The sequence below is a fragment of the Flavobacterium sp. 5 genome (assembly GCF_002813295.1).
GTDB lineage: Bacteria > Bacteroidota > Bacteroidia > Flavobacteriales > Flavobacteriaceae > Flavobacterium.
Genome location: NZ_PHUE01000001.1, coordinates 2,249,189 through 2,306,859 on the forward strand (window position 1 = coordinate 2,249,189; position 57,671 = coordinate 2,306,859).

The following is a 57,671-nucleotide window of genomic DNA, read 5'->3' on the forward strand; positions in this document are numbered from 1 at the left end:
AATGAATTGGCAGATATTGAGCAAGTTTCTAAAAATGATACCAGAATAACGGGAGTTGGTAAATTTATTCGTAAAACGAGTATCGACGAATTACCGCAATTTTTTAATGTTTTAATGGGTGATATGTCGGTAGTGGGACCAAGGCCACATATGGTGAGTCATACCAATATGTATGCAGAACGAATAGATAAGTTTATGGTGCGTCATTTTATAAAACCAGGTATAACAGGTTTAGCACAAACCAAAGGTTTTCGCGGGGAGGTTGAATCAGACAAAGACATTATAAATAGAGTGAGATATGATATTTTTTATATTGAAAAATGGTCATTATTGTTAGATCTTAAAATCATTTTTAAGACCATTTTTAATACTTTAAAAGGAGATAAAAAAGCCTATTAGAATGGAAACACCTTTAGTATCTATAATAACACCTTCTTTTAATTCCGAGAAGTTCATTGCCGAAACTATTCAATCGGTACAAAATCAAACGTATCAGAATTGGGAAATGATTATTGTTGATGATTGCTCAACAGACCAAACAACAATCATTATTGAACAATTTGTTATAAATGATGATAGAATTCGTTTTTTTCAATTAGAAAAGAATTCAGGTGCTGGAATTGCCAGGGAAATGGCTTTATCAAAAGCGACAGGTGATTATATTTCATTTTTAGATGCCGATGATCTCTGGAAACCGTTAAAACTCGAAAAACAACTTCAGTTTTTGAAAGACAATAAAATTCACTTTACTTTCTCTTTCTATGATTGTATAGATGAAGAAGGAAATGCTTTAAACAAAAGGGTAGAAGCTCCTAAAAACCTCACTTATCGTCAATTGTTTTTTTGTAACTATGTTGGAAACCTTACAGGAATTTATGACAGACATTATTTTGGGAAAATAGCTATATCCGCTACTCGAAAGCGCCAAGATTGGATAGTATGGCTAACTATTTTAAAACAAATAAAAACAGCAAAACCCGTTCCCGAAAGTTTGGCTTATTATCGTATTCGAAATAACTCATTATCGGCTTCAAAGATTGATTTATTGAAACATAATTTTGCAGTATACCGTAATTTTCATGGTTTTAATTATGTTACTTCTTTGTTTATTATGATTGGATTTTTATTCACCCAATTGTTGATAAAGCCCCGTTATATTAAGAAAATTTAAAAATCATTTTTATAACCGATTTTTGTTCTTGGTTTTTCTTCATCTTTTTTATCGGCTAACTCATCTAAATAGGAAAAAACCAGCTCTATATTTTTACCTTGATTCTCTAATTTTTTTTGAATTTGAGCAATATCTAATTTTATTTCTGTAGTGTCCAGAAGCATTTGTCTTACTTTTACAAAAATTCGCATAATTTGAATATTAGTCTGGATGGCTTTATCGCTATTCAAAACACTTGATAACATTAGAATTCCGTGTTCTGTAAATGCCATTGGAGCATAACGTAAACCTATCTTTTCAGAATTGGAGGTCGCAAATTGCGACCTCCAATTTTCAAACTCTTCCTTGCTTAGTTCAAACATAAAGTCTTCAGGAAAACGATTCCTGTTTCTTTTAACTTGTTCTTTTAATCTTTTAGTTTCAATTCCATAAAGTTTTGCCAAATCTCTATCCAGCATCACTTTTTGATTTCGAATATAGTAGATGTTATTTGAAATTGTTTCTTCTGAAAGTATGATTTGTGAGTCCATCGTTTATAATTTATAAAACTAATATACGATTTTATTTACATTATAAAAGAGAAGTGAATTGTTTTAGCTTACCACGATTAGTTCTTTCTAAAGTTTCTTTCCGATTAAAAGAAAAGAATAAATGAGGTTCAAGATACAATGAAATTGCTTTCTCAATTTGTTCAATTTGTTCACCATTTAATTCAAATTCACTTACATAATCAATTTCAAAAGAATCAATTTTAATTTGTTTAATAATAAACTCTTTTACATTTCCATCGTCTTCAATGATGCTTTTAGTAACATAATAAAAGGTTAATCCAGGAGATTTTTTACCACTTGGTAAAACTGCCACGTCATTGGTTCTTCCAATTAATTTTTTGAGAATAGGTTTTTTCAAAGTGCTTTTTTCATCGAGAATTCCAATATCGCCAAGGTCATATCTAATAAAAGGATGTGCTTTATTGTAAAGAGAAGTGATGACAATACGGCCTGAAGTTCCGTTGGAAACAGCCAGATTGTTATCGTCTAAAATTTCTACAAATAGTGTTTCCGAATTGATTTGCCATTCTCCTTCGGGATTTTGAAAAGCGATTAAATCTAATTCTGAGGCTCCGTATTCATTGACAATAGGAATGCCAAATTGTTTTTCCAAAAGTTGTTTATCTTCTTCAAAAAGCATTTCGGAGGTAACCATACACACTTTCAATGTTGGACAAATTTCATTTAAAATAATATTTTTTTTCTGTAGAAATTTGGCAAATAAAACAATCGATGAGGTATAGCCATTGATATAGTCGAATTTTTTGGTTTTAAAGTCATTTAAAAAACCTTCCAAAATTTCGTCAGATAAATTGAATATGGAAAACCTGAAGCGATGACTCAAAAAGTCCTTAAACCGTTCTTTTTTGTTTCCGATAAAATCAAGAGGAATACCATAAAACCGTGCTTGGTAAGAAGAGTTAAAATCAATTCCGTACCAACCAAAACGATAAATATTAGATGACCAAGTTAGAGCATGGCAAAATTTGTCTTTTGCAAATATAAAGGGATGTCCGCTTGATCCAGAAGTTTTATTTACATAAACTGATTTTTCATGGTAACCCAAAGAAAGCCTTTCCGATAAAGGTTTTTGTAAGTTTGTTTTATTTAAAATAGGTAAATCAGCCCAGTTTACAAAAGATTTTGTTTGGGCTAAGTTTTTATAAAAAGAGTTATTATTTAAATGAAAATTGACAATTTCTATTTTTTTCTGTTCGATAAAATCACCAAAATTTTCCTCTGGAATAGCAATATTTTTTTGCAATTCAGCTTTGGCTTCCTTCATGGGAAAACCATTTATTTTGAGCGTCAAGTCGAATATTTTGAACATCAGTGGCATTAAATTTCACCAAAAATAATATTTAGCTACCACTATTGAGGATTAAACGTTAAGTTTTTAGAATATAATTATTTTTTACGTTCAAAACGGATTATTTTTGCACCACAACTTTTATAAAACAACACCATGAATATTTTACTATTAGGATCAGGAGGAAGAGAACATGCTTTTGCATGGAAAATGATTCAAAGTCCGCTTTGTGACACCCTTTTTGTAGCACCAGGAAATGCAGGTACTGCTCAAATTGCAAAAAATATTGACATCAGCGCTACTGATTTTGATGCGATAAAAGCATTGGTTATCAAAGAAAATATAGAAATGGTTGTGGTTGGACCAGAAGATCCTTTGGTAAAAGGGATTTATGATTTTTTTCTAAACGACGAAGATTTAAAACAGATTCCTGTAATTGGTCCATCAAAAGTAGGAGCAACTTTAGAAGGAAGTAAAGAGTTTGCCAAAGAATTTTTGATAAAACACAAAATTCCAACAGCAGCTTATGATAGTTTTACAGCCGAAACTGTTGAGAAAGGGTGTAAGTTTTTAGAAACGTTGCAACCTCCGTATGTATTGAAAGCAGATGGTTTGGCAGCTGGAAAAGGAGTTTTAATCATTCAGGATTTAGCGGAAGCTCAAGAAGAATTAAGAAACATGTTGGTTGGTCAAAAATTTGGTGCTGCAAGTTCTAAAGTAGTTATTGAAGAATTTCTTGACGGAATTGAATTAAGTTGTTTTGTTTTGACTGATGGAAAAAACTATAAAATTTTACCAACTGCCAAAGATTACAAACGTATTGGTGAAGGTGATACAGGATTGAATACAGGCGGAATGGGAGCAGTTTCTCCAGTTCCTTATGTTGATGCTATTTTGATGGAAAAAATAGAAACACGTATTGTTAAACCAACTATTGAAGGTTTTCAAAAAGACGGGATTGCCTATAAAGGTTTCGTGTTTATTGGATTAATTAATGTTAACAACGAACCTATTGTTATCGAATACAATGTGAGAATGGGAGATCCAGAAACTGAGGTGGTTGTTCCAAGATTAAAATCAGATTTGGTTGAATTGTTTTTGGCTGTAGCCAATGAAAAATTAGACGAATTCAATCTGGAAGTTGATGAAAGAAGTGCAACTACAGTTATGATTGTGTCTGGGGGATACCCTGAAGATTTTGAAAAAGGAAAAGTAATTACTGGTTTAGACTCAGTTACTGATTCTATCGTTTTTCATGCTGGAACCAAATTAGATAATGGAAATGTGGTAAGTAATGGAGGAAGAGTAATGGCTATTACTTCTTACGGAGATAACTTTCAGGAAGCTTTAGATAAATCATACCAAAATGTAAACAAACTACATTTTGACAAAATGAATTTCAGAAAAGATATTGGATTTGATTTAATCTAAAAATAAAAAACACGAATGAGATTTAAAATTTTCATTCGTGTTTTTGGTTTTTATTTGGATTTGATTTTTACTTCAAGAAAGAATGTGCTGTAGTATCTTGAAATTCTTCACCATTTTCTTTATGTAATTTTAATTGTTTAATCCAATAAACAATAGCAACTGAACAAATAATCATAAAGATCCAGTTGATAGTATTGGCACCAAACCAAGTTTTAAGTTCTAATGAACGTAAAAAGTCTAAGGGAGCGAATAAAATATTTACGAATAAGTATTGTATTCCTTCAAAAAATGATGTCATCATAACGTATCTTTTTATTTTTATTATTTTATTTTTTGGAATTTAGAATATTAAAAAATAAATATTCGTTAGAATCTTTTTTAATCTTGCCTCATTCCTTTTTAAACAAGTATTATATTTACAGTCACAAAAGTATAAAATATCCTTATGATAACAAGTGTTTTTAAAAAATCTACACCATTTAATTTTTCTTTGGTTGTTATTTTAATGCTGGTTTTCTTTTTTCTATATCAAATTCAAGAAGTTACTTGGACTAATTCTGTTATTCTGATTCTTCAAAAAATCGGTTTATTTCTGGTTTTATTCGCCACGGTTTTTCTTAATAGTTTTATCTCTAAGAAGAACGGACTGAGTAGAGACAGTACTTATACTGCTTTTTTTACTTTTTTATTCTTGATTTTTTTCCCAGGGTTGTTAAATAATCCCAATTTAATTCTGGCTAATTTTTTTGTCCTATTAGCCATTAGAAGGCTGGTTTCCTTGCAAACCCTTAAAGAATCAAAAGAGAAACTTTTTGATGCCTCATTGTGGATTTTTATGGCTTCATTATTTCACTTTTGGAGTGTTTTATATCTTCTTTTGGTTTTTATATCTATTATTTTTCACGTTTCAAGAGATTATAGAAATTGGGTTATACCATTTATCGCTCTTTTAGCAGTAACAATATTGTTTATTGCTTGTTCATTAATTTTTAATATTAATAGTATTGCTTTTTTACTGGAAAACAGTAAAATTGATTTTAGTATCGATTATTTTACCAATAATTATCAAAATGCTGCTTTTTCGATATACATAACAGTAGCATTATTTTTTATATTTTCAATGTTAACTACTTTATCTAACAGGCCTTTAGTATTACTTTCTTCCTATAAAAAAGTTATAGCATCGTTTTTTATTGGAATTTTAGTTTACGTTTTATCTGCGAATAAAAGTAATGAAGTATTAGTATTTACGTTTGCTCCTTTGGCCATAATGGCGACATCTCATATCGAAATATCTCAGCCCAAATTGAAAGAAGAAATTGTGATTTTTGTGCTTTTGGCGTGTAGTTTATTTGCCTTTTTCTCTCAGCTATAATTTAGTGCCATAAGAGAGATCACCAGCATCTCCTAAACCAGGTACAATGTAACTTTTATCATTAAGTTTTTCGTCTAGTGAGGCAATCCATAGATGACAGTTATCAGGTAAATTTTGTTCTAAATAAGCAATGCCTTCTGGAGCGGCAATAATTACAGCAATATGAATTTCTTTTGGTGAACCTCTTTCTATCAGTTTATTAAAAACAGCTACAATTGACTGTCCAGTGGCTAACATTGGGTCGACTAACAGGATATTTTTGTTATTAATGTCTGCAATAGCCTCATATTCAACAAGAATATCAAAGTAATCATCATTATTGGGATGATGTCTATAAGCCGAAATAAAACCATTTTCAGCATTATCAAAATAATTTAAAAAGCCTTGATGCAAGTTCAGTCCAGCTCTTAAAATGGAACATAAAACTAATTGATCTGCAATTTCAGTTGTTACTTTAACACCAAGTGGAGTTTGAACTTCTACCGTTTTGTAGTGCAAAGTTTGACTCAATTCATAGGCCATAATTTCACCAATACGCTCAATATTTCTACGAAAACGCATACTGTCTTTTTGAATGGTTACATTTCTGATTTGGCTTAAAAAGTGATTTAAAACACTATTTTTTTCTGATAAACAATGAATTTTCATAGATATGTTATTAAGAACTTAATTTGTGGAGTTTTTTTTACACTATAAAAGTATAAAAAGTATCTTTGTATTTCTAAAATCATAAAAGATATGTTTTCAAAATTAGCTTATTCAGTATTTGAACAAAGTATAAAAGATTATCATCAATTTGATAATGTCGATCAACCTATAAATAATCCTTTTCCAAAAGATAAATTTGAACATTTGTTATATTTAAAAAACTGGATTGATACCGTACAATGGCATTTTGAAGATATCATTCGTGACCCAAACATTGATCCAGTTGCGGCATTGACTTTAAAAAGAAGAATTGATGCTTCAAATCAGGAGCGTACAGATATGGTAGAATATATTGATAGTTATTTTCTTCAAAAATATAGTCATGTTGTCGTTAAAGACAACGCTAAAATCAACTCTGAAAGCCCTGCTTGGGCATTTGATAGATTATCTATTTTGGCTCTTAAAATTTATCATATGAACGAAGAAGCTACTCGTACCGAAGCTTCTCAAACGCATAGAGATAATTGTCAGGCAAAATTAAACATCCTTTTAGAACAAAGATCGGATTTGTCTACAGCAATTGATGATTTGCTAACAGACATCGAAAACGGAGATAAATTCATGAAAGTGTACAAACAAATGAAAATGTACAATGACGATGATTTGAATCCAGTTTTGTATCAAAATAAGAAATAGTTTTTTGGCAACAAATTTGTCTTCAAAAATTAAACATATAGCCGTCATGAGACTTTCCGCAATGGGAGATGTCGCCATGACGGTTCCTGTTTTAAGAGCTTTGGTTTATCAAAATCCAGAAGTCAAAATTACGGTAGTTTCGAGACCTTTTTTCAAACCTTTTTTTGAAGGAATTCCGAATCTTTCTTTTTTTACTTTTGATGAAAAAGAAAGACACAAAGGTTTTAAAGGATTATTGCGTTTGTATCAAGATTTGAAAGTATTAAAAATTGATGCTTTTGCTGATTTACATAATGTGTTACGATCTAAAGTAGTTCGTACACTTTTTGCCTTGAGTGGAAAAAAAACAGCCTCTGTAGATAAAGGAAGAGCTGATAAAAAAGCGCTGACAAATCCCGAAAACAAAATCTTCAAACCATTAACAACCATGTTCGAAAGACACGTAAAAGTCTTTGCACAACTTGGTTTTTCGGTTGATATATCTAATCCAATATTTCCAGAAAAAGCAACATTAGAAAAAGCAACCACTGATTTAATAGGAGGAAATAATCATAAACTAATTGGAATTGCACCTTTTGCACAATACGATTCTAAGGTTTATCCTTTGGATTTAATGCAGGAAGTAATCAATCAATTGGCAGAAAATAAAACTCAAAAAATCTTGCTTTTTGGTGGCGGGAAAAAAGAAATTGAACTTTTAGATTCACTTGCAAAAGACAAAGAAAATGTGATTGTTGTTGCTGGAAAGATTAAATTTCAACAGGAATTACAACTCATTAGTAATCTTGATGTAATGCTTTCTATGGATTCAGGAAATGCTCACATTGCGACCATGTTAGGCGTAAAAGTCATTACACTTTGGGGAGCAACACATCCTTACGCAGGATTTTCACCATTTAATCAACCGTTAGAAAATGCATTGGTTTCGGATAGGAAGCAATATCCAAAATTACCAACATCTGTTTATGGTAATAAAAAAGTAGAAGGGTATGAAGATGCCATGCGAACTATTTTACCTATAGAGGTTATTGATAAAATTACTAGTTCTCTTAAATAAAAAAACTTCTCTTTTCAGAGAAGTTTTTCATATATCATTTGCTTATTTTCTAAACATCATCATAATCTACACGAATCGTTGCAGATGTCGGATGCGCTTGGCAACTAAGTATTAAGCCTTCGGCAATTTCACTATCGGTTAGGATTGAGTTTTTCTTCATTTCAGCACTTCCTTCAGTTACTCTACAAAGACAACTACTACAAATTCCGCCTTGGCAAGAATAGGGAGCATCAATGCCTTGTTTAAGAGCAGCGTCCAAAATGGTTTGCTTTTGAGACATTTCAAAAGTAGTTTCCTCATCATCCACCATTATAGTGATTTTAGAATGACCGCTTAAAGATTCTTTGATGACATTTTCTTGAGAAGAAGAAGTAAAAAGCTCAAATTTTATAGCTGATTCTTTTACGTTTTTTTCTTTCAAAACACCAGAAACGGTATTGATCATGTCTTCTGGACCACACAAATAGAATTTATCAAAATCCATTGTGGCATGCTTTGTATTCAATGTGTAATTTACTGCAGCTTTATCAATTCGTCCAAATAATGCATTTTCAACATTAACTCTACTAAAAACATAATCTACAAATAGACGTCCTACATACTGAAGTTGTAAATCGTGTAATTCTTGATGAAAAATAGTTTCTTCAGGTGATTTATTTCCATAAACAAGGGTAAACGAACTTTTAGGTTCGCTTTTCAAAACCGATTTGATAATAGATAAAATTGGAGTAATTCCACTTCCAGCGGCAAAAGCGATATAGCTTTTTTGACGGTCACTTTCGGGTTCAAAAATAAATTTCCCTTCTGGCTTTCCTACTTCAAGAACATCACCAGCTTTTAATTTACTATTAGCAAATTGAGAAAAAGCGCCATCTTTTACGGCTTTTACAGCAATTCGTAATTCTCCATTTCCAGGAGCCGAACATATAGAATAAGCGCGACGGATCTCAGTATTGTCTAACGTCAATCGTAAATTAATGTACTGACCCGCTATAAAAGTATAATTAGGTTTTAATTCTTCGGGAACATTAAAAAGTATGGAAACCGCATCTTTGGTTTCGCGTTTTACTTCTTTTACTATTAATTTAAGAAAATTTGGCATGAGACTATGTTTTCTGCAAAAGTAATAAAACTATTTAGCATTGAAAAAAAATGACATAATTCAAATTATTTTATCTTCTTTTTTGTAACATTTTCCTACTCTAAAAGACTCATTTACAAAACCAAATAAAAAACCATGTTTGCAAAATTTATTTATCTTGAATGGAAATCCTTTACAAGATCAGCCTCTTTCGCTTCGAGTTTGGCTCTGAAAATTTTAATGGGATTTCTTGTCCTTTATTTTACGTTAGTTTTTTTAGCAATAGGAGTTGGCGCATTTTATATTCTTAAGAAAATGCAATTAGATCCTTTGGTAACTATAAACAAATACCTGCTGTACTATTTTTTTATGGATTTGATTATTCGGCTTTTGCTTCAAGCAATTCCAGTAATGAACATTCGACCGTTGTTGTCGTTACCTTTTAAGAGACCAACGATTGTACATTTCTCATTGGGAAAAACAGCCTTGTCTTTTTTTAATATAATGCATGCATTTTTCTTTCTTCCTTTTTGTGCTGTTTTATTATATGAAGGTTATGAACCTTTAAGTGTTATACTTTGGGGAATAGCGCTGTTTTCATTAGTGTACTGTAATAATTTTTTAAACATTTTATTGAATAACAAAGATAACCTGTTAGGCATTTTTATTGCTATTGTTGTGGTATTGGCGGGTTGTCAATATTATAAACTGTTTGATATTACGAATTATTCACTTCCTTTTTTTGATGCATTATTCCATACCAAATGGCTTTTTAGTGTTCCGGTTTTAGTTTTGATGGGATTGTACTATTGGACATATAATTATTTAAAAGGAGATTTGTTTTTAGATGCAGGATTGACTGTTAAAAAGGATATTGCTAAAACCGAAAATCTAACTTGGTTAAATCAGTTTGGAACATTAGGAACGTTTTTGAAAAATGATATCAAATTAATAAAAAGAAATAAACGCTCGAAAACGACAGTTGGGATGAGTGTGATGTTTTTGTTTTATGGTTTACTGTTTTTTTCAGGAGGTGTAGAAGCTTATGATAAACCCATAATGCACATTTTTGCAGGAATTTTTGTGTCGGGTGGATTTTTATTCACCTTCGGACAGTTTGTTCCCAGTTGGGATAGTTCTTATTATCAATTGATGATGACTCAAAATATTCCTTATCGTGGTTATTTGAATTCAAAATGGTGGCTAATTGTTATTGCTACAGTGGTTTCGACTATTTTGGCATCTTTCTATTTATATTTTGGATGGCAAGTCTATCTTACCATAGTGGCAGGAGCCATTTATAATATAGGTGTAAATTCACACTTAGTATTATTAGGTGGGGCTTTTACTAAAACGCCAATTGATTTATCAATGTCAAAAGGAGCGTTTGGCGATAAGAAATCATTTAATGTTAATACTATGCTACTTTCATTACCTAAATTGCTTTTACCAGTTCTTTTATATTGGCTAGGTTCTTATTTAATGAATCCAAAACTTGGATTGGCTTTAGTAGCTTTGGTTGGTGTATTAGGATTTATGTTTAGAAATGTTGTTTTTTCAATGATAGAAAAAATTTATAAAAAAGAAAAATACAAAACCATTGAAGCTTATAAACAAAAAGCTTAAAATATAATTAGTCGATTAAAACAATTAGTTTAAAATATAAAATTTACAATTATCATGATACAAGTAAATAATCTTTCTAAAAAATACAACGATACTACGGTACTACATATTGAATCATTAGAAATTCCAAAAGGGCAAAGTTTTGGATTAGTAGGGAATAACGGAGCGGGAAAAACTACTTTTTTTAGTTTGCTGCTAGATTTAATTCAGCCAACAACAGGAAGTATTTTAAACCATGATATCCAGGTAAATACTAGTGAAAATTGGAAACCGTTTACAGCTTCTTTTTTGGATGAGAGTTTTTTGATTGGCTATTTAACTCCAGAAGAATATTTTTATTTCATTGGAGATTTAAGAGGACAAAACAAAGCAGATGTTGATGCGTTATTGATTCAACACACTGAGTTTTTCAATGGTGAGATTCTTAAAAATAAAAAATACTTACGTGATTTATCCAAAGGGAATCAAAAGAAGGTTGGGATCATTGCTACTTTAATAGGGAATCCAGAGGTCATTATTTTAGACGAGCCTTTTGCCAATTTGGATCCAACAACCGTAAACAGACTAAAAAAAATCATTAAAGATTTAGCCGATAATCCAAATATTACGGTATTAGTTTCGAGCCATGATTTGCAGCATACTGTTGATGTTTGTGATAGAATTGTTGCCTTGAATAAAGGAGAATTAGTCAAAGACATGTTAACATCTAAAGAAACTCTTCAAGAATTGGAATTGTTTTTTGCGGTTTAAATTTATATATTTCAAAAAGAAACGTATTTTTACAAGTCATTATACTAAAAGACTTTTTAACAAGTTTAATGAATTAAACGTTTTCCCTTGAATAGCAATACATCGAAATGCATTTTAGTTTTAATTATTATCTCTCTCTTGATAGCTTGTTCTACCAAGAAGGATACTTTTTTGGCTAGAAATTCTCATGCTTTAAGTACCAAACTTAATATATTATATAATGGGCAAATTGCTCTAGACAAAGGTGTTAAAGGAATAAATGACAACACTGTCGAAAATTTTTGGAAACGTTTACCAGTCGAAAAGATGCAAGTTAGTGATGACGTGCCTGCAGATGGAAAGCAAAAAAATGCAGATTTTGAGTTAGCTGAAACCAAAGCTACCAAGGCAATTCAAAAACACTCTATGAATATTGGAGGAAACGAAAAAAATTATCAAATAGATGAAGCGTATTTATTACTTGGAAAATCAAGATATTATGATCAAAGATTTATACCAGCTTTAGATGCATTCAATTACATTCTTTATAAATATCCCAATAGCAGTAATATTTACGATGCCAAAATGTGGCGCGAAAAAACTAATGTTCGTTTAGGGAATGAGGCAGTTGCGATAAAAAACATTTCAAAACTCATCAAAGACAATGAGTATGAAAAAAATGAGATTAAAAAGCAAAAGTTAGAAAATCAAGAATTTGCCAATGCTAATGCGATTTTAGCTAGTGCTTTTCTGAATTTAGAAGAAAAAGACAGCGCAGTAGTAAAACTAAAATTGGCTAATCAATTTACTAAAATCCACGAAGAAAAAGAACGTTATTCTTTTTTGCTAGGACAATTGTATGAAGAAGCTGGTCAAAAAGATAGTGCCATTTATTTCTATCAAACGGTCATTGATATGAATAGAAAAGCCGAAAGGAAATTTGTAATTCAGGCCTATGCCAAAAAAGCACAATTGTCTGATTATAAAAATGAAGATTACGATTTATTTGTCAAAAAATCTAAAAAGATTATGGAAGACAGAGAAAATCGACCATATTTGGATGTGATCTATCATAGTATCGGAATTTTTTATGATCATCATAATGAAAAAGAAAAGGCATTAGATTTTTATCATGCTTCTTTGGAGACCAAGTCTGCTGATCCCTATTTGAATGCTTCCAATTATAGAAATATTGGAAATTTATATTTTAAGCATACCGAATATCTCAGTGCAGCCAAAAACTACGATAAATCTTTAGAATTATTAGATCCAAAAACCAGAGAATACCTTCAGATTTCAAAAATCAGAAAAAATCTAGATGAGGTTATTATTAATGAGGAAATTGCTAAACGAAATGATAGTATTATTTATGTAGCTAATTTAAAAGAGCCTGATCAAATTGTTTATTATGAGAATTATATTCAAAAATTGAAAAACAGTGATGAGCTTAAAAAATTGCTTGAAGAGAAACAAAAAAAGATAGAAAATAACATTTTGTTAAACGGAGGAGGAGGAAGTACTGATGTAGCAATTCCTAATCAAAATGGACAATCTTTAAACCCTCCAACAGATACACCAAATACAAACGCAACACCAATTGCGAGCACATTTTATTTTTACAACCCCAATACGGTTGCTTACGGAAGATTAGAGTTCAAAAAAATATGGGGTAATAGGGTTCAAAACAGCTATTGGAGATTTACATCAGGTGCAAATTCAGGTGCAAATGTTACAGGAGCTGTCGCTACTACTGTTGCTATCCCAGAAGATAAAGTAGCTGCTCCTATAGCTGTGAACGAAAAATATACGACAGATTATTATTTGAAACAATTGCCAAAATCACAAAAAGTGATTGACAGTATCAGCAAAGAAAGAAATGCTGTTTATTATGAATTAGGAGTTATTTATAAAGAAAAGTTCAAAGAATATAATTTAGCTTCAGCAAGATTGGAACAATTGTTAACGTATCAGCCAGAAGAAAAATTAATTCTTCCTACAAAATATAATTTGTTTAAAATCTACGAGATAACGAATCCATCAAAAGCAGAGTCACTTAAACAGGACATTATAAGTCAATATCCAAATTCACGATATGCACAAATTATTATCAATCCAAATTCAAAAGATGGGTTAGTAACAGGCACTCCAGAAGGGGAGTATGATAATTTGTATCGATTGTTCAAACAAGAATCTTTTGCTTCAGTTTTACAACAGGTAGATGGTTTAATTAGTCATTTTACAGGAGAAGCTATTGTGCCAAAATTTGAATTGCTAAAAGCAAATACTATTGGTAAAATGTATGGACTAGTAGCTTATAAAAAAGCAATAGAATATGTTGCCGATAATTATTCAAACAGTAATGAAGGAAAAGATGCTGTAGAAATTCTTAAAACTCAGATTCCACTTTTGGAACAAATGAAATTTAGTACTGTAGATAATAAAAATTGGAAAGTTGTCTTTAAAATAGACAAAAATGACAGAAAAGCAGAAGCCGCTATTGAAAGCAAGGTGGTTTTGTTTTTTGCCAATGAAAATGTCGAGAGGTTAAAATATACTTGTGATTCGTATACCGAAAAAGAAAGTTTTGTTTCAATTCAAGGTATACATTCAGAATCGTATGCTCAGTTTGTTGCCGCTCTTTTTGCAGAGAACGAAAAATATAAAATTAGTCAACCAGGAATTATCATTTCGAATGAGAATTATAAAATAGTTCAAATAAAGAAAAATTTAGAAGAATATCTTTCAATAAAAAAACTGTAATTATGTTTGATAAAAAGCCAAAATCGTACACAGATCTTTTAGGAAAGACTAATAGAATTGTAGAAGGTACAACTATACACGGGGATATCATTTCGCCAGCAGATTTTAGGTTAGATGGTGAACTAATTGGAAATTTTACATCTAATGGAAAATTAGTAATTGGTCCGGCAGGAAGTGTCAAGGGAGATATTATTTGCAATACAGCTGATATAGAAGGAAAATTTGAAGGTAAGATAAAAGTAGAGGATATGCTGAACATTAAAGAATCAGCTAGTATTATTGGAGAAGTCGAAATAGGAAAGCTTTCAGTTGAGCCAGGTGCTGTCTTTAATGCATCCTGTGTTATGTTTGCTAAACAATAATAAATTACTACAGTGACAACTAATAATGATCCCAAAAAGAACAACTATAATAAATGGTTGGCTTTAATTAACATCCCAATACAGATGGGAGTTATCATATTTTTGTTTTCCTATTTGGGAAATTGGCTGGATGAAAATCACCCCAGCACAAAAGTATATTACGTAAAAATAATGATTATGGTAGGCGTGGTTTTGGCACTTTATAATGTCATTAGACAAGTTAATGAAATCAATAAAAAACAATAAAATTGACAGAATGAATTTCAAAAAGTTGTATCCTTTTTTAACTTTGGCGGGCGTTTCAGGCGGTTTATATCTTATTCACAAAATGGTTTTCAGTATTTTTACTATCAAATACGACCAATTTTATTACTCTTTAGAAACATTATATTTGATTTTTTTCTTTTTGTCAGCTATTATTTTCCGTGTTTTATTAACAATTAAAGAAAAAAGTTTCGACAATGTTGGAATGTCTTTTCTTTTAGCAACAAGTGTAAAAATGATTTTTTGTTATTTGATTTTAAGGCCATTATTACAAATGCCAAAATCAATTAATCCAGCCGAAAGAATAAATTTCTTAGTGTTGTTTATTGTCTTTTTAACAATTGAGACCCTTTTTACCATACGCTTAGTTAACGAAAAGAAATAATCAGTACCCAAAGTTAATCAAATTCTCAAAAAAATACTTTTATATGCTTTTGGGTATTAATAAAAAATGTACCTTTGCACCAAATTTTAGAATCGTTAAAAAAAAGATAATTAAGAGATATGGTGATTTCGAACAAAGCACTTAGATTTATTATAGCGAGTTACGTTATATGTCTTCCTTTTATTAGTTTTGCAAACACTGAAACAGTTGCTACAAATGTTGAAAATGTAGAAGCTCACGAAGGTGTAAAAACAGCTCATGAAGAACACGCTGAACCTACTGATGTAAAATCTAAAGTTAAAGGATTTATCAAACACCACGTTTTAGATTCTCACGAATTTTCTTTTTCCCAAGACGATGAAACAGGAGTTCATTATGGATTTCCATTACCAATTATAATTTGGGATGGTGGATTGCAAGTTTTCTCTTCTTCAAAATTTGAACACGGAGAAGCTGTTGCTGAGTCAAACGGAAATTTCTACAAAATTAATCACCACGACGGAAAAATTTACAAAACAGATGCTGAAGGTACTATTACCGAAGATGAGGCAACTGGATTTCCGACAAATGTGCGTCCTTTAGATTTATCAATTACAAAAACAGTTTTCTCTATACTACTTGCTGCGATTTTGATGTTTGTGATTTTTACAAGCTTGGCAAAATCATATGTTAAGAATAATGGAATCGCTTCTGGGATCGGTCGTATTTTTGAACCAATCGTATTATATGTACGTGACGAAATTGCTATACCGAACATTGGAGAAAAACATCATAAAAGATACATGAGTTATTTATTGACTATCTTTTTCTTTGTATTGTTTTTAAATATTTTTGGTTTGATGCCTTTTGGTATTAATGCTACAGGAAATCTTACAATTACTTTTTCATTAGCGATACTTACTTTCTTAATCACAAACCTTACGGCTAATAAAAATTATTGGGGTCACATTTTCTGGATGCCAGGTGTGCCAAAAGTAATGCGTATTGTATTGGCTCCAATTGAGTTATTAGGAGTTTTTATTAAACCATTTTCATTAATGATACGTTTGTACGCAAATATTTTTGCGGGACACATTGTATTGATGAGTATTATTGGGTTAATGTTTATTTTCAAAAGTTGGTTAGGAAGTAGTTTGTCATTTGGATTGTCATTTGCACTTTCTTTACTTGAAATATTAGTTGCTTTTTTACAAGCGTATATATTCACGATGTTATCTGCTTTGTACTTTGGTAGTGCAGTAGAAGAACATCACCATGAGGAAGCTCATCACTAAAATTTAGATTTCAGATTTAGGATTTCAGATTTAATAAATTTGTAATCTAAATCTACACTCTAAAATTAAAATTGAATGTTTAATTTTTAATATATATATTATGGAAGGTTTAAATTTCGTAGGAGCAGGATTAATTGTAATTGGAGCAGGTTTAGGTATTGGTAGAATTGGTGGTTCAGCAATGGACGCTATTGCTCGTCAACCAGAAGCTTCTGGAAAAATCCAAACAGCTATGCTTATTGCTGCTGCACTTATTGAAGGTATTGGTTTCGCAGCGTTATTCGCAGCTTAATTAGCACTGAAAAAACAAACAATAGTTGCAACGGTTGGTTGTAACTATTGTTTTAATTAAATGTTGAAAATTATATTAAACAGATTAAATTTTATAAAATACTATTTACAATTTATAAAAAATGGAAAAGTTAATAAATCAGTTTGAGTTAGGTTTGTTTTTCTGGCAAATATTAATATTTGTTGGATTAATTGTATTATTGAAAAAATTCGCTTGGAAACCAATTCTTGATGCCGTAAATGATAGAGAAGAAGGAATTAAAAATGCATTACTTTCAGCTGAAAATGCTAGAAAAGAAATGCAAAATTTGCAAGCTGACAACCAACGTATTTTACAAGAAGCTAGATTAGAGCGTGACAACATGCTTAAAGATGCTCGTGAAATGAAAGACAAAATGGTTGAAGATGCTAAAAATGAAGCTCAAGCTCAAGGTCAAAAAATGATTGAACAAGCTAAAGCGGCTATTGAAAGTGAAAAAAATGCAGCTATGGCTGAATTGAAATTACAGGTTTCTACTTTGTCTCTTAGCATTGCTGAAAAATTATTAAAAGAGGAACTATCTAACAAAGAAGCTCAAACTAAATTAGTTGAGAAAATGTTAGGTGATGTAAAATTGAATTAATCATGGCAAGTACTAGAGCAGCAATTCGTTATGCAACAGCAATTTTAGATCTATCTATTTCTAAAGGAGTTGCTGAAGTTGTAAATAATGACATGAAATCTATTGCTTCAACTATTAAAGGTAATGAGGAATTGAATACATTTATTCATAATCCAACCATTAAAGTTGATGTAAAAGAGAACGCACTTTTAGAAGTTTTTGCTACTGTTAACAGCGTAACAAAAGGATTATTTCATTTATTATTTGAAAATAAAAGATTTGAAATTCTTGAAGTTATAGCTACAGAGTATAATAAATTATTTGATATTAATAACAATGTTGAAGTTGCTAAAGTAACGACAGCAATTGCTATGGATGCTGCACTTGAAGCTAAAGTTTTGGCAAAGATTGCAACATTATCTGATAAAAAAATCACGATTGAAAATATTGTAGATCCTGCGATCATAGGAGGATTTATATTAAGAATAGGCGATCAGCAGTATAACGCTTCTGTTGCTAACAGATTACAAGTATTAAAAAGAGAGTTAAGTAATTAGTTTTATTACACATTAGTGTCTAAATTATAAATTAAGATGGCGGAAATTAAACCTGCTGAAATATCAGCAATATTAAGAAAGCAAGTAGAGGGTTTTGAATCTGGTGCAACACTAGAGGAAGTAGGAACTGTACTTCAAGTTGGAGATGGTATTGCTCTTATTTATGGGCTTTCAAATGTTCAATACGGTGAGTTAGTTGAATTCGATAACGGATTAGAAGCTATCGTTTTGAATCTTGAACAAGATAATGTTGGGGTGGTACTTTTAGGACCTTCAACAGGAATCAAAGAAGGATCAACTGCAAAAAGAACACAACGTATTGCTTCTCTTAAAACAGGAGAAGGAATGGTAGGACGTGTAGTGAACACGCTTGGTTTTCCAATTGATGGAAAAGGACCAATCGGTGGTGAATTATTCGAAATGCCATTAGAAAGAAAAGCTCCTGGAGTTATCTTCCGTCAACCAGTTACTGAGCCTCTTCAAACAGGTGTAAAAGCGGTTGATGCTATGATCCCAGTTGGTCGTGGACAGCGTGAGCTTGTTATTGGTGACCGTCAAACAGGTAAATCAACTGTTTGTATTGATACCATCTTAAATCAAAAAGAATTTTATGATGCAGGAAAACCTGTATTTTGTATATATGTTGCAATTGGACAAAAAGCTTCAACTGTAGCAGGAATTGCAAAAATGTTAGAAGAAAAAGGTGCAATGGCTTATACAGTTATTGTTGCTGCAAATGCTTCTGATCCAGCTCCAATGCAAGTTTATGCTCCTTTCGCAGGTGCTGCAATTGGAGAATATTTCAGAGATTCTGGTCGTCCAGCTTTGATTGTTTATGATGATTTATCTAAACAAGCTGTTGCTTACCGTGAGGTTTCTCTTTTATTAAGAAGACCACCGGGACGTGAAGCATATCCTGGAGACGTTTTCTACTTACACTCTCGTTTATTAGAGCGTGCTTGTAAAGTAATTGCTGATGATGGAATTGCAAAAGACATGAATGACTTACCAGATTCATTAAAAGGAATCGTTAAAGGTGGAGGTTCATTAACTGCATTACCAATTATCGAAACTCAAGCAGGTGACGTTTCTGCATATATCCCAACAAACGTAATTTCGATTACAGATGGTCAAATTTTCCTTGATGGAGATTTGTTTAACTCTGGGGTTCGTCCAGCGATTAACGTAGGTATCTCTGTATCTCGTGTTGGAGGAAATGCTCAAATTAAATCTATGAAAAAAGTATCAGGTACTTTAAAACTAGATCAAGCACAATTCCGTGAATTGGAAGCGTTTGCTAAATTTGGTTCTGATTTGGATGCTGTTACTTTAAACGTAATCGAAAAAGGAAAAAGAAACGTTGAGATCTTGAAACAAGGTTTGAATGATCCTTATACTGTTGAAGACCAAGTTGCTATTATCTATGCTGGATCTAAAAACTTATTAAGAAGTGTTCCTGTGAATAAAGTAAAAGAATTTGAGAAAGATTTCTTAGAATTCTTGAATGCCAAACACAGAGCTACTCTTGATGCTTTGAAAGCAGGAAAATTAACAGACGAAATTACAGATGTAATCGAATCAGTAGCAAAAGAAATTTCAGCGAAATATAACTAAAATCAGTCAAAGGTCTTAAAGCCAAAAGTCTAAAGTCATTATTGACATTTATAGACTTTTGACTTTAAGACATTAGACTTTAGACTATTATAAAGAATGGCAAATTTAAAGGAAATCCGTAATAGAATTACTTCCATTTCATCAACGATGCAAATTACATCGGCAATGAAAATGGTTTCTGCAGCAAAGCTAAAGAAAGCACAAGATGCAATCACAGCAATGCGACCTTATGCCGAAAAATTAACGGAATTATTACAAAATCTTTCAGCTTCACTTGATGGTGATGTTGGTGGAGAATTTACGACACAACGTGAAGTAAAAAAAGTGTTAATTGTTGCTATAACTTCAAATAGAGGTTTATGTGGTGCTTTTAATACGAATGTAATTAAGGAAGCTAAAAACCGTTCAGAATATTATGCTGGTAAGCAAGTAGATATTTTTGCTATTGGTAAAAAAGGAAACGATATTTTATCTAAAACGTTGACTGTTGTTGATAATCAAAGTACTGTTTTTGATCAATTAACTTTTGATAATGTTGCAGTTATTGCTCAAACTTTAACTGAAAAGTTTGTTTCTGGTGAATATGATAAAATTGAATTGGTTTACAATCAATTTAAGAATGCTGCTACTCAAATCGTTCAAGTAGAACAATTTTTGCCTTTAGCTTCTATTCAATCGGATAAAGCGGTATCTACAGGAGATTACATTTTCGAACCTGTAAAAGAAGAAATTGTAATGACTTTGATTCCAAAAGCATTAAAAACACAATTGTACAAAGGTATTCGTGATTCATTTGCTTCAGAGCATGGAGCGCGTATGACTGCTATGCATAAAGCTACTGATAATGCAACTGATTTGAGAGATCAATTGAAATTGACTTATAATAAAGCTCGTCAAGCTGCTATTACAAACGAAATCCTTGAGATCGTTGGTGGAGCTGAAGCTTTAAAAGGATAATTTAAAGAAAAGATATAAAACGAAAAAAGAGCCATTTGGCTCTTTTTTTATGCTTTGTTTTTACAGGAACAAATAGCTTTATAGTCCTTGAGCTCAGTATTTAAGGGTGAAACTTAGCTTTCCCTGGGCTTGTTTTTTTAAGGGAACATTAGCTTTATCAACCCTTGTGCTCTGTTTTTTGTGGGTGAAACTTAGCTTTACCCGTGCTCTGTTTTGTGGGGACCGATTAGCTTTATGAACCCCTTATTTAATTTTACTTATACAAATATCAGTCATTAAGAAGTTTTGTGCAATACCCACTTTTGGTGATTTTTCAATTATTTTTTTTCTTTTTTTTGAATAGTTTCTTTTTGATTAATTTTGTTCCTCTATTTTAAATACCAATCAATTGAAAACTGTCGAACTAACTACTGTTCCCGAAATGCTCGCTCAAATTAATGTGATGCAACATTTGTACCCCAAACTCATAATGGAAAAATACGAATCCTATTTACAGGAAATGGTTCCTCATAATTACAAACAAGTTGCCGTTTTTGAAGAAGATGTCTGTGTAGGAATATCTGGTTTTTGGACAGCCATGAAGCTTTGGACTGGAAAGTATATAGAGATTGATAATTTCATAGTGCATCCTGAACACCGATCAAAAGGAGTTGGAAAAATAATGACTGATTATATTGAAGATAAAGCCAAAGCCGAAGGTTGTAATGTAATTGTATTGGATGCTTTTACTGGAAATTTTATCGCCCATCGTTTTTATTATAACCAAGGGTATGAACCAAGAGGCTTTCATTTTTTAAAAATGTTAAATGAGGAGGGATTAACCTAAAAACCAAAATCATATTTCAACTTTATTCAACACCAAAACACAAAAAATAACCAAAGAATTGGTTATTTTTGCTTTATAATAATTAACAGACAACACATTTTGGGTTTATACAAAAAGCTTTTTCAACAAACAGCCATATATGGGTTGGCCACAGTAATACCAAGAATGTTCAGCTTCTTGCTGGTACCACTTTATACAGGGTTATTGCCACAGGCTGAGTACGGAAAGGTATCGATAATATTTGCTTGGATGATTTTTTTCAATGTTATTCTAGCTTACGGAATGGAAACAGCATTCTTCAGATTTTATAATTCTGAGAAAAACAAAGATAGTGTTGTCGAAACGACTATTATTTCTATTTTTTGGTCCACAATACTTTTTATATTTGTTGCATTATTATTTCGAAATTCTTTGGCAATTTGGTCGGGAGTAGATACCCAATATATCACTTATTCCATTTGGATTTTGGCCTTAGATGCTTTAGTTATAGTTCCTTTCTCTAAACTGAGAGCCAATCAAAGACCTATGTTCTATGCGGCAATCAAAATAGGAAATGTTCTTGTCAACCTTTGTCTGAATTTGTTCTTTCTGATGTATTTGCCAAGTGTCTCAATTTCTCAACCAGATAGTTTTCTAAGTTCTGTTTATATCGAAAATTTTCAGATAGGGTATATTTTTCTAGCCAATATCATAGCCAGTTTTGTAACTTTTGTGGTGCTTTTTCCAGATTATTTTACCATAAAATGGAAATTTGATTATGAACTTTGGAAAAGAATGATGCGTTATGGATTGCCTATAATGATTGCAGGAATTGCTTTTGCAATCAATGAACAATTTGACAAAATTCTTTTGGGTAAACTATTACCAGCAAATATTGCCGATGAACAAGTTGGGGTATATTCTGCTTGTTATAAATTGGGACTTTTTATGGTTTTATACAGAACCGCTTATACCTTAGGAATTGAGCCTTTCTTTTTTAGCCATGCTTCCAATGAAAATGCGCAACAAACCTATGCGACAGTTACAAAATACTTCGTGATTTTTGGATCATTAATTTTATTATTTGTAATCGTATTTGCCGATCTTTTAAAACAAGTCATGATTCCAAATTCTTCCTATTGGGAAGCAATGAAAGTAGTTCCGTTAATTATTTTGGCTAATTTTTTCCTTGGTATTTACACCAATCTTTCCGTTTGGTACAAACTTATTGATAAGACTTATGTTGGTGCCTATATTTCTATAGTTGGTGCTACTGTAACTCTGGTATTAAACTACTTATTGATTCCAAAATACAGTTATTACGGTTCGGCAATTGCTACCCTTTCAGCATACGGAAGTATGATGTTCATTTCCTATTATCTCGGAAACAAGTATTATCCAATCCCTTACGACAAGAAAAAAATATTTGGTTACTTAATATTATCAATAGGTTTTTCTTGTATTTCTTTCTACGGATTTAACCAAAATTATTATATCGGAATTTTACTTTTAGCCATATTTATGGGCTTCATCTATTATAACGAAAAAGAAACTCTTTTACGAATTTTAAAACGACCTGTTAAAAATTAGGAGCTATTTCCTGCTATTCGTTCCAATCTTTTTTTCGGCAAAAAGCCTCAAAAAAGGATTTCCACTACTATCAGGGCTAGGGCATTCCAGTATTTAATTTCCTTTAGACAAAAAAACATGACAATAAACATTATCAACAAATCGCAACATGCATTGCCTAACTACGAAACCATTGCTTCAGCAGGAATGGATTTGAGAGCAAACTTAACCGAAGCAATAACCTTACAACCATTAGAAAGAACCATTGTAAAAACTGGACTTTTTATAGAATTGCCAATTGGTTACGAAGCACAAGTAAGACCAAGAAGCGGATTGGCCGCTAAAAATGGAATCACAGTACTAAATGCACCAGGAACAGTCGATGCTGATTATAGAGGCGAAATAGGAGTAATTTTAGTAAATTTATCCAATAATGCATTTGTGATCGAAAATGGAGAGCGAATTGCACAACTTATTATTGCCAAACATGAACGCGCAGAATGGATTGAAGTTCAGGAATTATCAGAAACTTCAAGAGGTGAAGGCGGTTTTGGGAGTACAGGAGTGAAATAGAATTTAATAATTTTAAAGGTTAATAATTTAAACATTACGTATGAATTTTAAATCTTTAAATTTCAAAATATTAAAAATAAAATAACCAAACCAGATGAAAATAATAGTACCAATGGCAGGACGCGGATCACGTCTTCGCCCACATACCTTAACGATTCCAAAGCCATTAATTCCAGTGGCGGGAAAACCAATTGTTCATAGATTAGTTGAAGATATCGCAGCAGTTTTAAATCAGAAAATAGAAGAAGTAGCTTTTGTAATTCACGAAAGTTTTGGTAAACAAGTAGAAGATGATTTAGTCGCTATTGCAAATAAATTAGGAGCCAAAGGAACTATTTACTATCAAAATGAAGCGCTTGGAACAGGTCATGCTATTATGTGTGCCAAAGATTCTTTGAGCGGACCTGCAGTTATTGCTTATGCAGATACTTTAATTCGTGCCGATTTTGATTTGGACAAAACTGCCGACAGTGTGATTTGGGTAAAACAAGTAGATCAACCAGAAGCTTTTGGAGTTATCAATTTAAATGATGCTAACGAGATAGTTGAATTAGTTGAAAAACCAAAAGAATTTGTTTCAGATTTGGCAGTAATCGGAATCTATTATTTTAAAGACATTGCTGTATTAAAAAACGAATTGCAACTGGTATTAGATAATAATATTATTCACGGTGGCGAATATCAAATCAATGACGGAATTAAACAAATGATGGCCAAAGGAATGAAATTTGTTCCTGGAAAAGTTGATGAATGGATGGACTGCGGGAACAAAGATGTTACAGTAGAAACCAATTCCAGAATGCTTGGTTTTCTTCAGAACGACGGAATTAATTTGGTAGCTCAAAATGTTAAATTAGAGAATTCAACTATAATTCCTCCTTGCTATATTGGAGAAAATGTAATTTTAATTAATTCAACTGTTGGACCAAATGTATCATTAGGAAATGCTTGTCATGTACAAAATAGCACAATACAAAATAGTTTGATACAAACACATTCACATATAAAAAATGCCGTTTTAGATAATGCAATGATTGGAAATCATGCAAGCTTCGATGGAAAGTTTACCAGCATAAGTATTGGAGATTATTCGGTTTTGGAATAATTAAAAACAATATCAAAAAAAACAAGCAGCATTATTTAAGTATTTATTATGCTGCTTTGTTGTTTTTTTAATTTATTTTGCAAAGGAGATTTTTACTAATGGTTTTGCTCCCAAATACATATTTTTTGATGGTAAAAAAATGGACTTTCATATTAACGTTATCTATTTTGCTTAGCAATACTACTACTGTATTGGCACAAGCAGAACCAGAGGAAATTAAAATGGAAGGGGATAAATTTCAAGATTTTTTTTATGAATCTCTATTTCAAAAAAGTATTGAAAACTATGACAAATCGTTGGCCGCATTGGATCAATGTTTAAAATTGAAACCTAATGATGCTACCATTTATTTTGAAATGGGGAAGAATTATTTAGCTTCCAAAGATTACAAAAACGCATATTCCTCTTTTGAGCATGCCACACAAATTGATTCCAATAATAAATGGTTTTGGGTTGGATTGTATGACGTGTGTTATGAGACTAAAGATTTCAATCAAGCCATAATCATCGTTGATAAAATCATTCCTTTTGATGCTGAATACAAAGAGGATTTGGTCTCGCTTTATATGGTTACTAAACAATATGATAAAGCTTTGGCTGGAATCAATGAGCTGAATGAAAAAGTTGGAAAAACCGAAAGAAGAGAAATGTATAAAATGGAAATCTTATCGGAAGGGAAATTTCAAAATTCAGAAGTTGATAATTTAAAAAATCTAATCGATAAAAATCCAAAAGAAGAATCTAATTATATAGCTTTAATTTTTTTATATTCTAATAATAATGAAGAAGGTAAAGTAATGGAAGTTGCCAAAAAATTAGAAAAAGTAATTCCAGAATCAGTTTGGGCACAAGTAAGTTTGTTTAAAAACTATCTCGAAAATAATGATGGTGTGAGTGCTGTCAAATCTATGAATATAGTTTTGGCAAGTCCTAAAGTTGATTCTAAAATAAAACACAGAATCTTTAATGAATTTTTACTTTTCTCAAATGCAAATCCTCAATTTACTGCTGATTTGGATAATGCAATTGGTTATTTTAAAAATGATGCAACCGTAAATGTTGCTAAGGAAATAGGTAAATTTTATCACAATAAAAAACAATGGGATAAAGCAATTAAGTATTATGAGATGTCGGAGAGAAGCAATTCAGAAGTCGATTTGGAGACCAATTTACTTTGGCTTCAAGCCAATACCGAACTCAAACAATTTGAACCTGTACTCAAAAAAGCTATAGTGATGATTGACACTTATCCAGCCGAACCTCAGTTTTATTATTATGCAGGAATGGCCAATAACCAATTGAAATTTTTCAAAAAAGCTAAAGATATTCTTGAAATGGGATTTGATTATGTGGTTGAAAATAAAGATCTAGAAATCAATTTCAATATTCAACTGGGGGAAGCCTATAGTGGTTTAGGCGATGTAGCCAAGAAAGAATTATATTTTAACAAAGCCAATCAATTATTAAAAGGGAAAAAATAATGAATCGATTTATAACAAGATTACTTTTTGTTTGTATAATATGCGTGAGCAGTTCACTACTATTGGTGTCCTGTAAAGTAAAGGGAAAAGTTGTAGAGCAAAGTAAAAAAGAAGATTCGAATAGCATTTCAGCTGAACGAATTTTAAAAAACTATTATGCAAATAAGAGCGATTTTAAAACACTATACATAAAATCCAATGTAAAATATAATGACGAAAAACAATCTCAAAACTTAACTGCTGAAATCAAGATAAAAAAAGATGAACAAATTTTGGTAAGTATTCGTTTTCTGGGAATTACTATGGCAAAAGCATTGATAACACCAGCTTCTGTAAGTTATTATGAAAAGTTAAATGGAACTTATTTTGAAGGAGATTTTAGTTCATTAAGTAAATGGCTCGGAACAGATTTAGATTTCAATAAAGTTCAAAATATACTAATTGGTCAGGCAATAGATGATTTAACCAAAGGAAAATACAAAGACTCGTTAGTTGATCAATCCTATCGATTGGAAGATCTTTCAAAAAGTAACACTAAAAAATATTTCTTTTTTAACAAAGATTCATTTTTATTAAATAAGCAGGAGATTACCCAAACTGCTGAAAATAGAAAGATTGAAGTTTTGTATTCGGATTATAAAAAGTATAATGAATCCCCGATTCCATCTGATATTGCTATTAATGCTGAACAGGATAAAGGAAAGACCGAAATTAATTTGGGATACAATACCATAACCATAAACGAAGAACTTAATTTTCCATATAGTGTGCCAAATGGCTATAAAAGAATTTTAATTAAGTAAATTTGAACCAATATAATTGTAAAATGCGAAAATTTCTCTTAGGACTATTTTTTTTATGCATGACCTCAGTAATCTGGGGGCAAGAGACGCAACAAGAAAAATTAGAAAAGCGTAAAGCCGAAATTCAACAAGAAATTTTGGACAATGAAAAGTTATTAAAAACGGTAAAGAAAAAAGAAAAATCTGCCGTTAATGTGATTATTTTGCAAAGTAATAAAATTAAGCTAAAAGAAAAATTGATTCATACTACCGAGAAGCAAACTAAAATTCTTGGGAATGACATGTATATTAATCAATTAAAAATCAATAAGCTGAATAGAGAGCTAGTGATTCTTAAGGAAGATTATGCAAAGATGATTGTCAAATCATATAAAAGCAGATCTGAACAAAGTCGAGCTATGTTTTTATTATCATCGGAGAATTTTTTACAAGCCTACAAAAGAGCCCAGTATATGAAGCAATATACAGGATATAGAAAAATGCAAGGCGAAGAAATTAAATCGAAAACGGATCAACTTTTAGGTTTTAATGATAAGTTGAATGCTCAAAAAATAGCCAAGAAAAAATTATTAGCCGAAAACAATAAAGAGAAATTATCTCTTGAAAAGGAAAAAAAGGAACAATTGAAATTGGTGAATTCAATTAAAAAAGACAAGAAGAAAATCACTTCCGATATTAAAAGAAAACAAACAGAGTCCAGAGCTATTGATCGTCAAATTGATCGTTTAATTCGTGAAGCTATCGCTGAGGCTAACAGGAAGGCAGCAAGTGAAAATCCAAATGCTCCAGCTGCAGCTTATACATCATCTAGAATAGTATTAACAGCTGAAGCTAAAATATTAGCTGATAATTTTAGAGCTAATAAAGGAAAACTGCCTTGGCCTGTTGAAAAAGGTTTTGTGTCATTAGGCTATGGTGAACAACCACATCCAGTTTATCCAAGTCTTGTAATTCACAATAGTGGAGTAGAAATTACAACAGAACAAGGATCAAATGCCAGAGCTGTTTTTGCTGGAGAAGTAACGAGTGTTATCGTTTTATCTCCTGTAAACAAAGCAGTAATGATACAACATGGGGATTGTTTTACTGTGTATCAGAATTTAAGTTCGGTTTTTGTGTCCAAAGGAGAGAAAGTAACCATCAAACAAAATTTGGGAAAAATTAGAACGAATGGTGAGGGAAAAACAATTTTGAAGTTTACAATTTCACAAAATACAACCTACAATAATCCGGCAAGTTGGTTGTATAATATGTAAGGATTACTATAAAAATATTAACAGCACTATTTTATTTACAAAAGTAAGATAGTGCTGTTTTTTCATAAAATCATTCATTAAGTTTGCATTATATATAATTTACGATGTTAAAATATTTTCTAAGTTTCATTTTTCTAATAACGACTGCTGTAATCTGGAGTCAAGATAATCAGCAAAAAAAATTAGAAGAGCGTAAAGTTAAAATCCAACAGGAGATTCGAGAAAACGAAACAAAACTTCAAACGGTAAAGAAAAAAGAAAAAACAGCTACCAAAGCGATAGTTTTACAAAGCAATAAGATTAAACTTAAAGAAGAATTAATTGCAACTACCGAAAAGCAAAAGACACTTCTTGGAAATTCAATTTCGGTTAATCAAGCACAAATAAATAAATTAGAAAAGGAACTTGAATTACTCAAAGCAGATTATGCTAAGATGATTGTTCAATCCTATAAAAGCCGTTCTGAAGAGAGTCGAGCCATGTTTTTATTATCCTCAGAGAGTTTTTTACAAGCTTATAAGAGAGCTCAATATATGAAACAATATACCAATTATAGGAAAATACAAGGAGAAGAAATACAATCTAAAACGTATACTTTATATACGTTTAATGCAAAATTGGATGTTCAAAAAAGTGCCAAAGAGCAGCTTATAGTTGAAAATGATAAAGAAAGATTGTCTTTAGAAAATGAAAAACAAGAGCAAGAAAAGCTTGTTGCCTCTTTAAAGAAAGATAAAAATAAAATTATTGCAGAGATCAAAAAAAGACAACAAGAGTCAAAATCTATAGACAAAAAAATTGATAAATTAATTCGTGAAGCTATTGCTGAAGCCAATAGAAAAGCAGCGAGAGAAAAAGCAGCGAGAGAAAAAGCAAAAGCTGATGCTATAGCAAAAGCTAATGCTATTGCCAAAGCCAATGCCTTGGAAAAGGCTAAAGCATTAGAAAAGAAAAAAGAGATTGAAAAAGCAAATGCATTGGCAGCTGCAAAAGCTAAAGCCAATTCTAAACCGATTCCAAAACCGATTCCAATTCCAAAAGAAGTTGAAAAAGCAATCGCAAAAGTTGAAACTAATGTAGAAACAATTAAAGTCCCTATTAAAGAACCTGTAGCCGTTTCTACTACTAAAATGGATTTGACTTCAGATGGTAAAGTAGATTCAGATAATTTTAAAGCGAACAAAGGTAAATTACCTTGGCCAGTAGAGAGAGGATTTATTTCTTTGGGATTTGGTGATCAGGCACATCCAGTATATAAAGCGTTGGTAATTCACAATAGTGGTTTAGAATTTTCGACAGATTCAGGTTCAAATGCTAGAGCTGTTTTTGGAGGAGTAGTGGCAAGTGTTATTATTATTTCTCCAGTAAATAAAGTAGTTATGTTACAACATGGAGATTTCTTTACTTTATACCAAAACTTGACTTCAGTGAGTGTGAGTAAAGGAGATAAAATAAGCATCAAACAAGCATTGGGTAAAATTAGAACCAACGGAGAAGGCAAAACAATATTAAAATTTGCAATTACTCAAAACACTACTTATGCCAATCCAAGATCTTGGCTATCGAGTAAATAGCAGAAAAAATTTAATAAAAAATTAAATCATCTTCTCAATATTATAAATTATATTTGATAAAATTTAAACTAGAAAATCATGAATTCGAATAACCCTTTTTTAAATAACAAAACATTTTCTACAGCTGCTTCCAGAAAAGATGAAGTGCATTATGCTACTGTTATTGATAATAATCAAGACATGACTTTGTCTGGAACGATCAACAGAAGTTTAATTCTTTTTTTATTATTGATTGCTTCTGCAACAGTAATTTGGTGGGCAACTTTTAATGGAATCAATCCAATAGTTCCTGCATTTGGTGGAGCAATTGTTGGATTAATTTTGGTAGTAATTGCTGCATTCAAACCTGAATATTCACCTTATTTAGCTCCTGGATATGCACTTTTTGAAGGATTATTTATTGGTGGGATATCTGCTATTTTTGAAGTGCAATATCCTGGAATTGTAACTCAGGCAGTAGGCGCAACCTTTGTGACTTTTGCAGTTTGCCTTGGATTGTATAAATATAAAATTGTTAAAGTAACCGAGCAATTCAAATCAGTGGTTATAGCAGCAACATTTGCCATCGCAACTTATTATTTAGTTTCTTGGTTGTTTTCTATGTTCACAAGTTTTGTACCAGTACATTATGGAAATTCTATGATGAGTATTGGTATTAGCGTATTTGTAATTGTAATTGCAGCATTAAATTTGTTCTTAGATTTTGACAGAATTGAAAAAGGAGTGGAACAAAGAATGCCAAAATATATGGAATGGTATGGTGCAATGGGATTGATGATAACACTAGTGTGGTTGTATATCGAATTTTTAAGATTGTTATCAAAATTATCTAAAAAATAGAACAAATAAATTGTATATATAAAGATGCCCTTCCGAAATGAAGGGCATTTTTTTTAATTTATAGCCACTAATAAAATGGTTCTTATCTTAATTTTTAATTTATAAAGGAATTGTAGCTTTCAAATCATTAAATTTGCATCCTTATTTAGAGACATGTTAGAAAAAGAAATAATAAATTTTGAAAAAACGGCTATTGTTGGTATTGTTACTCAAAACCAAAGTGAAGAAAAACTCAAAGAATATCTTGATGAATTAGAGTTTTTGACTTTTACAGCTGGGGGAGAAGTGGTTAAGCGCTTTTCGCAAAAAATGGAACGTCCCAATCCTAAAACTTTTGTGGGAACTGGAAAGCTGGAAGAGATTTGTCTTTTTGTAAAAGAAAATGACATATCAACTTTAGTATTTGATGATGAATTATCACCTTCACAACAAAAGAATATATCTAAAATAATTGATTGTAAAATATTAGACCGTACGCATCTTATACTTGATATTTTTGCTCAAAGAGCAGAGACTTCTTATGCAAGAACACAAGTAGAACTAGCGCAATGTCAATATTTGTTACCAAGACTTTCTGGAATGTGGACACACTTGGAACGTCAAAAAGGAGGTATCGGAATGCGTGGTCCTGGAGAAACCGAGATTGAAACCGATAGACGTATTGTCCGCGATCGTATAGCATTACTTAAAGAGAAGATTAAGACTATCGATAAGCAAATGGGTGTACAACGCAGTAATCGTGGTGCGATGGTGCGTGTGGCTTTGGTGGGTTATACCAATGTTGGAAAATCGACATTAATGAATGCTATTGGAAAAAGTGATGTGTTTGTAGAAAATAAACTTTTTGCAACATTAGATACTACGGTTCGAAAAGTAGTTATTAAGAATTTACCTTTCTTACTATCAGATACTGTTGGTTTTATTCGAAAATTGCCTACTCAATTGGTAGATTCTTTCAAGAGTACCTTGGATGAAGTTCGTGAAGCCGATTTGTTATTGCATGTTGTAGATATTTCACATCCAGAATTTGAAGATCATATTGCATCGGTAAATCAAACCTTATTGGATATTAAAGCTCATGATAAACCTGTTATCATGGTTTTCAATAAAATTGACGCCTATAAACATTTGACTATTGATGAAGATGATTTAATGACCGAGAAAACACCTAGACATTTTACATTGAAAGAATGGGAGCAAACCTGGATGCACCGTTTGGATGGACAAAATGCTTTGTTTATTTCAGCATCTCAAAAAGAAAATTTTGAAGAATTTAGAGAGTGTGTTTACGAGGCGGTTCGAGAAATACACATTACTCGTTTTCCATATAACAAATTTTTATATCCAGATTATAAAGATGCTGTCGAGAAAGAAGAAGACAATGAATAATAAAAAAAGACCTTTTAGTAATTACTAAAAGGTCTTTTTTATTTGATCTAAAAATTATAATTCAGCCCTACACCAAACACTTCTTTAGTTTGAAAACCTGAAAAAGCATCATCATCATAGATAGCTTGAAAATTAAAATTGGCAGTTAATATTTTATTTATTTTCATTACTATAATTAAATTGTAATTGATATCAATATTTTGCGGATCTTTTAAATAGTTAGAATATAAATTCAAAAGATTTTCGGCAGTGACATTTTCCATTAATGTGAATTTATAATAGCCAGTTGCATTGAAACCTAATTGATATAATACACTTTTGTTTGCATTTACTCCAAAATAACTGCCATCTACATAATCAGGAACAGAAGTGTAAAAACTGTCTACAAAAGTGAATTTAGATGTTAAGGGAGCAAAATTAATTTTGAAATTCTCTGTCTTTTTCCAATACATACCCGGACCAAATAGAAGATAACCTGGCGACATAAAGTTGGTGTTTTCTTCTCTTATTTCTGCTCCATTTTCATCTTTAGAGTATAGATATCCTTTTGTAAACTGTGTTCTAAAATTTGCTAAAAATGAATAATACCAATTACTTCCGTCTGTTCTTTTAGCGATAATAGAATTGATTTCGAGTTGGTCATCCGTTTTCTTTTCAAAACTAGCGCTTTGTGTTTGAAGCAACCCATAGGAAGCTAAGATCCTATTTTCCCATGAAAAAGTATTTTTCTTGTAATCTATTTTATAATCAACCCCAAGGTTTCCCGAGAAACTATTTTCACCGCCTGCGATCCAATTGTTAAAGCTGGCTTGGTTAAAAAGAAAGGTGAGTTTGCCATTTGACATCCAGCCATTCTTAATGGTATCATCTACAGTTTTTGCTGCATCTTCTGTTTTTTTGATTAATTCTTTTTCAGAGGATTGAGCTAAAATTTTTCCTGAAAATTGAAGCAGAATAGCTAACAATAGTATTTTTTTCATTGTAAGAGTATTAGTTCTAATACAAATATAACGAAAAGAATAAAGGGGTAAAAAACGCTAAATTAAAAAATAATTATTTTTTGGCTGTTTTGTATAGAGGAACGGCCGAACAAGCTTCGCCATACATTATGCTTCTGGCATAAGGCTGTAAATATTGCGCTGCCAATACATAAGCTCGCATAGGAACTGGTTTTTTGGAACAGCCTTTTATGATAACTGGTTTATCCTGATATACCGTGTAATCAATAGAAGATAAAAGTTCTTCATATAGAGATGCGTCCAAATCTTCAACATACCCGTTTACAATTTTTTTGGCAAAAGGAGCAAGATGCATAGTTACTAAAATAATTGCCCATTGAGGAATAATGGCATCTGTACCACATGTGACGGCCACATATTGGTCTTGGTATTTTGACCAATCCTGATTATTAAGATGCTCTCTAAAATCTTTTTCCTTTAACAAAAAGCCTTCATAAAGCCACTGGGAAATATCGATTTGCGCTCGAACTCCAGCAGGATAATAGTCTTCAAGATCAAAAACTTCTAAAACACTATTGGCTACTTTATTTATAATTTCTTCCATGGTAAGTCTTAAACAATGTCGAAAGTCATAAAGTTTCTAATTTAAACTTTATGACTTTCGACTATGACTGTTTTATAGCATTCCTAATTCTAACTTTGCCTCTTCACTCATCAAATCTTTGCTCCATGGCGGGTCAAAAGTGATTTCTACTTCAGCATCTTTAACATTTTCAATTGATTTGATTTTTTCTTCTACTTCTCTTGGCAAACTTTCCGCTACTGGACAGTTTGGAGAAGTTAGCGTCATCAATATTTTTACTTCCAAATCGGTATTTACCATTACATCATAAATCAATCCCAATTCGTAAATATCTACTGGAATCTCTGGATCGTAAATGGTTTTCAATTTTTTTACAATTGATTCTCCTAATTCTGTGGTGTCTATTTCTTGTTCCATTTTTATTTTTTTTATTTTAAAACATATAAGTTTTTTTATTCAACCATTAAGAGATTAAGTTTCATTAAGCTAAATTGTCTTAATTTCTGAATGGTAAATTTTTAATATTTAAATGTCTTATATGGTTAATTTTAATTTTTCTTAGCATCAAATGCCAATGCGTACATTTTAATATTTTTTATCATTGATACCAATCCATTAGCTCTTGTTGGCGAAAGATGTTCTTTCAATCCTATTTCGTCAATAAAATCAGTATCTGCGTTTAGTATATCAGCTGCTTTTTGGTTTGAAAAAGCGCGGATTAAAATTGCGATTATTCCTTTGGTCAAAATAGCATCACTATCAGCTGTAAATACGATAGTATCATCTTTTTGTTCACCCTGCAACCAAACTTTGGATTGACATCCTTTGATGAGATTATTATCGGTTTTGAGTTCTTCTTTAATTAAAGGAAGGTTTTTACCTAAATCGATAATATATTCATAACGTTGCATCCAGTCGTCAAACATAGAAAACTCGTCTATAATTTCGTTTTGTATTTCTTTTATTGTCATTATTCTTTTTTTGAAAAGGATAGTAATGTATTTACTATGTTTTTTATTTTTTCTGGTGGAAACCCATTGTCGAAAGTCTGGCTTTCATAGTTTTTTCCTTTATATATTATTTTCAAATTTGCCATTGCCGCACCATCGTGAAAACGTTTTTGAGTGGGTGCTTTTAAACTTGGAATTTCTTCCAAATCCACCTTCTGGAATTCAGTAATTAAGGCATTCCATTGTTCATCTGTCAGCGAACTAGAAACTGGTTTCCCATCTCTTATCTTTGTAACTGACACTGTTTTATTTTCGACAACAATATTATTATACAAACCCCTTGAATTGACAGTATACTCGATTTTTGCTGTAATCAAATCAGGATTATTTTGACTTTGACAGTTTTTACCAAGAACTAACGTTAAAAACAAAAGAGATAGAATTTTCATAATTTTTGTTTTATGACAACATTATTTTTGCCTTTTTTACAGCTTCGACCATCATATCAATTTCTTCTTTAGTATTGTAAAAAGAAAACGAAGCTCTTATCGTTCCTGGAATACAAAAGAAATTCATAATCGGCTGGGCACAATGATGTCCAGTTCTTACTGCAATTCCCAGTTTGTCTATAATAGTTCCAATATCATACGGATGAATACCATCAATATTAAACGACACTACCGAAGTCTTTTCAACAGCAGTTCCAAAAATCTTCAAACCTTCAATTTCTAACAATCGTTTTGTAGCGTAATGCAATAATTCTAATTCTTGCTTCTGAATGTTTTCAAAACCAATTTCATTCATGTAATCAATAGCAGTACCCAGAACGATGCCTCCTGCAATATTTGGTGTACCCGCTTCAAATTTATGTGGCAATTCGGCATACGTGGTTTTTTCAAAAGTCACTTCCTTAATCATTTCACCACCACCTTGATATGGAGGTAATTTATTCAACCAAGCTTCTTTACCGTATAAAATACCAGTTCCAGTTGGACCACACATTTTATGACCCGAAAAAACGTAGAAATCACAATCCAAAGCCTGAACATCTGGTTTCAAATGCGGTACCGCTTGTGCACCATCAATCAAAATTGCCGCACCAACTTCGTGCGCTTTATCAATCATATATTTAATAGGATTGATGGTTCCCAATGCATTCGAAATATGATTTACAGTTACAATTTTGGTATTCGAAGACAGCAATTTGTCATATTCACTCATGATCAATTCCCCTTCATCATTCATCGGAATAACTTTGAGAGTAGCACCTGTTTTTTCACACAACATTTGCCAAGGCACTATATTGCTGTGATGTTCTAATGCGGAAACCAATACTTCATCTCCTGGTTTTAAAATGGAAGCAAATCCATTGGCTACAAGATTAATACCAAACGTAGTTCCCGAAGTAAAAAGCACCTCGTGAAGATGTTTAGCATTCACATGATTTTGCACTTTAGCACGAGACACTTCATAAGCATCTGTCGCCAATTGGCTCAAAGTGTGAACACCCCTATGAATGTTCGCATTGATTTCCTGATAATATTGTGCAATCGCATCAATAACCACTTGCGGTTTTTGCGAAGTCGCACCGTTATCGAAATATACTAATGGTTTTCCATTTACTTTTTCTGAAAGAATAGGAAAGTCGGCTCTTATTTTTTGAATATCTAACATTCTTTTATTTAGATTTTTTCTAAATACAAAAGTAACACAATTGATTTACTTTTTTGTGATACAATAGTTAATAATTCCAAAAACAGTAAGCATTACGAGCAGTGTTTTAGTAATAAGCTATGTTCTATTAAAATTTTTAGGAGCACAAACAAAAGGTATTTTCAGGAAAGATGGGTTCCCGCTATCCGTTACAATCTCTTCGCAAAAGCTACGAGGATTTCCACTCCTATCGGGGCTAAAGAGAGAGACTTGGCATTTTTGTAATTATTTATAATTGAAATGTAGTCATAAACACATTATCGATTTTTATTAAAAACCCCACTGACGGCGTTACAGACGCCATCGGTGGGGTTCGGAACCCCGTTAATGGCGTTCCAGACGCCAAAATTGGGGTTGTATAACGCCATTCACGGCGTTCCAAACCCCAAATTTGAGATTTCTAACTCGATCTTGAAGCTAAATACAATTGGAGCAAGATTATTAAACATTAAAGAATTAAGATAAAAATTTATATGTTCTTATATGCCTTATATGGTTTAAAAAAAAGTTCTTACTATTTACAATCAAATTTAGATTAATAGCCAAATAGTCATTCTAAGTTTAAAGTTTGCGTTTTTTTTTATTAAATTTAAGTACTGATTTTTTCCATATGCAAAAGAATTCTAAAATTATAGCCTTTCTCTTCTTCCTATTTTTGGGATATTTTATATTTATTACCTATCCAAAATTAGAACTGATATCCGGATTCTCTGCAAAAAATGTTGCCTCGGCACATTTTATAGACAACCGTTCACTAGAACTTATCGAGAAAAGCGATAATGATTTTGATGTTATAGGTTGGGCGACCAATCAAATCAATGAATCTGAAAAATCTGCTACAGCAACAGTTTTAGGTTTAAAAGAACGCAAAGCGATCTACCGCCAAGGTCTTGGAGCAACTTTAATCAATGATAATTTTGATGTAACAAAACCCTATGAAGTACCCAGAAGGAATCTATCACAAAACAAATTACCATTTCCTTATGGCGTTCTAGAACCCAAAGACACATCCTTTTCAAACATAGATTACGCAAAATTGAATAAAGCAGTGGCAAATGCATTTGATGCCAATGGCGAAGACGACAAAAGAACACGTTCCGTTTTAGTAATCTATAAAGACAAAATCATTGCAGAGAAATACCTCACTGGTTTTAACAAAAACAGCATTATTTTGGGTTGGTCTATGACAAAGAGTATTACTGGAACTCTTTTTGGAATACTTCAAAAACAAAGAAAATTTGACATCTACAAACCAGCTCCTATTCCCGAATGGCAAAACAATACTCGAAAAAAAATTACGACCAATGATTTGCTTCACATGAATTCGGGATTAGAGTGGGAGGAGGAGTACGATAAAATTTCCGATGCCACCCAAATGCTTTTTCATGACGAAGACATGTCTCGTACACAATTGCTTAAACCAGCTATTTTCGAACCCAATACCCATTGGAATTACTCTTCTGGAACTACCAATTTATTGTCTGGAATTTTGAGAAAGCAGTTCAAAACACATCAAGAATATCTGGATTTTTGGTACTCAGCCTTAATTGATAAAATAGGAATGCATTCGATGATTGTAGAAACCGATATGGCAGGCAATTATGTAGGTTCATCTTATGCTTGGGCAACTACGAGAGATTGGTCCAAATTAGGATTATTGTATTTGCACAAAGGCAATTGGAACGGAGAACAAATATTTGACGCCAGTTGGGCTAAATATGTTTCAACGCCAACAAATACTTCGAATGGAAAATATGGTGCTCAATTTTGGTTGAATGCGGGAGGTTTTTATCCAGATGCCCCAAGAGATATGTATTCTTGTAATGGCTATCAAGGACAAAAAGTATATATTTTACCATCACAGGATTTGGTCATTGTAAGAATGGGTTTGACTGGAGATTCTAAATTTGATTTTAATGGACTGTTGAGTGGAATAACAAATAGTTTTAAGAAGTAAATAGGATGAAACAAAATAATATAATACTGCTTTCAATCTTCTTGGGTGTTATAGGTTTTATTTTTAATGCTATTGCATGGTCAACAATTATTAAGCATCCATATAATTCGATGTGTCTTATTTTAGGCTTAGGATTATCTTTTCTTGCATTTGTATTGTTAATTTATAGTTTAGTTAAGAAATAAAAAGCCCGACAGATTTTTAAAATCTGTCGGGCTTTATTTTAAATAAGAAATTGAACTACAAATCAAATCCAATTTTAACGCCCAATTTATTAGCGATAATTGTAGTAATTCGTTGTTTTATTTCAGGTATTTTGATGTTTTCGATAACTGCATTCGAGAACGCGTACATCAATAATGCTTTGGCTTCTTTCTGTGGAATTCCGCGTTGTTGCATGTAGAACAAAGCAGTTTCATCCAATTGTCCGATTGTACAACCGTGAGAACATTTTACATCATCAGCAAAAATTTCCAATTGTGGTTTTGCATTAATGCTTGCTTTGTCGCTCAAAAGAATGTTGTTGCTTTTTTGAAAAGCGTTAGTTTTTTGAGCTTCTTTTTCAACATATACTTTTCCGTTGAAAACTCCGGTAGAGCGATCAGAGAAGATTCCTTTGTAATCCTGGAAGCTTTCGCAGTTTGGAGAAGCGTGGTTTACCAATGTATAATGGTCAACATGTTGTTTATCTCCAATAATTGTGATTCCGTTTAAGGTACTTGTCAATCTTTCTCCAAAGTGGTAAAAGTTCAAATTGTTTCTAGTTAAATTTCCTCCAAAAGAGAAAGTGTGTACCGAAACGTGACTTTCCTGTTTTTGAGAAACATAAGTATTGTCAATTAAATTCGCTTCAAGATTATCATTTTGAATTTTGTAATAATCTACAATCGCACGTTTTTGAGCATAAATCTCAGTAACCGAATTAGTCAAAACTGGATTGTTGTTCAAACTTTGGTGACGTTCTATAATTTGTACATGTGAGTTTTCACCAACAATAACTAAGTTTCTAGGTTGTACCAAAAGAGCCGTTTCGTTTCCTGTTGAGAAATACATGATCTCAATAGGCTTATCAGCTACTTTGCTTTTTGGAATATTGATATAAGCTCCTTCATTTGCAAAAGCAGTATTCAGAGAAGTCAAACTCTCATCTTTACTAGCGATTTGATTGAAATAAGTATCAATAACCATTTTGTATTTTGGTTTATTCAATGCCGATGACATTAAGCAAACATCAATTCCCTCGTGAGTAGTCGAAGATAAATGCGAACTAAAAACACCGTCTACAAAAACCACTTTGTAAGTATCTATTTCGTGTAAAAAGTATTTTTTTACTTCACTGTATTGAATAGCATTATCTGTTTTTGGAAAAACGCTAAAGTCATTTTTTAAGATGGCGCTTAGTGAAGTGTATTTCCAGCTTTCTTCTTTTTTGGTTGGGAAACCTTTATTTTCAAAGTTTTTTATAGCTAAAGTTCTAACGTCATGAAGTTCAGAATGAACATCAACACGCTCTTCAAAAGCCATAAAAGATGATAGTAATTTTTCTTTTAAATCCATTTTTAAGCTTCTTGTTCTTGTTTAATCCAGTCGTACCCTTTGTCTTCCAATTCGTGTGCTAATTCTGCACCACCTGATTTTACAATTTTTCCGTTGTAAAGAACGTGAACAAAATCAGGAACGATATAGTCTAACAATCTTTGGTAGTGCGTAATTACAAGGACTGCATTTTTCTCGCTTTTCAATTTATTTACACCATTCGCAACAATACGAAGTGCATCAATATCCAAACCAGAATCAGTTTCGTCAAGGATAGCTAATTTTGGCTCTAACATTGCCATTTGAAAAATCTCATTACGTTTTTTCTCTCCTCCAGAAAATCCTTCGTTTAATGAACGGGAAAGAAATTTTCTGTCGATTTCTAATAATTCTGATTTTTCACGAATCAATTTCAACATTTCATTTGCTGGCATTTCTTCCTGACCTTTAGCCTTACGAGTTTCGTTGATTGCCGATCTCATGAAGTTGGTTACCGAAACACCGGGAATTTCTACTGGATATTGAAAAGAAAGAAAAACTCCTTTGTGAGCTCTTTCTTCTGGAGCTAATTCTGCAAGATCTTCTCCGTCCAAAATTACTTCACCATCAGTTACTTCGTAGTTTTCGTTTCCAGCAATTACAGCTGATAAAGTACTTTTTCCAGCACCATTAGGTCCCATGATAGCATGTACTTCACCTGCTTTTATTTCAAGGTTAATTCCTTTTAATATTTCTTTGTCTCCGATAGAGGCGTGTAAATTTTTTATTGATAACATAATTAATTTGGAAATTGGATAATTTGAAAATTTGGAAATTAGATAACTTTCAATTTTTCAAATCAATTATTATTTTTGTTTTGATGTTATTATTATTTTATTGACAATTCTTGAAATATTATTTATCTGTTCTAAATGAGAATCCACATTTGGATAATTATCTGAAAACTTACAAAGTTCTAACCAATAGATTGTCTCTTCTATTTCTTTTGCTGCAATTTTAAATTTATGAATAAAATCGGCTTTGCTTTCTGCATTCTGTGCTTCTCTAATATTGGCTCCTATAGAAGTTCCTGACTTTAAAAGCTGATTTGCAATTACATATTTTTTATTTTCTTGTAAAATTTCACAGTATTTGATTATTTCTAAAGCAAATTGAAAGGTCAATTTAATAATTACATTTTCTTTTACTTCCATTTACAAATTTTCAAATTAGCTCATTTTCAAATTTTTTATCCTACTGAACCTTCTAACGAAATTTCAAGTAATTTTTGAGCTTCAACTGCAAATTCCATTGGTAACTTATTCAATACATCTTTACTGAATCCGTTTACGATAAGTGCAATTGCTTTTTCAGTTGGGATTCCACGTTGATTACAATAGAAAACTTGGTCTTCACCAATTTTACTTGTCGTAGCTTCGTGTTCTATTTTGGCTGATGGATTTTTACTTTCGATATATGGAAAAGTATGAGCTCCACAATTATTACCCATTAATAAAGAGTCACATTGCGAAAAATTTCTGGCGTTTTCAGCTCTAGCTCCAATTTGAACTAAACCACGGTAACTATTTTGTGATTTACCAGCAGAAATTCCTTTAGAAATAATAGTTGATTTACTATTTTTACCTAAATGGATCATTTTGGTTCCAGTATCTGCCTGTTGATAATTATTGGTAACTGCAATCGAGTAAAATTCCCCAATTGAGTTATCTCCTTTTAATATTACAGATGGATATTTCCAAGTAATTGCAGAACCTGTTTCTACTTGTGTCCAAGAGATTTTAGCGTTATTCTCGCACAATCCTCTTTTGGTCACAAAATTGAAAACCCCACCTTTACCTTCTTTATTTCCTGGGTACCAGTTTTGAACAGTAGAATATTTTATTTCAGCACCATCTAATGCGATTAATTCTACAACTGCAGCGTGCAATTGGTTTTCATCACGAGTTGGAGCAGTACATCCTTCTAAGTACGAAACATAACTTCCTTCGTCAGCCACTAATAAAGTTCTTTCGAATTGTCCTGTTCCTGCTTGATTGATTCTAAAGTAAGTTGACAATTCCATTGGGCAACGAACACCTTTTGGAATATAACAGAAAGATCCGTCTGAGAAAACAGCCGAATTTAATGCCGCATAAAAGTTATCTTTTTGAGGAACAACAGTACCTAAATGTTTGCGAACTAATTCCGGATATTCTCTGATAGCTTCAGAAATACTCATAAAAATAATTCCTTTTTCAGACAATGTTTTTTTGAATGTTGTAGCTACCGAAACAGAGTCAACTACAATATCCATAGCGACATTGTTCATCATTTTTTGCTCATCTACAGAGATACCTAACTTTTTGTACATTTCTAAAAGCTCAGGATCTACATCATCCAACGTTTTATTTGGATCTACAGATTTTGGTGCTGAATAATAAGAAATGGCTTGAAAATCTGGTTTTATATAATGAACATTTGCCCATTCTGGTTCAATCATTTCCTGCCAAGCACGAAAGGCCTCAATGCGCCAATCGGTCATCCATTGTGGCTCGTCTTTCTTTTTAGAAATCGCTCTAACAATATCTTCGTTTAAACCAATCGGAAAAGTTTCAGATTCTAATTCAGTATAAAATCCGTACTCATATTCTTTGGTCTCTAATTCGATTTTTAAATCGTCTTCGGTGTATTTTGACATAATAATTATAATGTTATTTAACCTTTGGTAAGGTTAATTTCTATAGTGAGAATGATTCCCCACAACCGCAAGTTCTATTTGCATTTGGATTGTTAAAAACAAATCCTTTCCCGTTTAATCCTCCAGAAAACTCCAATATTGTTCCAGCTAAATAAAGGAATGATTTTTTTTCGACAGCAATAGTGATATCGTTGTCAACAAATATTTTATCGTCTTCGCCTTTGGTTTTGTCAAATTTCAAATCATATGACAAACCAGAGCATCCACCGCTTTTTACACCCACTCTCACGTAGTCTACAGCGGCATCAAAACCATCGTCTTTCATCAAATCGATGATTTTCTTTTTGGCAGTATCAGAAACTTGTATCATCTTAGTTTTTTTTATTTTTTTAGAAGTAAATAACTTATATTGAGTTCTATAAAAAGTACTCGCCTTCTGAAAGCTTCTTTACGTTCTAATCTTTATTTCGTCTAAATTAATTGCAAATATACTATATAAAAAACTTTTTTCCATAGCTCATAACATTTATATAACTAATAAGAAGATAGAGATTTGTTATATAATGGTTATAATTATAGATTAAAATGATATATTTATAACCTATTAACAAACCAAATAGTATTAAATTAATTATGGAAGAAACAGTACAAGCAAAAACAGATTATCAACTCGAATTTAGTGGTAAAGGGAGTGAATTTTTTAGTGTCATTATCGTTAATTGGTTACTGACAGTTTTAACTTTAGGGTTTTATTATCCTTGGGCCAAAGCAAGAAAACTACAATTTTTATATGGTGAAACGTCTTTGAATGGAGATTCTTTTTCATTTCATGGAACAGGTAAAGAGATGTTTAAAGGTTTTATAAAAGCTTTACTTATTATTGGATTTCTTTATGGGTTATTTTTTTTATTCATCTATCTTAAATCGCCATTTATGGGAATCGGAATACTTTATTTGGGTGTTTTGGCGCTGTTGCCATTCGCTATACATGGATCTTATAGATATAGAATGTCTAGAACATCATGGCGTGGAATTCGTTTTGGATATAGAGGTGACCGCAAAGAGTTTAGTTTAAATTTCTTCAAATGGCTTTTATTAACTATTTGTACTTTTGGAATATACGGTTCTTGGATGTCAATTAATATGAGGAATTATATACTAGGTAATATCCGATTTGGCGATGTAGAATTTAACAGTGATGGAGATGGCGGAGATTATTTTATGTTAAATCTTAAAGGGTATTTCTTGTCAATATTTACTTTAGGAATTTATCTTTTTTGGTGGCAAAAAGATCTTTTTGAATATTATATCAATAATTTAAGTATGAGCAAAGATGATAAAGAAATTGCTTTAAATTCAACGGTTACAGGTGGTGATTTTTTTAAATTAGCAGTTGTAAATATTCTAATTATCATTGGGACTTTGGGTATTGGTTATGCTTGGGTTGTAACTAGAACTATGAAGTATATTTTTGATAATATTGAATTGGAAGGAAATATCGATTTGAATTTGTTATCACAAACCGAAGATAATTATAAGGATGCTACAGGAGAAGATATTGGTGATTTCTTGAATTTGGATTTTGTAATGTAATATTATGAAGGAAGAAACTACAGGAGTTTTCTTTGACGGAGAATCGGCTATTCCGCAAGAAGTTGTGTTGGTTTTTGACAGTACGAAGGATGTTCTTGCTTTTGAAACCAATAATGGACAACAACATTGTTGGGAATTAAATGATGTAACTTTTGAAGTAAAATCTAAAAAAATGTACCTTGAATATGGAAAAGATCCTATTCAAAACATAAAGATTACAGACAGTGATTTTATAGGAAAGATTTCGATCTTTTGGAAAAACAGAGGTAATCAAAGCTGGTATCAAAAACTAATGGATATGGGAATCAAAGCTCATATTGGTTTTACTGTTTTTATCTTTGTTATTATTGGATTAGGATATTTTTATGCTATTCCGTGGGTAGGTGAAAAAGCGGTAATAATAATTCCAGAAGAATATGATGCTCATTTAGGAACCACTTTTTTTGCAGAGAATATTCTGTTTAACAATATTGATGTTGAAAAAACAAAGGCATTAAATTTATTTGCAAAAGAATTGAACTTAAAGAATACTAAAAAATTAAAATTTACGGTTCTAGATTCACCAATAGTAAATGCTTTTGCGCTTCCAGATGGAAATATTGTTGTTTATAGGGGAATACTCAAAACCATGAAAAATTATGATGAATTAGTTGGGCTTATTGGTCATGAAGTGGCTCATGTAAATAATAGACATTCAATGAAAATGTTGTGTCGAAATTTGTCAGGTTATTTATTTGTATCAACAATTTTGGGAGATGCTAATGGAGTTATGGCTACAATTGGAGACAATGTGAATAGTTTACAATCTTTATCTTTTTCCAGAAATTTTGAACATGAAGCTGATGTTCAGGGATTTGAAATAGTTGTTTTAAACAAAATAAATCCAAAAGGGATGTCTAATTTGTTTAAACGATTGCAAGATGAAGAAAAAGGAGTCGTCAATATTCCTGAGTTTCTAAGTTCACATCCCGTTACAACTGAAAGGATAAAAGATGTTAATGAAATGATTAAAATGAAGCCTTTCAAGTTTGAAGAAAATTTAAAATTGAAGAAACTGTTTTTAGAGATTAAAAATTAGAAAAAGACCTGAATTCATATTTTGAATTCAGGTCTTTTTTCTTGGCTATAAGTTTGAATTGGATTTACATTAACAGTAATAAAATTTTGAATTTATATCTTTGAAGTAAATTCAATTTTAAAGAAAAAATTATGAAACTGTATCCAATAGAAACAGGCAATTTTAAACTCGATGGAGGTGCTATGTTTGGTGTGGTGCCGAAAACCATTTGGAACAAAACCAATCCAGCTGATGAAAATAATCTGATTGATATTGCCGCTCGTTGTTTGTTAATTGAAGATGGAAAGCGATTGATTCTGATTGATACAGGAATGGGAAATAAACAATCAGAAAAGTTTTTTGGATATTATTCGCTTTGGGGGACACATTCTATGGATAAATCTTTGGCTCAATATGGTTTTCATCGTGATGATATTACTGATATTTTTATGACGCATTTGCATTTTGATCATTGTGGCGGAAGTGTACAATGGAACAAAGACAAAACCGGTTATGAGCCCGCTTTTAAAAATGCCAAATTCTGGACCAATGAAAATCATTGGGTGTGGGCGACTAAACCTAATGCCAGAGAAAAAGCCTCTTTTTTATCGGAGAATATTTTACCGATGCAAGAAAGCGGACAACTGAATTTTATTCAGAAATCAAATGGTGATTTTGGAGTTTCGGAAGAATTAGGATTTGATATTTTTTATGTTGATGGTCATACGGAGAAAATGATGATACCACATATTCAGTATCAAGATAAAACTATTGTTTTTTGTGCTGATTTAATCCCGACAGCGGGACATTTGCCTTTACCTTATGTAATGGGATATGATACCCGACCGTTGTTGACTATGCCTGAAAAATCAAAATTTTTGAATGCTGCAGCTGATCAAAATTATTATTTGTTTTTAGAACACGATGCGCACAATCAAATTATAACAGTTGAACAAACGGAAAGAGGAGTTCGCTTGAAGGAAGTTTTTAGTTGTGAGGAAGTTTTATAAAATTATGCAGAGAGATAAAAAAATTTCCTAAGTTCATCCATTTGAACTTAGGAAATTTTTGAAGTCATTAGTTAATTACAATTTTTGTGTCTTTTGCAAATGAAAAAAATGCTAAATCTATTCTAAAGTTGCTTTAACAAAAACTCTTTTTAATACTCCGTTCTTCTCAATTCCTTGAACAACTAATTTAAATTGCTTTTGAGTTTTATGAAATACTTTACAATGAATTAATTTAATATGCCCTAAATATAATTCGCTCTTGAAGACTTTTACAGCTTTATTATCGTAGATGTTATTTGGTTCTAATTCATATCTTAAAACATCTCCAATTGAAACTTTATCCGATGAAATTTGTGCTTCCGACAAATTAGTAATTTCTGTTACGAAAGATAAATCATCAATGGGATTAAAATCAGCTAAAAATTCAAAACTATCAGTTGGTAGCAAACCTTGTGTAAAAGCTAACATATAATATTTATTTTCTTTCTTTTTTTTATCAATCTCCCAAAAATCATAAAAGTTTTTTAAGTCTGGTCTATCTGTTCTTATTATTCTTTGACCAAAAATTTCAATTACATTTTCAGTGTAAATTTTATCTGTATCTGGGAAACCCTCGTAGTGTACAAATCCTTGTTTTTTGGCTTCGGCAACACCTTCTTGATTATATTGAAAGCGAATTCCTTCTGTAGCACTTTTTTTAATTGTGCCAACAGAAATTCTTCTACTGCCTTTACCTGGTCGCCAGATAAGGTGTATGTTTCCTATTGCTTTCATAAAAGTTGAATTAGTTTTTCGATGCGCAAAGTTACCAATTTATACATCAATTGTTTTCTTGTTTCCGATAATTTAAAGTTAATTAAGTTTTCAGGAACGTGTTTATCAATATTATTTATAAGTTCCTTTAGTACTTCTGGTTGATATTTTTCTTGAACCCTTGAAATATATTTTTCCGTTTCATTTGGATACTCTTGTAGTAAAAGGGTAACTAATTCTAGGTGCTTTCTTTTTTTTAAACTGCCTTCCCAATGAATTTCTGATTCTCCTTTTCTGATATAAGCATCAATCATTTGAGAATCATTCAATATTTTTAAAATTTTTTCATCTGTATGTTCTCTCCCTAAGCAACACCCACTATCATATATTGGGGCAAAAGAAGAATTGATAACGGTTGCCAAAACATCTGTCATTTTCTCATTTATTGCTCTACGTAATAATTCAGCTTTAAATATTCTTTTTAAATTCTTAAAATACCCACGTAATCTTTTATCTTTTTTATGAATGGCATCATTAAAAACATCCTTCACATAAGAGTAATCAATTATAATACCCCAATTTTCTTGATGCCTATCTGAATTTCCAATAATTGAATCAAAAACTATAACTTCGATTATATTATTAATACAATTCTCTAAATCAGACTGAATTAATGCTCCTTTAATGAACTGAAAAGTATATCGATCCTTATCAATTCCCGCATTATATTTTTCATCATATCCTGTTAAATAACGCTTACCTTCTATCAATTGATTTACAGAATTATCTACCATTGATTTAGACAAACAACCTACCTTCTGATTGTGATTTTCATCATATCCAATATTATAATCTAACATTGGAAAACCTAAAAATTGACCAATCTTAGAAGAAATAATTTCAGACCAAAACTCTGTCGGATATCTAATTTCTCCTTCAATTGTTTCTTTCGATCCTTTAAAAAAGTATTCATTATTTGTCTCTGGTTCCAAAGTAATATATTTACTTCTTGTTCCCCCAGTACTATAAAATTCATTTTTATGCCAATTGGAAATATCTGTAAATGTTGCTTCAAATTGGTTCATTAGATAAATTTAGTTAATAAAAAACGCTTAGTCTAATGTAGAAAAAGCGTTTGATATATTATCTTTTTATAAAAAATATTTTACAAATCAAATTTGATTCCTTGTGCCAAAGGCAGACTCGTTGTATAATTGATTGTATTGGTTTGTCTTCTCATATATACTTTCCAAGCATCAGAACCTGATTCTCTTCCTCCGCCAGTTTCTTTTTCACCACCAAAAGCACCACCAATTTCAGCTCCTGAAGTTCCGATATTGACATTTGCAATTCCACAATCAGATCCAACTACAGATAAGAAATGTTCTGCTTCACGCAAGTTATTAGTCATAATAGCTGAAGACAATCCTTGGGCTACTCCATTTTGGACATCAATTGCGTTCTCAACTGTTCCAGAATATTTAATTAAATATAAAACAGGTGCGAATGTTTCATGCTGTACAATTTCGAATGAATTTTGAGCCTCAGCAATAGCTGGTTTTACATAACAACCACTTTCGTAACCTTCTCCAGAAAGCACACCTCCTTCAACTAAGATTTTTCCGCCTTCGGCAACTACTTTAGTCAATGCTGTATTGTACATTTCAACAGCATGTGTGTCAATTAATGGACCAACATGATTATTTTCGTCCAATGGGTTTCCAATTCTCAATTGTCCGTAAGCTGATACTACTGCATCTTTCACTTTATCATAAATACTTTCGTGAATAATTAAACGACGAGTAGAAGTACATCTTTGACCTGCAGTCCCTACAGCTCCAAAAACACCTCCAATAACTGTCATCTTAATATCAGCATCTTGAGTTACAATGATTGCATTATTTCCTCCTAATTCTAATAAAGATTTTCCTAAACGGCCTGCAACAGTTTGAGCTACAATTTTACCCATACGAGTAGAACCTGTAGCCGAAATTAAAGGGACACGTTTATCGGCAGTCATTAATTCACCAATACTATAATCTCCGTTGATTAAACAAGAAATCCCTTCTGGGAGATTGTTTTCTCTAATTACTTCTGCAATAATATTTTGACAAGCTATTCCACATAATGGTGTTTTCTCAGATGGTTTCCAAACACAAACATCACCACAAATCCAAGCTAAAGCTGTATTCCAAGCCCAAACTGCTACTGGAAAATTAAAAGCGGAAATGATTCCCACAATACCCAAAGAATGGTATTGCTCATACATTCTGTGACCTGGGCGTTCTGAATGCATTGTTAATCCATGTAATTGACGTGATAATCCTACTGCAAAATCACAGATATCAATCATTTCCTGAACCTCACCATATCCTTCTTGTAATGATTTCCCCATTTCATAAGAAACCAATTTTCCTAAAGCTTCTTTATTTTGACGTAATTTATCTCCAAATTGACGTACAATTTCCCCACGTTGTGGTGCTGGCATCAATCGAAATGTTTTGAAAGCTTCGGTTGCAGTTTGCATTACTTTTTCATAATCTGCTGGTGTGCTCATTTTTACAGAAGCAATTAATTGACCATCTACTGGTGAAAAACTTTCTAAGATTGCTCCATTTGAAAAATGATTAACTCCTGTCGAAGTACCTTCGTTTATGGCTTTAACTCCCAATTGCGCTAATGCCTCTTTCATCCCAAATTGATCTGCTATTGTTGTCATTGTAACTTTTTTAGTTAAAATTGTTATATTTTTGTGTAAAGATATTATTTTAAGCTCAATTTTGATAGTCTTAAGATGTTAAAATCAATTTTGATTTTAAAGCAACTCTTTTTTAAATATCCAAAATTCAAATTAGCTATAGTAAAATTATAGTATTCTAATGGGTTGTTATCAATTTTTGCAAAAAAATACGGTCATTAAAAAAGAAGACAGTATTTTTATATTTTAAAATAAATTAATAATTCTATTTTAACATGAAGTCCATCGTATTATATTTTATTGGTTTGTTTTTGATTTCCTCATCATTAATAGCTCAGAAAAAAGTTTTTGAGGTAGTTCCTTTGGGTGTTAAAGGGGGTATTGATGAAACTAATCTTTCTGCTTATTTAGTGGCTCCTAAAAACACTACGGATTATATTTGTCTTGATGCGGGTACTATAAATGCTGGGATTGAAAAAGCTATTGCAAATAATGTTTTTACAGTATCATCCAATGAAGTTTTGCGAAAATATATAAAAGGATATCTTATCTCTCATGCTCATCTTGACCATGTTTCGGGTTTGATTATTAACTCGCCAGCCGATTCTTCTAAGACAGTTTATGCTACAAAAACATGTATGGAGATGATGAAAGACCATTATTTTAATGGTGAAACTTGGGCAAATTTTGGTGATAGTGGTGTTGGTTTTCAAATTAATAAATATCATTTTCAAACGCTTCCTTTTGGGGAAGAGACAAAATTAACTAATACTTCAATGACAGTAAAAGCGTTTCCTCTAAGCCACGGAAATCCTTTTGAAAGCACTGCTTTTTTAATCAAAAATGAAGAAAATGCTGTTTTATATTTAGGTGATACTGGTCCAGATGAAATCGAAAAAAGCAATGATTTGCGAATCTTATGGCAAGCAGTTGCTCCTTTGATTAAGGAAAAACAGCTAAGAGGAATTTTTATTGAAGTTTCGTTTCCAAATGAGCAACCTGATAATGCTTTATATGGGCATTTAACTCCTAATCATTTAATGAAAGAGCTTAGCAAATTAGAAGAATTCGCAGGAAAAGGAAGTTTACAGGATTTGAAAATTATCATTACTCATAGAAAACCGCCGACAAAAAATATTCAGAAAATTAAAGAGCAACTGAAAAAAGAAAATCCTTTAGGTGTTGATTTTATATTTCCAGAACAGGGAAGAAAATTTGATTTATAGTTCTTTTGATTCAAATCATGCTTTATTTTTTCTCTCTTATCAAATAAATATATGCTGGAAAGTGATCGCTGAAACCAATTTCAGTGAGGGAATGTCGTAATGGATATCCTTTGTATTTACCGCTTTTTTGTATTAAAAAGGGTTTATTATAAATTCCAGCTTTCCAATATTCGAAGGTTGTATAATCTTTTTGAAGTAGTGATTCTGAAACCATCACTTGATCAAAAATATCCCATGAATCTCGAAAAGCAATCGTTCCCAAACCTTTATTTGCCATTTCTTCGAAAGGATTATAAATACCAAAAAGATTAACATCCTGAATTTTACCTTTGGCTCCAAGCACTTTTTTAACACTATTATTAAAAGGACTATCGTTTAAATCTCCCATAGTAATAATTTTTGCGTTGGGATTGATGCGTTGCAAAGAATCAATAATTTTTCTATTCAAAGTTCCTGCAGCCTCCCGAAATGGACTCGATTTCTTTTCGCCTCCAGCTCTTGATGGCCAATGATTCACAAGTATATGAATCTCTTCTCCGTTTAAAAAACCAGTTACTAATAATTGATCTCGCGTATAAACCCGATAATTTTTAGTACTGACTTCAATAACATCGTCTGTTTCTAAAATTTCTGGCGCTTCCGTTTTTATAATTTCTTTGATAGTTTGCGGTTCTCTATATACATACAGCGGAATATTAGCAAAACTAGTTGGTTGAAATTGCTTTTTTTGATACAATAAGGCAACATCAATTCCTCTTTTATCAGGGGAATCAAAATGTATAATTCCATAATCCTTATCGATTAATTTTGGCTGTTTGATTAAATCTTCCAGAACGCTACGGTTTTCAATTTCGGCTCCTCCTATAAATGTTGGTGCATTTGGGTTTTCAGATGAACCGATTTCAGATAAAACCCGAGCTAAGTTTTCTAGCTTTTGATAGTATTTTTTGGAATTCCAATGTTGAGTTCCTGTAGGTGTCCATTCCTCATCATTCGTTATGGGGTCATTAATAGTGTCATAACAGTTTTCAAAATTGTAAAACGCCACAGTATGTATCACAAAAGTTTTAGTTTGGGCATTACTATTAGTCATTACAAAAAACAAAAGAAGATAAAAGCAGTTTTTTTTGAATATCATTATTCTTTTAAATTAGGTTTGCACCCTGTAAATATAGTAATTTGATTACAATTTCTTTAGTCTTTCAGAAATGCATATCTTTGCTTTCACTTACAATAAGTAGTAAATCAAATCATTTTCTAAATGTATAGCATGCATACCCGTTCATTTTATTTTATTCAAAAACAATCTGTTTTGTATCCATTGCTATTGCTTATTTTTGTTTTACAATCTATAAACAGCCAAGCTCAAACTACTATGATTACACCACCTTATTTGCAAAAAGGAGATACTGTTGCCATTGTCGCAACAGCCAGAAAAAATGTCGATGACAACTTGAAACCTACAATAGATTTATTACATTCTTGGGGTTTAGAAGTTGTTATTGGAAGCACCATCGGATTAGATCTTAATCAATTGGCAGGAACAGATGAACAACGTGCCAACGATTTTCAGAAACAAATGGACAATCAAAATATAAAAGCGATTTGGTGTGCACGTGGTGGTTATGGTACTGTGCGCATGATTGATTTATTGGATTTCACCAAATTCAAACAACATCCAAAATGGATTGTAGGTTTTAGTGATGTTACTGTTTTACACAATCATCTGAATACTATGGGCTATAAATCTATTCATGGCACTATGCCAGTGAGTGTTGAAAGAACGGCTCCCGAATCGATTTCATCTTTAAAAACCGCTTTGTTTGGTGAGCCTTTAGAATATAAAATTGACCCGTTTCCAATGAATCGTTTTGGAAAAGCTACTGGCGAATTAGTTGGTGGAAATTTATCTATTTTATATAGTCTGCTTGGATCCAAATCGGCAATAGATTGTACGGATAAAATTTTATTCATAGAAGATTTAGACGAATATCTATATCATATTGACCGAATGATGATGAATCTAAAACGCAACGGTTGTCTGGAAAGCATTAAAGGAATCATTGTAGGTGGAATGACAAAAATGAAAGATAATGATATTCCTTGGGGTAAAAATGCAAATGAAATTGTTCAAGATGTAACCCAAAAATACAATATTCCAATTTTGTATAATTTTCCAGCTGGTCACGTTCATGATAACAGAGCTCTAATTATGGGTAATACTGTGAGTATTGATGTAAACGAAAATTGCAATACAGTCGTTTTTGAAAAATAAAATGATTGGAGGTTTTAGTTAGCGATTTGTTTAAAGCAAGTTGTGAATTAAAACTTTTATTTTCTATTTCTAAAATCAAAAATATCAATGGCAGAGCATAATGAATTAGGAAAACAAGGAGAAGACCTTGCTGTAGCGTATCTCAAAAAAAACGGATACATCATCCTAAATACTAACTGGACGTTTCAAAAAGCCGAAATAGATATTATTGCCAAAATAGAAAACACACTTGCTATCGTTGAAGTAAAGACTAGATCATCTCTTGAATTTGGTTTGCCTCAAGATTTTGTTAAACCAAAAAAAATTCAACTTTTAGTAAAAGCTGTAAATGCATATGTAATAGAAAGAGATTTGGATATTGATGTCCGTTTTGACATCATTGCCATTCATAAAGAAGGAAAAACCTTTGTTATTGAACATCTTATAGATGCTTTTTATCATTTTTGAAAAAATTTAACAATGTTATATTTGTAACAAATTGTTTTTTTGTTTATATTTGCATCGATATTAGAAACTAAACCCTTTCAATATCAGCATAGCTACTCAAAAATAACCAAACTGAAATTATGAAAACTGTATCTTCAATAGTAGAGAATTACATCAAAACAAAGCCTTTTTTATTGAATGCTTTGTCTCTAGGTATCATTAACTTGACTTCTTTGTCAAGAAATATCATGAACGAATTGGAAAGTGAATTCGGAAAAGAAGTAAAACAAGGAGCTGTAGTAATGGCTCTTAAACGTTTGACCGAAGAGTTAGACTTTCGTTTGAATCATAAAATTAATAAAGTAATCAAAAACATAGGTGAAATCACTGTACGTTCTGCTTTGACAGATTATACATTTGCCGTTTCGGATACGGTTTTAAATAAACAAGCTGATTTAATTACAGATATTAATTCATTACCAGATATTTTTTATACTTCCTCAAAAGGGGTAAATGAAACAAATATTGTGGTAAGTAACAGTGTGAATCACTTAGTAGAAAAACATTTTGCGTCTGAAAAAATGATTCAGAAACTAGATAATTTAGCTTCTATAACTGTAAAATTACCGAAAGAAAATATTGTTGTTCCTGGGATTTATTATTTCATTTTCCAACGTTTAGCTTGGGAAGGAATTATTATCAATGAGGTAATTTCGACTTCTAATGAATTTACGATTTTGGTAAGTGAAAATGAAGTGGATGTTGCTTTTAAAGTGATTAAAGATTTAAAAAATTAAAAAAAATATTTTTTTTATAATTGAAAACGAAGCCTAATGCTTCGTTTTTTTTATTTATACCTAAATTTACACTTTCATTACACGGTTAAAATAAATACAATCCTTATGTTAACTCCATCCTATCAGAAGTTAAAAGACATTTTATCAAAATCTATTGATTCCAAACGTATTTTAACAAATCCCTTGCAAACTCTTGCTTATGGTACAGATGCTAGTTTTTATAGACTTATTCCGCAAATTGTGATTTTGGCTCACAATGAAACTGAAGTTGTCGAAATCATAAAACAAGCAAAATTACTTGATATTGCATTAACTTTTAGAGCTGCTGGAACTAGTTTGTCGGGACAAGCCATCACTGATTCTGTTTTGGTTGTTGCTACACATGGTTGGAAAAATTTTGAACTTTTAGACAACAATCAAAAAATAAAATTAGAGCCTGGAATTGTTGGTGCTCGTGCTAATACTTTCTTGGCACCACATGGCTTAAAAATTGGTCCTGATCCAGCGTCAATTGGTGCGGCAATGATTGGCGGTATTGTTGCTAATAATGCTAGTGGTATGTGTTGCGGAACTGCTCAAAACTCCTATCAAACCATAGCCGATATCCGAATTGTTTTGCATGACGGAACACTTCTGGACACTGCCGATACAAATAGTGTTGCTGATTTTAAAAAGAATCAAACGGCTTTAATTCATGAAATTGAAAACCTTAGAGACACTATAAAAAGTGATGAAACACTATACCAGCGTATCAAAAATAAATTCAAAATAAAAAATACTACAGGCTATAGCATCAATGCTTTGGTTGATTATGAGGACCCAATCGAAATTATCAAACACCTGATGGTAGGATCGGAAGGCACATTGGCGTTTATTTCGAATGTGACATTCAAAACCATTATCGACGAAAAATATAAATCCTGTTCTTTACTTATTTTTAATAGTATTCAAGATGCTTGTAATGCGACTATTTTATTAAAATCAAGTCCAGTTGCTGCTGTAGAATTATTAGATCGAAAATCTATTCAATCTGTTGAAAATGATCCTGAAGCTCCTTTGTATTTCAAAACATTGCCTGAATCTGCTTGTGCTTTATTGGTAGAATGCAGAGACAATGATTTGAATGTTTTACTTCAAAAGCAAGAAGAAATTCGATCGCAAATTCAATCTATTCCGACTTACACCGATTATGAATTTACCCGTGATCTTAAACAATATTATTTCAATTGGAAAGCCCGAAAAGGTTTGCTTCCAACAGTTGGTGGTATGCGAAAAACAGGAACCTCTGTTATTATTGAAGATGTTGCTTTTCCTTTGTCTCATTTGGCGGAAGCCTGTTTGGAATTGAAAGATTTATTTAAAAAATATGAATATCACGATGCTTATCTTTTTGGTCATGCCTTAGAAGGAAATCTGCATTTGGTTTTTTCTCAGGATTTTTCGAACCAAGATGAGGTAGATCGTTATGAAAAATTGATGTCAGAGTTGGCGATTTTAGTTGTAGATCGTTTTGATGGTTCCTTAAAAGCAGAACACGGGACAGGTCGTAATATGGCTCCGTTTGTAGAAAAAGAATGGGGAACTACAGCTTACGAAATCATGAAACGCATCAAAAATATTTTTGATCCTAATAATAAAATCAATCCTGATGTTTTAATCAATCCTGATCCCAAAGCACATCTCAAAAATTTGAAACCAATGCCCGAATCCCATGTCATTGTTGATAAATGCATGGAATGTGGGTTTTGTGAACCGCATTGCGTTTCCGAAGGATTAACTCTGTCCCCTAGACAACGTATTGTAATTGCCCGAGAAATCAGCAGATTGGAAGAAACCAATGATGATCCGCAGCGGTTGGCAGCGATCCGAAAAGATGTTACCTATCAACTGGATGAAACCTGCGCCACAGATGGACTTTGTGCTTTGGCTTGCCCTGTTTATATAGATACAGGGAAATTTGTAAAAGAATGGAGGGCTAGTAAATTGAATGTTGACGATAAAAAAATAGCTTCTTATATTGGCTCACACATGGCAGGAACAACTTCTGGTTTAAGAATTGGACTAAAAATTGTAGCAGGTTTTCACAACATTCTTGGAACAACAATTATGGCTACTTTATCCAATGGCTTTCATTTTTTAAGTTTTGGAAAAGTTCCGAAATGGATTCCTGAAATGCCAAAAGGGGCTAACAAAATTAATACCAATCAATAGTAATAAAATGAATACAACCTCTGATTTAAAAGTAGTTTACTTTCCTTCATGCATCAATAGAAGTATGGGGAAAAATAGTTTTCAAAACTCAGATGATCTTCAATTAACAGCACTTACTCATCAATTATTAGTTCGTGCCGGATTTACCATAATTTATCCCAAATCAATGAACAGTCATTGCTGTGGTATGCCTTTTTCCAGTAAAGGTTTTGCAGAAGCTAATCATACACAATCAGAAGTATTAGAAAAGTCGCTTTTAGAAGCATCGGAAAATGGAAAATATCCTGTTTTGTATGATATGAGCCCATGTTTTCAGCATTCAAAAGAAGAATTTTCTAGCACCTTGCAAATTGTTGATCCTATCGAATTTATGTTGGATTATGTAATGCCACATTTGACAATAAAGAATAAAAAAGAGACTGTTGCCGTTTTTCCTGTTTGTTCGGTTAAAAAAATTGGAAAAATGGATCAGCTCCTTGCTTTGTCTCAACTCTGTTCCAATCAAGTTACATTAATTGATAGCAATTGTTGTGGTTTTGCAGGTGACAGAGGTTTCTTGATTCCTGAACTAAACGAACATGGATTACGCGAATTAAAAGCACAAATTCCAACAGACTGCAACGAAGGATATTCTACAAGTAGAACTTGCGAAATTGGATTAGAAAATAGGAGTGGAATTGATTTCAAATCTATTTTTTATTTGGTAGATGAGGTAACAAGGTAATTAAGTAATCTTTTTTTAATTTTATTGTGTTTGAACTTTTTTTCCTATTTTAGGCTTTATTTTAAATTAATATTGCGACCAATTAACAATAACATATGGAAGAAAAATACAGAGTAAACGAAACTCAAAAAAGAATTGAACCTACTGAAAAAAAATGCAGCTATTGTCGAAAAAAGGAAATGACCTTAATAGATAGTTGCTTTTTTCAAACTTTATTCTTTGAACAAAAAAGAGCTAATTACTTGGTTGTTAGAAAAGTAAATTTCAATAAAGTTTCTATTGGTGTGCCTAGATGCGAAAGCTGTAGATCAATTCATGAAGGAGCAGATGCAAAAGCTCAAAAATATATTTTTATTGGAGCGGGTATAATGTTTGTTTTTCCGTTCCTTTT

59 protein-coding genes (2 of these 59 running past the window's edge) are annotated in these 57,671 nt (G+C 31.8%); 39 read left to right on the forward strand and 20 right to left on the reverse strand.

Going from position 1 to position 57,671, the window contains the following annotated elements; all coding sequences use genetic code 11:
* Together CLU82_RS09105 and CLU82_RS09110 are read left to right on the forward strand one after the other, a co-directional pair.
* A protein-coding gene (locus tag CLU82_RS09105; protein ID WP_100842801.1) for an exopolysaccharide biosynthesis polyprenyl glycosylphosphotransferase crosses the window boundary here: on the forward strand, positions 1-399 show its 3' portion. The gene continues 954 nt to the left of window position 1, outside the view; 399 of the gene's 1,353 nt are visible here — the last part of the coding sequence; the start codon falls outside the window, past its left edge; the stop codon is at positions 397-399.
* A 1-nt stretch (position 400) separates the two neighbouring features.
* Entirely contained in the window at positions 401-1,171 is a 771-nt protein-coding gene (locus tag CLU82_RS09110; protein WP_100842802.1) for a glycosyltransferase family 2 protein, read from the forward strand.
* On the opposite strand, the gene CLU82_RS09115 is transcribed toward CLU82_RS09110, so the two are convergent.
* Entirely contained in the window at positions 1,168-1,701 is a 534-nt protein-coding gene (locus tag CLU82_RS09115) for an ORF6N domain-containing protein (RefSeq protein WP_100842803.1), read from the reverse strand. The two genes, CLU82_RS09110 and CLU82_RS09115, sit on opposite strands and share 4 nt — an antisense overlap.
* A gap of 40 nt (positions 1,702-1,741) precedes the next feature.
* A complete protein-coding gene (locus CLU82_RS09120; RefSeq protein ID WP_100842804.1) occupies positions 1,742-3,052 on the reverse strand; it encodes a phenylacetate--CoA ligase family protein in 1,311 nt (436 codons plus the stop codon).
* 135 nt (positions 3,053-3,187) lie between these two features.
* Between CLU82_RS09120 and purD the strand changes: the two genes are divergently transcribed.
* On the forward strand, positions 3,188-4,462 hold the full coding sequence (gene purD, locus CLU82_RS09125; protein ID WP_100842805.1) for a phosphoribosylamine--glycine ligase: 1,275 nt from the start codon (positions 3,188-3,190) through the stop codon (positions 4,460-4,462).
* Positions 4,463-4,529: 67 nt separating this feature from the next.
* Here purD and CLU82_RS09130 read toward each other — a convergent pair whose 3' ends face one another.
* Positions 4,530-4,760 (reverse strand): uracil phosphoribosyltransferase, encoded by a 231-nt coding sequence (locus CLU82_RS09130; RefSeq protein WP_100844988.1) that lies wholly within the window; start codon positions 4,758-4,760, stop codon positions 4,530-4,532.
* A gap of 147 nt (positions 4,761-4,907) precedes the next feature.
* Here CLU82_RS09130 and CLU82_RS09135 point away from each other — a divergent pair, with 147 nt between their 5' ends.
* Positions 4,908-5,837, forward strand: coding sequence for a hypothetical protein (locus CLU82_RS09135; RefSeq protein WP_100842806.1), 930 nt, complete (start codon positions 4,908-4,910; stop codon positions 5,835-5,837).
* Here CLU82_RS09135 and upp read toward each other — a convergent pair.
* Positions 5,832-6,485, reverse strand: coding sequence for a uracil phosphoribosyltransferase (gene upp / locus CLU82_RS09140; RefSeq protein WP_100842807.1), 654 nt, complete (start codon positions 6,483-6,485; stop codon positions 5,832-5,834). The genes CLU82_RS09135 and upp overlap by 6 nt on opposite strands.
* Positions 6,486-6,575: 90 nt before the next feature.
* Here upp and CLU82_RS09145 point away from each other — a divergent pair, with 90 nt between their 5' ends.
* A complete protein-coding gene (locus tag CLU82_RS09145) occupies positions 6,576-7,181 on the forward strand; it encodes a DUF4254 domain-containing protein (RefSeq protein ID WP_100842808.1) in 606 nt (201 codons plus the stop codon).
* A gap of 46 nt (positions 7,182-7,227) precedes the next feature.
* The gene (locus CLU82_RS09150; protein ID WP_100844989.1) at positions 7,228-8,238 is read left to right on the forward strand and encodes a glycosyltransferase family 9 protein; all 1,011 of its coding nucleotides are present in this window, start codon (positions 7,228-7,230) and stop codon (positions 8,236-8,238) included.
* A 49-nt stretch (positions 8,239-8,287) separates the two neighbouring features.
* Here the strand turns inward: CLU82_RS09150 and CLU82_RS09155 are convergent, their stop codons facing one another.
* Positions 8,288-9,340: a ferredoxin--NADP reductase gene (locus CLU82_RS09155; RefSeq protein ID WP_100842809.1), complete on the reverse strand. Its 1,053-nt coding sequence runs from the start codon at positions 9,338-9,340 to the stop codon at positions 8,288-8,290.
* 135 nt (positions 9,341-9,475) lie between these two features.
* Here CLU82_RS09155 and CLU82_RS09160 point away from each other — a divergent pair, with 135 nt between their 5' ends.
* The 22 genes from CLU82_RS09160 (at position 9,476) to hflX (ending at position 32,135) form a co-directional block, all read left to right on the forward strand.
* The gene (locus CLU82_RS09160) at positions 9,476-10,945 is read left to right on the forward strand and encodes a DUF5687 family protein (protein ID WP_100842810.1); all 1,470 of its coding nucleotides are present in this window, start codon (positions 9,476-9,478) and stop codon (positions 10,943-10,945) included.
* Positions 10,946-10,999: 54 nt separating this feature from the next.
* Positions 11,000-11,695, forward strand: a complete 696-nt coding sequence (locus tag CLU82_RS09165) for an ABC transporter ATP-binding protein (protein WP_100842811.1) — start codon at positions 11,000-11,002, stop codon at positions 11,693-11,695.
* Positions 11,696-11,782: 87 nt separating this feature from the next.
* A complete protein-coding gene (locus CLU82_RS09170) occupies positions 11,783-14,434 on the forward strand; it encodes a lipopolysaccharide assembly protein LapB (protein ID WP_232735233.1) in 2,652 nt (883 codons plus the stop codon).
* 2 nt (positions 14,435-14,436) lie between these two features.
* Complete coding sequence (locus CLU82_RS09175; RefSeq protein WP_100842812.1) at positions 14,437-14,796, forward strand: polymer-forming cytoskeletal protein; 360 nt, start codon at positions 14,437-14,439, stop codon at positions 14,794-14,796.
* Positions 14,797-14,808: 12 nt separating this feature from the next.
* Complete coding sequence (locus CLU82_RS09180; RefSeq protein WP_100842813.1) at positions 14,809-15,042, forward strand: AtpZ/AtpI family protein; 234 nt, start codon at positions 14,809-14,811, stop codon at positions 15,040-15,042.
* 10 nt (positions 15,043-15,052) lie between these two features.
* Entirely contained in the window at positions 15,053-15,445 is a 393-nt protein-coding gene (locus tag CLU82_RS09185; RefSeq protein WP_100844991.1) for a hypothetical protein, read from the forward strand.
* A gap of 119 nt (positions 15,446-15,564) precedes the next feature.
* The gene (atpB, locus tag CLU82_RS09190; RefSeq protein ID WP_100842814.1) at positions 15,565-16,719 is read left to right on the forward strand and encodes a F0F1 ATP synthase subunit A; all 1,155 of its coding nucleotides are present in this window, start codon (positions 15,565-15,567) and stop codon (positions 16,717-16,719) included.
* Positions 16,720-16,819: 100 nt separating this feature from the next.
* Positions 16,820-17,011, forward strand: coding sequence for an ATP synthase F0 subunit C (gene atpE, locus CLU82_RS09195; protein WP_100842815.1), 192 nt, complete (start codon positions 16,820-16,822; stop codon positions 17,009-17,011).
* A 121-nt stretch (positions 17,012-17,132) separates the two neighbouring features.
* Positions 17,133-17,633, forward strand: coding sequence for a F0F1 ATP synthase subunit B (locus CLU82_RS09200; RefSeq protein ID WP_100842816.1), 501 nt, complete (start codon positions 17,133-17,135; stop codon positions 17,631-17,633).
* 2 nt (positions 17,634-17,635) lie between these two features.
* Positions 17,636-18,169, forward strand: a complete 534-nt coding sequence (gene atpH, locus CLU82_RS09205; RefSeq protein WP_100842817.1) for an ATP synthase F1 subunit delta — start codon at positions 17,636-17,638, stop codon at positions 18,167-18,169.
* A 36-nt stretch (positions 18,170-18,205) separates the two neighbouring features.
* On the forward strand, positions 18,206-19,783 hold the full coding sequence (gene atpA / locus CLU82_RS09210; protein ID WP_100842818.1) for a F0F1 ATP synthase subunit alpha: 1,578 nt from the start codon (positions 18,206-18,208) through the stop codon (positions 19,781-19,783).
* Positions 19,784-19,879: 96 nt separating this feature from the next.
* Complete coding sequence (atpG, locus tag CLU82_RS09215; protein WP_100842819.1) at positions 19,880-20,740, forward strand: ATP synthase F1 subunit gamma; 861 nt, start codon at positions 19,880-19,882, stop codon at positions 20,738-20,740.
* A 421-nt stretch (positions 20,741-21,161) separates the two neighbouring features.
* Positions 21,162-21,566, forward strand: a complete 405-nt coding sequence (locus tag CLU82_RS09220; RefSeq protein ID WP_100844992.1) for an N-acetyltransferase — start codon at positions 21,162-21,164, stop codon at positions 21,564-21,566.
* A 99-nt stretch (positions 21,567-21,665) separates the two neighbouring features.
* Positions 21,666-23,135 carry a lipopolysaccharide biosynthesis protein gene (locus CLU82_RS09225; protein ID WP_100842820.1) on the forward strand — a complete coding sequence of 490 codons (1,470 nt, stop codon included), beginning with the start codon at positions 21,666-21,668 and terminating at the stop codon, positions 23,133-23,135.
* A 117-nt stretch (positions 23,136-23,252) separates the two neighbouring features.
* Positions 23,253-23,687 carry a dUTP diphosphatase gene (gene dut, locus CLU82_RS09230; RefSeq protein WP_100842821.1) on the forward strand — a complete coding sequence of 145 codons (435 nt, stop codon included), beginning with the start codon at positions 23,253-23,255 and terminating at the stop codon, positions 23,685-23,687.
* 94 nt (positions 23,688-23,781) lie between these two features.
* Positions 23,782-24,792, forward strand: coding sequence for a sugar phosphate nucleotidyltransferase (locus CLU82_RS09235; protein WP_100842822.1), 1,011 nt, complete (start codon positions 23,782-23,784; stop codon positions 24,790-24,792).
* Between the two features lie 128 nt (positions 24,793-24,920).
* Positions 24,921-26,273 (forward strand): lipopolysaccharide assembly protein LapB, encoded by a 1,353-nt coding sequence (locus tag CLU82_RS09240; protein WP_100844993.1) that lies wholly within the window; start codon positions 24,921-24,923, stop codon positions 26,271-26,273.
* Entirely contained in the window at positions 26,273-27,076 is an 804-nt protein-coding gene (locus tag CLU82_RS09245; RefSeq protein WP_100842823.1) for a DUF4292 domain-containing protein, read from the forward strand. Before CLU82_RS09240 ends, CLU82_RS09245 begins: the two co-directional genes overlap by 1 nt.
* A gap of 23 nt (positions 27,077-27,099) precedes the next feature.
* Entirely contained in the window at positions 27,100-28,332 is a 1,233-nt protein-coding gene (locus CLU82_RS09250; RefSeq protein ID WP_100842824.1) for a murein hydrolase activator EnvC, read from the forward strand.
* Positions 28,333-28,436: 104 nt separating this feature from the next.
* Positions 28,437-29,906 carry a murein hydrolase activator EnvC gene (locus tag CLU82_RS09255; RefSeq protein WP_100842825.1) on the forward strand — a complete coding sequence of 490 codons (1,470 nt, stop codon included), beginning with the start codon at positions 28,437-28,439 and terminating at the stop codon, positions 29,904-29,906.
* 78 nt (positions 29,907-29,984) lie between these two features.
* On the forward strand, positions 29,985-30,746 hold the full coding sequence (locus tag CLU82_RS09260) for a Bax inhibitor-1/YccA family protein (RefSeq protein WP_100842826.1): 762 nt from the start codon (positions 29,985-29,987) through the stop codon (positions 30,744-30,746).
* Between the two features lie 153 nt (positions 30,747-30,899).
* Entirely contained in the window at positions 30,900-32,135 is a 1,236-nt protein-coding gene (hflX, locus tag CLU82_RS09265) for a GTPase HflX (protein WP_100842827.1), read from the forward strand.
* Positions 32,136-32,182: 47 nt separating this feature from the next.
* Here the strand turns inward: hflX and CLU82_RS09270 are convergent, their stop codons facing one another.
* The 6 genes from CLU82_RS09270 to CLU82_RS09295 form a co-directional block, all read right to left on the reverse strand.
* Positions 32,183-33,115 carry a DUF3078 domain-containing protein gene (locus CLU82_RS09270; protein WP_100842828.1) on the reverse strand — a complete coding sequence of 311 codons (933 nt, stop codon included), beginning with the start codon at positions 33,113-33,115 and terminating at the stop codon, positions 32,183-32,185.
* A 73-nt stretch (positions 33,116-33,188) separates the two neighbouring features.
* Positions 33,189-33,698 carry a DUF2480 family protein gene (locus tag CLU82_RS09275; protein ID WP_100842829.1) on the reverse strand — a complete coding sequence of 170 codons (510 nt, stop codon included), beginning with the start codon at positions 33,696-33,698 and terminating at the stop codon, positions 33,189-33,191.
* Between the two features lie 72 nt (positions 33,699-33,770).
* Positions 33,771-34,094, reverse strand: a complete 324-nt coding sequence (locus tag CLU82_RS09280; protein ID WP_100842830.1) for an SUF system Fe-S cluster assembly protein — start codon at positions 34,092-34,094, stop codon at positions 33,771-33,773.
* Between the two features lie 131 nt (positions 34,095-34,225).
* Positions 34,226-34,648 carry a SufE family protein gene (locus CLU82_RS09285; RefSeq protein ID WP_100842831.1) on the reverse strand — a complete coding sequence of 141 codons (423 nt, stop codon included), beginning with the start codon at positions 34,646-34,648 and terminating at the stop codon, positions 34,226-34,228.
* Entirely contained in the window at positions 34,648-35,076 is a 429-nt protein-coding gene (locus CLU82_RS09290) for a hypothetical protein (protein ID WP_100842832.1), read from the reverse strand. Before CLU82_RS09290 ends, CLU82_RS09285 begins: the two co-directional genes overlap by 1 nt.
* A 10-nt stretch (positions 35,077-35,086) precedes the next feature.
* A complete protein-coding gene (locus tag CLU82_RS09295; RefSeq protein ID WP_100842833.1) occupies positions 35,087-36,301 on the reverse strand; it encodes an aminotransferase class V-fold PLP-dependent enzyme in 1,215 nt (404 codons plus the stop codon).
* 649 nt (positions 36,302-36,950) lie between these two features.
* Here CLU82_RS09295 and CLU82_RS09300 point away from each other — a divergent pair.
* Positions 36,951-38,297, forward strand: coding sequence for a serine hydrolase (locus CLU82_RS09300; RefSeq protein ID WP_100842834.1), 1,347 nt, complete (start codon positions 36,951-36,953; stop codon positions 38,295-38,297).
* 240 nt (positions 38,298-38,537) lie between these two features.
* Here the strand turns inward: CLU82_RS09300 and sufD are convergent, their stop codons facing one another.
* The 5 genes from sufD to CLU82_RS09325 all read right to left on the reverse strand — a co-directional run bounded on the left by sufD (position 38,538) and on the right by CLU82_RS09325 (position 42,880).
* Entirely contained in the window at positions 38,538-39,854 is a 1,317-nt protein-coding gene (gene sufD / locus CLU82_RS09305) for a Fe-S cluster assembly protein SufD (protein WP_100842835.1), read from the reverse strand.
* A 2-nt stretch (positions 39,855-39,856) separates the two neighbouring features.
* Positions 39,857-40,609, reverse strand: a complete 753-nt coding sequence (gene sufC / locus CLU82_RS09310) for a Fe-S cluster assembly ATPase SufC (protein ID WP_100842836.1) — start codon at positions 40,607-40,609, stop codon at positions 39,857-39,859.
* Between the two features lie 69 nt (positions 40,610-40,678).
* Positions 40,679-41,026, reverse strand: a complete 348-nt coding sequence (locus CLU82_RS09315) for a four helix bundle protein (RefSeq protein ID WP_100842837.1) — start codon at positions 41,024-41,026, stop codon at positions 40,679-40,681.
* 35 nt (positions 41,027-41,061) lie between these two features.
* Entirely contained in the window at positions 41,062-42,510 is a 1,449-nt protein-coding gene (gene sufB, locus CLU82_RS09320) for a Fe-S cluster assembly protein SufB (RefSeq protein WP_100842838.1), read from the reverse strand.
* Positions 42,511-42,550: 40 nt separating this feature from the next.
* Positions 42,551-42,880, reverse strand: coding sequence for an iron-sulfur cluster assembly accessory protein (locus CLU82_RS09325; protein ID WP_077374886.1), 330 nt, complete (start codon positions 42,878-42,880; stop codon positions 42,551-42,553).
* A gap of 263 nt (positions 42,881-43,143) precedes the next feature.
* Here CLU82_RS09325 and CLU82_RS09330 point away from each other — a divergent pair, with 263 nt between their 5' ends.
* The 3 genes from CLU82_RS09330 (at position 43,144) to CLU82_RS09340 (ending at position 46,170) form a co-directional block, all read left to right on the forward strand.
* Complete coding sequence (locus CLU82_RS09330) at positions 43,144-44,103, forward strand: YjgN family protein (protein ID WP_100842839.1); 960 nt, start codon at positions 43,144-43,146, stop codon at positions 44,101-44,103.
* Positions 44,104-44,107: 4 nt separating this feature from the next.
* Positions 44,108-45,181, forward strand: a complete 1,074-nt coding sequence (locus CLU82_RS09335; RefSeq protein ID WP_100842840.1) for a M48 family metallopeptidase — start codon at positions 44,108-44,110, stop codon at positions 45,179-45,181.
* Positions 45,182-45,312: 131 nt separating this feature from the next.
* Positions 45,313-46,170: an MBL fold metallo-hydrolase gene (locus tag CLU82_RS09340; protein ID WP_100842841.1), complete on the forward strand. Its 858-nt coding sequence runs from the start codon at positions 45,313-45,315 to the stop codon at positions 46,168-46,170.
* Positions 46,171-46,287: 117 nt separating this feature from the next.
* Here CLU82_RS09340 and CLU82_RS09345 read toward each other — a convergent pair whose 3' ends face one another.
* The 3 genes from CLU82_RS09345 to CLU82_RS09355 form a co-directional block, all read right to left on the reverse strand.
* Positions 46,288-46,944 carry a hypothetical protein gene (locus tag CLU82_RS09345; protein WP_100842842.1) on the reverse strand — a complete coding sequence of 219 codons (657 nt, stop codon included), beginning with the start codon at positions 46,942-46,944 and terminating at the stop codon, positions 46,288-46,290.
* Entirely contained in the window at positions 46,941-48,008 is a 1,068-nt protein-coding gene (locus CLU82_RS09350; protein WP_100842843.1) for a hypothetical protein, read from the reverse strand. Before CLU82_RS09350 ends, CLU82_RS09345 begins: the two co-directional genes overlap by 4 nt.
* Positions 48,009-48,088: 80 nt before the next feature.
* On the reverse strand, positions 48,089-49,642 hold the full coding sequence (locus CLU82_RS09355; RefSeq protein ID WP_100842844.1) for an aldehyde dehydrogenase family protein: 1,554 nt from the start codon (positions 49,640-49,642) through the stop codon (positions 48,089-48,091).
* Positions 49,643-49,896: 254 nt separating this feature from the next.
* Here CLU82_RS09355 and CLU82_RS09360 point away from each other — a divergent pair, with 254 nt between their 5' ends.
* Positions 49,897-50,847 (forward strand): MBL fold metallo-hydrolase, encoded by a 951-nt coding sequence (locus tag CLU82_RS09360; protein WP_100842845.1) that lies wholly within the window; start codon positions 49,897-49,899, stop codon positions 50,845-50,847.
* Between the two features lie 22 nt (positions 50,848-50,869).
* Here CLU82_RS09360 and CLU82_RS09365 read toward each other — a convergent pair whose 3' ends face one another.
* Positions 50,870-51,985, reverse strand: a complete 1,116-nt coding sequence (locus tag CLU82_RS09365) for an endonuclease (RefSeq protein WP_100842846.1) — start codon at positions 51,983-51,985, stop codon at positions 50,870-50,872.
* A 237-nt stretch (positions 51,986-52,222) separates the two neighbouring features.
* On the opposite strand from CLU82_RS09365, the gene CLU82_RS09370 reads away from it, so the two are divergent.
* The 6 genes from CLU82_RS09370 to CLU82_RS09390 all read left to right on the forward strand — a co-directional run.
* Positions 52,223-53,122 (forward strand): LD-carboxypeptidase, encoded by a 900-nt coding sequence (locus tag CLU82_RS09370; RefSeq protein ID WP_198520268.1) that lies wholly within the window; start codon positions 52,223-52,225, stop codon positions 53,120-53,122.
* A gap of 87 nt (positions 53,123-53,209) precedes the next feature.
* Positions 53,210-53,569, forward strand: a complete 360-nt coding sequence (locus CLU82_RS09375) for a YraN family protein (protein WP_100842848.1) — start codon at positions 53,210-53,212, stop codon at positions 53,567-53,569.
* A gap of 119 nt (positions 53,570-53,688) precedes the next feature.
* On the forward strand, positions 53,689-54,345 hold the full coding sequence (locus CLU82_RS09380) for an aspartate kinase (protein ID WP_100842849.1): 657 nt from the start codon (positions 53,689-53,691) through the stop codon (positions 54,343-54,345).
* 105 nt (positions 54,346-54,450) lie between these two features.
* A complete protein-coding gene (locus CLU82_RS09385) occupies positions 54,451-56,556 on the forward strand; it encodes an FAD-binding and (Fe-S)-binding domain-containing protein (RefSeq protein WP_232735235.1) in 2,106 nt (701 codons plus the stop codon).
* Positions 56,557-56,563: 7 nt separating this feature from the next.
* A complete protein-coding gene (locus tag CLU82_RS21000; RefSeq protein WP_232735236.1) occupies positions 56,564-57,280 on the forward strand; it encodes a (Fe-S)-binding protein in 717 nt (238 codons plus the stop codon).
* A gap of 95 nt (positions 57,281-57,375) precedes the next feature.
* Positions 57,376-57,671: the 5' portion of a hypothetical protein gene (locus CLU82_RS09390; RefSeq protein ID WP_100842850.1), read on the forward strand. Its footprint extends 202 nt past the window's final position; 296 of the gene's 498 nt are visible here — the first part of the coding sequence; the start codon lies at positions 57,376-57,378; its stop codon lies beyond the right edge, outside the window.

Coding starts and splice junctions, on each gene's coding strand:
- CLU82_RS09110 (WP_100842802.1), top strand. CDS start 401: ATGGAAACACCTTTAGTATCTATAATAACACCTTCTTTTAATTCCGAG.
- CLU82_RS09115 (WP_100842803.1), bottom strand. CDS start 1,701: ATGGACTCACAAATCATACTTTCAGAAGAAACAATTTCAAATAACATC.
- CLU82_RS09120 (WP_100842804.1), bottom strand. CDS start 3,052: ATGTTCAAAATATTCGACTTGACGCTCAAAATAAATGGTTTTCCCATG.
- purD (WP_100842805.1), top strand. CDS start 3,188: ATGAATATTTTACTATTAGGATCAGGAGGAAGAGAACATGCTTTTGCA.
- CLU82_RS09130 (WP_100844988.1), bottom strand. CDS start 4,760: ATGACATCATTTTTTGAAGGAATACAATACTTATTCGTAAATATTTTA.
- CLU82_RS09135 (WP_100842806.1), top strand. CDS start 4,908: ATGATAACAAGTGTTTTTAAAAAATCTACACCATTTAATTTTTCTTTG.
- upp (WP_100842807.1), bottom strand. CDS start 6,485: ATGAAAATTCATTGTTTATCAGAAAAAAATAGTGTTTTAAATCACTTT.
- CLU82_RS09145 (WP_100842808.1), top strand. CDS start 6,576: ATGTTTTCAAAATTAGCTTATTCAGTATTTGAACAAAGTATAAAAGAT.
- CLU82_RS09150 (WP_100844989.1), top strand. CDS start 7,228: ATGAGACTTTCCGCAATGGGAGATGTCGCCATGACGGTTCCTGTTTTA.
- CLU82_RS09155 (WP_100842809.1), bottom strand. CDS start 9,340: ATGCCAAATTTTCTTAAATTAATAGTAAAAGAAGTAAAACGCGAAACC.
- CLU82_RS09160 (WP_100842810.1), top strand. CDS start 9,476: ATGTTTGCAAAATTTATTTATCTTGAATGGAAATCCTTTACAAGATCA.
- CLU82_RS09165 (WP_100842811.1), top strand. CDS start 11,000: ATGATACAAGTAAATAATCTTTCTAAAAAATACAACGATACTACGGTA.
- CLU82_RS09175 (WP_100842812.1), top strand. CDS start 14,437: ATGTTTGATAAAAAGCCAAAATCGTACACAGATCTTTTAGGAAAGACT.
- CLU82_RS09185 (WP_100844991.1), top strand. CDS start 15,053: ATGAATTTCAAAAAGTTGTATCCTTTTTTAACTTTGGCGGGCGTTTCA.
- atpB (WP_100842814.1), top strand. CDS start 15,565: ATGGTGATTTCGAACAAAGCACTTAGATTTATTATAGCGAGTTACGTT.
- atpE (WP_100842815.1), top strand. CDS start 16,820: ATGGAAGGTTTAAATTTCGTAGGAGCAGGATTAATTGTAATTGGAGCA.
- CLU82_RS09200 (WP_100842816.1), top strand. CDS start 17,133: ATGGAAAAGTTAATAAATCAGTTTGAGTTAGGTTTGTTTTTCTGGCAA.
- atpH (WP_100842817.1), top strand. CDS start 17,636: ATGGCAAGTACTAGAGCAGCAATTCGTTATGCAACAGCAATTTTAGAT.
- atpA (WP_100842818.1), top strand. CDS start 18,206: ATGGCGGAAATTAAACCTGCTGAAATATCAGCAATATTAAGAAAGCAA.
- atpG (WP_100842819.1), top strand. CDS start 19,880: ATGGCAAATTTAAAGGAAATCCGTAATAGAATTACTTCCATTTCATCA.
- CLU82_RS09220 (WP_100844992.1), top strand. CDS start 21,162: ATGCTCGCTCAAATTAATGTGATGCAACATTTGTACCCCAAACTCATA.
- dut (WP_100842821.1), top strand. CDS start 23,253: ATGACAATAAACATTATCAACAAATCGCAACATGCATTGCCTAACTAC.
- CLU82_RS09235 (WP_100842822.1), top strand. CDS start 23,782: ATGAAAATAATAGTACCAATGGCAGGACGCGGATCACGTCTTCGCCCA.
- CLU82_RS09240 (WP_100844993.1), top strand. CDS start 24,921: ATGGTAAAAAAATGGACTTTCATATTAACGTTATCTATTTTGCTTAGC.
- CLU82_RS09245 (WP_100842823.1), top strand. CDS start 26,273: ATGAATCGATTTATAACAAGATTACTTTTTGTTTGTATAATATGCGTG.
- CLU82_RS09250 (WP_100842824.1), top strand. CDS start 27,100: ATGCGAAAATTTCTCTTAGGACTATTTTTTTTATGCATGACCTCAGTA.
- CLU82_RS09255 (WP_100842825.1), top strand. CDS start 28,437: ATGTTAAAATATTTTCTAAGTTTCATTTTTCTAATAACGACTGCTGTA.
- CLU82_RS09260 (WP_100842826.1), top strand. CDS start 29,985: ATGAATTCGAATAACCCTTTTTTAAATAACAAAACATTTTCTACAGCT.
- hflX (WP_100842827.1), top strand. CDS start 30,900: ATGTTAGAAAAAGAAATAATAAATTTTGAAAAAACGGCTATTGTTGGT.
- CLU82_RS09270 (WP_100842828.1), bottom strand. CDS start 33,115: ATGAAAAAAATACTATTGTTAGCTATTCTGCTTCAATTTTCAGGAAAA.
- CLU82_RS09275 (WP_100842829.1), bottom strand. CDS start 33,698: ATGGAAGAAATTATAAATAAAGTAGCCAATAGTGTTTTAGAAGTTTTT.
- CLU82_RS09280 (WP_100842830.1), bottom strand. CDS start 34,094: ATGGAACAAGAAATAGACACCACAGAATTAGGAGAATCAATTGTAAAA.
- CLU82_RS09285 (WP_100842831.1), bottom strand. CDS start 34,648: ATGACAATAAAAGAAATACAAAACGAAATTATAGACGAGTTTTCTATG.
- CLU82_RS09290 (WP_100842832.1), bottom strand. CDS start 35,076: ATGAAAATTCTATCTCTTTTGTTTTTAACGTTAGTTCTTGGTAAAAAC.
- CLU82_RS09295 (WP_100842833.1), bottom strand. CDS start 36,301: ATGTTAGATATTCAAAAAATAAGAGCCGACTTTCCTATTCTTTCAGAA.
- CLU82_RS09300 (WP_100842834.1), top strand. CDS start 36,951: ATGCAAAAGAATTCTAAAATTATAGCCTTTCTCTTCTTCCTATTTTTG.
- sufD (WP_100842835.1), bottom strand. CDS start 39,854: ATGGATTTAAAAGAAAAATTACTATCATCTTTTATGGCTTTTGAAGAG.
- sufC (WP_100842836.1), bottom strand. CDS start 40,609: ATGTTATCAATAAAAAATTTACACGCCTCTATCGGAGACAAAGAAATA.
- CLU82_RS09315 (WP_100842837.1), bottom strand. CDS start 41,026: ATGGAAGTAAAAGAAAATGTAATTATTAAATTGACCTTTCAATTTGCT.
- sufB (WP_100842838.1), bottom strand. CDS start 42,510: ATGTCAAAATACACCGAAGACGATTTAAAAATCGAATTAGAGACCAAA.
- CLU82_RS09325 (WP_077374886.1), bottom strand. CDS start 42,880: ATGATACAAGTTTCTGATACTGCCAAAAAGAAAATCATCGATTTGATG.
- CLU82_RS09330 (WP_100842839.1), top strand. CDS start 43,144: ATGGAAGAAACAGTACAAGCAAAAACAGATTATCAACTCGAATTTAGT.
- CLU82_RS09335 (WP_100842840.1), top strand. CDS start 44,108: ATGAAGGAAGAAACTACAGGAGTTTTCTTTGACGGAGAATCGGCTATT.
- CLU82_RS09340 (WP_100842841.1), top strand. CDS start 45,313: ATGAAACTGTATCCAATAGAAACAGGCAATTTTAAACTCGATGGAGGT.
- CLU82_RS09345 (WP_100842842.1), bottom strand. CDS start 46,944: ATGAAAGCAATAGGAAACATACACCTTATCTGGCGACCAGGTAAAGGC.
- CLU82_RS09350 (WP_100842843.1), bottom strand. CDS start 48,008: ATGAACCAATTTGAAGCAACATTTACAGATATTTCCAATTGGCATAAA.
- CLU82_RS09355 (WP_100842844.1), bottom strand. CDS start 49,642: ATGACAACAATAGCAGATCAATTTGGGATGAAAGAGGCATTAGCGCAA.
- CLU82_RS09360 (WP_100842845.1), top strand. CDS start 49,897: ATGAAGTCCATCGTATTATATTTTATTGGTTTGTTTTTGATTTCCTCA.
- CLU82_RS09365 (WP_100842846.1), bottom strand. CDS start 51,985: ATGATATTCAAAAAAAACTGCTTTTATCTTCTTTTGTTTTTTGTAATG.
- CLU82_RS09370 (WP_198520268.1), top strand. CDS start 52,223: ATGATTACACCACCTTATTTGCAAAAAGGAGATACTGTTGCCATTGTC.
- CLU82_RS09375 (WP_100842848.1), top strand. CDS start 53,210: ATGGCAGAGCATAATGAATTAGGAAAACAAGGAGAAGACCTTGCTGTA.
- CLU82_RS09380 (WP_100842849.1), top strand. CDS start 53,689: ATGAAAACTGTATCTTCAATAGTAGAGAATTACATCAAAACAAAGCCT.
- CLU82_RS09385 (WP_232735235.1), top strand. CDS start 54,451: ATGTTAACTCCATCCTATCAGAAGTTAAAAGACATTTTATCAAAATCT.
- CLU82_RS21000 (WP_232735236.1), top strand. CDS start 56,564: ATGAATACAACCTCTGATTTAAAAGTAGTTTACTTTCCTTCATGCATC.